The organism is Natrinema pallidum (assembly GCF_005890195.1).
GTDB classification, from domain to species: domain Archaea; phylum Halobacteriota; class Halobacteria; order Halobacteriales; family Natrialbaceae; genus Natrinema; species Natrinema pallidum.
In genome coordinates, this window is sequence record NZ_CP040637.1 from 901,797 (window position 1) to 959,467 (window position 57,671).

Annotated in this window: 47 protein-coding genes and 1 pseudogene (2 of these 48 cut by a window edge); 17 read left to right on the forward strand and 31 right to left on the reverse strand. The window is 65.7% G+C overall.

The window, feature by feature from the left end:
* The 4 genes from FGF80_RS04405 to FGF80_RS04420 form a co-directional block, all read right to left on the reverse strand.
* Positions 1–2,015, reverse strand: partial view of a right-handed parallel beta-helix repeat-containing protein gene (locus FGF80_RS04405; protein WP_138652430.1) — the 5' portion only. The gene continues 55 nt to the left of window position 1, outside the view; 2,015 of the gene's 2,070 nt are visible here — the first part of the coding sequence; its start codon is at positions 2,013–2,015; its stop codon lies off the left edge, out of view.
* Between the two features lie 332 nt (positions 2,016–2,347).
* Positions 2,348–3,811, reverse strand: coding sequence for a flippase (locus FGF80_RS04410; RefSeq protein WP_138652432.1), 1,464 nt, complete (start codon positions 3,809–3,811; stop codon positions 2,348–2,350).
* A 33-nt stretch (positions 3,812–3,844) separates the two neighbouring features.
* Positions 3,845–4,999: a Gfo/Idh/MocA family protein gene (locus tag FGF80_RS04415; RefSeq protein ID WP_138652434.1), complete on the reverse strand. Its 1,155-nt coding sequence runs from the start codon at positions 4,997–4,999 to the stop codon at positions 3,845–3,847.
* 557 nt (positions 5,000–5,556) lie between these two features.
* Positions 5,557–6,153: a DUF7344 domain-containing protein gene (locus FGF80_RS04420; RefSeq protein WP_006184434.1), complete on the reverse strand. Its 597-nt coding sequence runs from the start codon at positions 6,151–6,153 to the stop codon at positions 5,557–5,559.
* A gap of 842 nt (positions 6,154–6,995) precedes the next feature.
* Between FGF80_RS04420 and FGF80_RS04430 the strand changes: the two genes are divergently transcribed.
* A complete protein-coding gene (locus FGF80_RS04430; RefSeq protein WP_006184432.1) occupies positions 6,996–7,955 on the forward strand; it encodes a transcription initiation factor IIB in 960 nt (319 codons plus the stop codon).
* Here FGF80_RS04430 and FGF80_RS04435 read toward each other — a convergent pair.
* The gene (locus FGF80_RS04435; protein WP_006184431.1) at positions 7,948–8,136 is read right to left on the reverse strand and encodes a hypothetical protein; all 189 of its coding nucleotides are present in this window, start codon (positions 8,134–8,136) and stop codon (positions 7,948–7,950) included. The genes FGF80_RS04430 and FGF80_RS04435 overlap by 8 nt on opposite strands.
* Positions 8,137–8,269: 133 nt before the next feature.
* Between FGF80_RS04435 and FGF80_RS04440 the strand changes: the two genes are divergently transcribed.
* Complete coding sequence (locus tag FGF80_RS04440) at positions 8,270–10,180, forward strand: DEAD/DEAH box helicase (RefSeq protein ID WP_138652436.1); 1,911 nt, start codon at positions 8,270–8,272, stop codon at positions 10,178–10,180.
* Between the two features lie 155 nt (positions 10,181–10,335).
* Complete coding sequence (locus FGF80_RS04445) at positions 10,336–12,075, forward strand: helicase HerA domain-containing protein (protein ID WP_138652438.1); 1,740 nt, start codon at positions 10,336–10,338, stop codon at positions 12,073–12,075.
* 125 nt (positions 12,076–12,200) lie between these two features.
* Here FGF80_RS04445 and FGF80_RS04450 read toward each other — a convergent pair whose 3' ends face one another.
* The gene (locus FGF80_RS04450) at positions 12,201–13,322 is read right to left on the reverse strand and encodes a DegT/DnrJ/EryC1/StrS family aminotransferase (RefSeq protein WP_138652440.1); all 1,122 of its coding nucleotides are present in this window, start codon (positions 13,320–13,322) and stop codon (positions 12,201–12,203) included.
* A gap of 242 nt (positions 13,323–13,564) precedes the next feature.
* Between FGF80_RS04450 and FGF80_RS04455 the strand changes: the two genes are divergently transcribed.
* Both FGF80_RS04455 and FGF80_RS04460 read left to right on the forward strand, forming a co-directional pair.
* A complete protein-coding gene (locus FGF80_RS04455; RefSeq protein WP_138652442.1) occupies positions 13,565–15,193 on the forward strand; it encodes an alkaline phosphatase family protein in 1,629 nt (542 codons plus the stop codon).
* Positions 15,190–16,200: a lipid II:glycine glycyltransferase FemX gene (locus FGF80_RS04460; RefSeq protein WP_138652444.1), complete on the forward strand. Its 1,011-nt coding sequence runs from the start codon at positions 15,190–15,192 to the stop codon at positions 16,198–16,200. The genes FGF80_RS04455 and FGF80_RS04460 overlap by 4 nt, the downstream gene beginning before the upstream one ends.
* A gap of 1,008 nt (positions 16,201–17,208) precedes the next feature.
* Here the strand turns inward: FGF80_RS04460 and FGF80_RS04465 are convergent.
* Positions 17,209–17,520, reverse strand: coding sequence for a MarR family transcriptional regulator (locus FGF80_RS04465; RefSeq protein ID WP_138652446.1), 312 nt, complete (start codon positions 17,518–17,520; stop codon positions 17,209–17,211).
* Between the two features lie 388 nt (positions 17,521–17,908).
* On the opposite strand from FGF80_RS04465, the gene glmM reads away from it, so the two are divergent.
* A complete protein-coding gene (gene glmM, locus FGF80_RS04470; protein ID WP_138652448.1) occupies positions 17,909–19,234 on the forward strand; it encodes a phosphoglucosamine mutase in 1,326 nt (441 codons plus the stop codon).
* An 84-nt stretch (positions 19,235–19,318) separates the two neighbouring features.
* Here the strand turns inward: glmM and FGF80_RS04475 are convergent, their stop codons facing one another.
* On the reverse strand, positions 19,319–19,525 hold the full coding sequence (locus FGF80_RS04475; protein WP_006184423.1) for a DUF7563 family protein: 207 nt from the start codon (positions 19,523–19,525) through the stop codon (positions 19,319–19,321).
* 728 nt (positions 19,526–20,253) lie between these two features.
* Positions 20,254–22,065, reverse strand: a complete 1,812-nt coding sequence (glmS, locus tag FGF80_RS04480; protein WP_006184422.1) for a glutamine--fructose-6-phosphate transaminase (isomerizing) — start codon at positions 22,063–22,065, stop codon at positions 20,254–20,256.
* Positions 22,066–22,659: 594 nt separating this feature from the next.
* Between glmS and FGF80_RS04485 the strand changes: the two genes are divergently transcribed.
* Complete coding sequence (locus FGF80_RS04485; RefSeq protein WP_006184421.1) at positions 22,660–22,839, forward strand: DUF5786 family protein; 180 nt, start codon at positions 22,660–22,662, stop codon at positions 22,837–22,839.
* 154 nt (positions 22,840–22,993) lie between these two features.
* Here the strand turns inward: FGF80_RS04485 and FGF80_RS04490 are convergent, their stop codons facing one another.
* The 6 genes from FGF80_RS04490 to FGF80_RS04515 all read right to left on the reverse strand — a co-directional run bounded on the left by FGF80_RS04490 (position 22,994) and on the right by FGF80_RS04515 (position 29,969).
* Positions 22,994–23,773: a helix-turn-helix domain-containing protein gene (locus FGF80_RS04490; protein WP_006184420.1), complete on the reverse strand. Its 780-nt coding sequence runs from the start codon at positions 23,771–23,773 to the stop codon at positions 22,994–22,996.
* 256 nt (positions 23,774–24,029) lie between these two features.
* Positions 24,030–27,257, reverse strand: a complete 3,228-nt coding sequence (locus tag FGF80_RS04495) for a bacterio-opsin activator domain-containing protein (protein WP_138652450.1) — start codon at positions 27,255–27,257, stop codon at positions 24,030–24,032.
* A gap of 132 nt (positions 27,258–27,389) precedes the next feature.
* Positions 27,390–27,812, reverse strand: coding sequence for a universal stress protein (locus tag FGF80_RS04500; RefSeq protein WP_138652452.1), 423 nt, complete (start codon positions 27,810–27,812; stop codon positions 27,390–27,392).
* Between the two features lie 150 nt (positions 27,813–27,962).
* A complete protein-coding gene (locus FGF80_RS04505; RefSeq protein WP_006184417.1) occupies positions 27,963–28,646 on the reverse strand; it encodes a cytochrome c biogenesis CcdA family protein in 684 nt (227 codons plus the stop codon).
* A gap of 1 nt (position 28,647) precedes the next feature.
* Positions 28,648–29,238 (reverse strand): TlpA family protein disulfide reductase, encoded by a 591-nt coding sequence (locus FGF80_RS04510; protein WP_138652454.1) that lies wholly within the window; start codon positions 29,236–29,238, stop codon positions 28,648–28,650.
* Positions 29,239–29,240: 2 nt separating this feature from the next.
* Positions 29,241–29,969 carry an SCO family protein gene (locus FGF80_RS04515; RefSeq protein ID WP_138652456.1) on the reverse strand — a complete coding sequence of 243 codons (729 nt, stop codon included), beginning with the start codon at positions 29,967–29,969 and terminating at the stop codon, positions 29,241–29,243.
* Positions 29,970–30,156: 187 nt separating this feature from the next.
* On the opposite strand from FGF80_RS04515, the gene FGF80_RS04520 reads away from it, so the two are divergent.
* Positions 30,157–31,272, forward strand: a complete 1,116-nt coding sequence (locus FGF80_RS04520) for a DUF7350 domain-containing protein (protein WP_006184414.1) — start codon at positions 30,157–30,159, stop codon at positions 31,270–31,272.
* Between the two features lie 394 nt (positions 31,273–31,666).
* Entirely contained in the window at positions 31,667–31,843 is a 177-nt protein-coding gene (locus FGF80_RS19020) for a hypothetical protein (RefSeq protein ID WP_175416950.1), read from the forward strand.
* Positions 31,844–32,141: 298 nt separating this feature from the next.
* On the opposite strand, the gene FGF80_RS04525 is transcribed toward FGF80_RS19020, so the two are convergent.
* Complete coding sequence (locus FGF80_RS04525) at positions 32,142–33,347, reverse strand: orc1/cdc6 family replication initiation protein (protein WP_006184412.1); 1,206 nt, start codon at positions 33,345–33,347, stop codon at positions 32,142–32,144.
* A 1,258-nt stretch (positions 33,348–34,605) separates the two neighbouring features.
* Entirely contained in the window at positions 34,606–35,754 is a 1,149-nt protein-coding gene (locus tag FGF80_RS04530; protein WP_138652458.1) for a M24 family metallopeptidase, read from the reverse strand.
* Between the two features lie 329 nt (positions 35,755–36,083).
* Between FGF80_RS04530 and FGF80_RS04535 the strand changes: the two genes are divergently transcribed.
* The 3 genes from FGF80_RS04535 (at position 36,084) to FGF80_RS04545 (ending at position 39,333) form a co-directional block, all read left to right on the forward strand.
* A complete protein-coding gene (locus FGF80_RS04535; protein ID WP_138652460.1) occupies positions 36,084–37,835 on the forward strand; it encodes an alpha,alpha-trehalose-phosphate synthase (UDP-forming) in 1,752 nt (583 codons plus the stop codon).
* 2 nt (positions 37,836–37,837) lie between these two features.
* Positions 37,838–38,659: a trehalose-phosphatase gene (gene otsB / locus FGF80_RS04540; protein WP_138652462.1), complete on the forward strand. Its 822-nt coding sequence runs from the start codon at positions 37,838–37,840 to the stop codon at positions 38,657–38,659.
* 323 nt (positions 38,660–38,982) lie between these two features.
* Positions 38,983–39,333 (forward strand): winged helix-turn-helix domain-containing protein, encoded by a 351-nt coding sequence (locus FGF80_RS04545; RefSeq protein ID WP_006184407.1) that lies wholly within the window; start codon positions 38,983–38,985, stop codon positions 39,331–39,333.
* Between the two features lie 54 nt (positions 39,334–39,387).
* On the opposite strand, the gene FGF80_RS04550 is transcribed toward FGF80_RS04545, so the two are convergent.
* The 4 genes and pseudogenes from FGF80_RS04550 to FGF80_RS04565 form a co-directional block, all read right to left on the reverse strand.
* Positions 39,388–40,191 (reverse strand): peptidase M10A and M12B matrixin and adamalysin, encoded by an 804-nt coding sequence (locus FGF80_RS04550; protein ID WP_138652464.1) that lies wholly within the window; start codon positions 40,189–40,191, stop codon positions 39,388–39,390.
* Between the two features lie 39 nt (positions 40,192–40,230).
* On the reverse strand, positions 40,231–40,584 hold the full coding sequence (locus FGF80_RS04555) for a hypothetical protein (protein WP_138652466.1): 354 nt from the start codon (positions 40,582–40,584) through the stop codon (positions 40,231–40,233).
* 228 nt (positions 40,585–40,812) lie between these two features.
* Positions 40,813–42,834 (reverse strand): annotated as a pseudogene (locus FGF80_RS04560) (bacterio-opsin activator domain-containing protein).
* 149 nt (positions 42,835–42,983) lie between these two features.
* Positions 42,984–43,241 (reverse strand): MTH865 family protein, encoded by a 258-nt coding sequence (locus FGF80_RS04565; RefSeq protein WP_138652468.1) that lies wholly within the window; start codon positions 43,239–43,241, stop codon positions 42,984–42,986.
* Between the two features lie 207 nt (positions 43,242–43,448).
* On the opposite strand from FGF80_RS04565, the gene FGF80_RS04570 reads away from it, so the two are divergent.
* On the forward strand, positions 43,449–43,838 hold the full coding sequence (locus tag FGF80_RS04570) for a ribbon-helix-helix domain-containing protein (RefSeq protein WP_138652470.1): 390 nt from the start codon (positions 43,449–43,451) through the stop codon (positions 43,836–43,838).
* A gap of 89 nt (positions 43,839–43,927) precedes the next feature.
* Here FGF80_RS04570 and FGF80_RS04575 read toward each other — a convergent pair whose 3' ends face one another.
* The 4 genes from FGF80_RS04575 to FGF80_RS04590 form a co-directional block, all read right to left on the reverse strand.
* Positions 43,928–45,517 carry a cobyric acid synthase gene (locus FGF80_RS04575; RefSeq protein WP_138652472.1) on the reverse strand — a complete coding sequence of 530 codons (1,590 nt, stop codon included), beginning with the start codon at positions 45,515–45,517 and terminating at the stop codon, positions 43,928–43,930.
* Positions 45,518–45,678: 161 nt separating this feature from the next.
* The gene (locus FGF80_RS04580) at positions 45,679–47,160 is read right to left on the reverse strand and encodes a hypothetical protein (RefSeq protein ID WP_138652474.1); all 1,482 of its coding nucleotides are present in this window, start codon (positions 47,158–47,160) and stop codon (positions 45,679–45,681) included.
* Complete coding sequence (locus tag FGF80_RS04585; RefSeq protein WP_138652476.1) at positions 47,157–47,912, reverse strand: ABC transporter ATP-binding protein; 756 nt, start codon at positions 47,910–47,912, stop codon at positions 47,157–47,159. Before FGF80_RS04585 ends, FGF80_RS04580 begins: the two co-directional genes overlap by 4 nt.
* A 98-nt stretch (positions 47,913–48,010) precedes the next feature.
* Positions 48,011–48,700: a cob(I)yrinic acid a,c-diamide adenosyltransferase gene (locus FGF80_RS04590; RefSeq protein ID WP_049907918.1), complete on the reverse strand. Its 690-nt coding sequence runs from the start codon at positions 48,698–48,700 to the stop codon at positions 48,011–48,013.
* Between the two features lie 137 nt (positions 48,701–48,837).
* Between FGF80_RS04590 and FGF80_RS04595 the strand changes: the two genes are divergently transcribed.
* Complete coding sequence (locus FGF80_RS04595) at positions 48,838–49,197, forward strand: winged helix-turn-helix domain-containing protein (protein ID WP_006184397.1); 360 nt, start codon at positions 48,838–48,840, stop codon at positions 49,195–49,197.
* 100 nt (positions 49,198–49,297) lie between these two features.
* On the opposite strand, the gene FGF80_RS04600 is transcribed toward FGF80_RS04595, so the two are convergent.
* The 6 genes from FGF80_RS04600 to FGF80_RS04625 all read right to left on the reverse strand — a co-directional run bounded on the left by FGF80_RS04600 (position 49,298) and on the right by FGF80_RS04625 (position 55,712).
* Complete coding sequence (locus FGF80_RS04600) at positions 49,298–50,530, reverse strand: FAD-dependent oxidoreductase (RefSeq protein ID WP_006184396.1); 1,233 nt, start codon at positions 50,528–50,530, stop codon at positions 49,298–49,300.
* A 134-nt stretch (positions 50,531–50,664) separates the two neighbouring features.
* On the reverse strand, positions 50,665–51,090 hold the full coding sequence (locus tag FGF80_RS04605; RefSeq protein ID WP_006184395.1) for a CBS domain-containing protein: 426 nt from the start codon (positions 51,088–51,090) through the stop codon (positions 50,665–50,667).
* A gap of 99 nt (positions 51,091–51,189) precedes the next feature.
* A complete protein-coding gene (locus tag FGF80_RS04610; protein WP_006184394.1) occupies positions 51,190–52,209 on the reverse strand; it encodes an alkaline phosphatase family protein in 1,020 nt (339 codons plus the stop codon).
* A 176-nt stretch (positions 52,210–52,385) separates the two neighbouring features.
* Positions 52,386–52,916: a peptide-methionine (S)-S-oxide reductase MsrA gene (gene msrA / locus FGF80_RS04615; RefSeq protein ID WP_138652478.1), complete on the reverse strand. Its 531-nt coding sequence runs from the start codon at positions 52,914–52,916 to the stop codon at positions 52,386–52,388.
* Between the two features lie 94 nt (positions 52,917–53,010).
* Positions 53,011–54,867 carry a gamma-glutamyltransferase gene (gene ggt, locus FGF80_RS04620; RefSeq protein WP_138652480.1) on the reverse strand — a complete coding sequence of 619 codons (1,857 nt, stop codon included), beginning with the start codon at positions 54,865–54,867 and terminating at the stop codon, positions 53,011–53,013.
* Positions 54,868–55,046: 179 nt separating this feature from the next.
* Complete coding sequence (locus tag FGF80_RS04625) at positions 55,047–55,712, reverse strand: 2,5-diamino-6-(ribosylamino)-4(3H)-pyrimidinone 5'-phosphate reductase (RefSeq protein ID WP_006184391.1); 666 nt, start codon at positions 55,710–55,712, stop codon at positions 55,047–55,049.
* A gap of 248 nt (positions 55,713–55,960) precedes the next feature.
* Between FGF80_RS04625 and FGF80_RS04630 the strand changes: the two genes are divergently transcribed.
* The 3 genes from FGF80_RS04630 to FGF80_RS04640 form a co-directional block, all read left to right on the forward strand.
* Entirely contained in the window at positions 55,961–56,317 is a 357-nt protein-coding gene (locus FGF80_RS04630; protein WP_138652482.1) for a hypothetical protein, read from the forward strand.
* A 57-nt stretch (positions 56,318–56,374) separates the two neighbouring features.
* On the forward strand, positions 56,375–56,602 hold the full coding sequence (locus FGF80_RS04635; protein ID WP_006184389.1) for a DUF7511 domain-containing protein: 228 nt from the start codon (positions 56,375–56,377) through the stop codon (positions 56,600–56,602).
* Between the two features lie 242 nt (positions 56,603–56,844).
* Positions 56,845–57,671: the 5' portion of a phosphate uptake regulator PhoU gene (locus FGF80_RS04640; RefSeq protein ID WP_138652484.1), read on the forward strand. 169 nt of this gene lie beyond the right edge of the window; the window shows 827 of its 996 coding nt (coding positions 1–827); its start codon is at positions 56,845–56,847; the stop codon falls past the right edge of the window.

Sequence of the window (57,671 nt, forward strand, 5' to 3'; positions counted from 1 at the left end):
AAGTCCTCGATATCGCCGTCGAACCAGTAGGCGTCGAGCCAGTTGCCGACGCCGCCGCGGACCGTCGTGTCCTCGACGATATCGTTCTCGTCGACCGACGCGTCGCGGTACTCGGCCTGAATGACCTTCCCGTCGACGCGGAACGAATACGTGCTCGGCTCGGCCGTTTCGGTCCCGTCGAAGACGACCGCGTGGGGGAGCAGTTCGGGGTCGCCGTACTCCTCGAGATCGATCTCGTCGCCGTCAACGGTGATGGTGGGCGTCCCGTTGATCAGCGAAACGTCGGTTAGCGTCCCGGAGAAGCGAAAGCGGAGGCTGCCGTCGGTGACGGTGCTCTGAACCGTCGAGCCGGAGATCGTCGTCGCCTCGTCTTCCGGCGCTTCGTCGGAAGCGAGTTCGATGTTGCCGTCGACCGTGATCTCGAAGCCGACCGGGGTTCCCGTCCCCTCTACCTCGAGGACGTGAGGGAGGTCGGACCCGTAGTCGGCGGGATCGATACGATCGCCGTTGATGGAAACGGTACCCGGTCCATCGACGGTCAGTTGGTCGACCTCGCCGCTGTACCGGAAGGCGTCCTTCCAGTCGGCGACGACACCGTAGACGGTGCCGTCCTCGATGGCGTCCTCGTCGTCGATCGAGGCACCCTCGTACCCGCTCCGTTCGGCCTCGCCGCTGACGGTGAACTCGTAGCGAGTCACGTCCTCGTCGCTCCCGTCGATGACGATGATGTCGTCCAGAACGTCGTCGATATCCGCAGGGTCGATCTCGACGCCGTTGACCCGAACGGTCGCGTCGCCGTCAACGGACAGGCGCTCGATTTCCCCGTCGAAGCGGAACGCGTCGAGGTAGTCGGCGACGGTACCGCTGGCGCGGGTGCCGTCGACCGAGGCCGCCGCGTCGATCGTCGCGTTCTCGTCAGTGCTGGGCTCGACCGCCTCGCTGACGACGAATTCGTAGCTCGTCGTGTCCGACGTGCCGTTCCCGTCGAAGACGACCGTGTTCGCCAGCGACGAGCCGTCGGAGTCGTCGGTCGACGGCTCGGTGCCGGACTGATCGCCGGACGAACTGCCGCTTGCGGCCTCCTCAGCCGAGGTCGGCACCCCGTCGGGCATCGAGAGGTCGGGGTTCGAGCCGAGTCCGTCCCCGCGAGTGAGACGAACGTCACCGCGCTGGCTGATGCCGTCGAACTGCGTGTCCGCGATGCGGATTCGCGTCGTCTCACCGTTTCGACCGAGGTGGATCGCGTCGTTGTAGGAACCGGAGCTGAAGTCACAGCCCGTGACCTCCATCCGGCCGGGGTTCCAGCCCCAGAAACACCGACCGTTGTAGCGGCCGTTGCCGTCGTTGTACGCGACGGAGTCCGTACACTTCGAGCCGTCGGAGCTGAGACGGAAGCTCGAGACGTAGTTGTTCGCCGCGTAGCAACGATCGATGTGGACCGTGCCGCCGTTGCCGTTGTATCCGGGCGCGGACGCGTAAATCCCGTTGTTGGGCCAGTCCTGAACGTTACAGTGCCGAATGTCGATATGCCCGCTGTGTTCCGGCGCGACCCAGATCCCACACTGTCCGTGGGAACTGTAGCTGCTCGGGCGCACACAGCCGTCGCCCATATAGACGTTTTCGATCGTCGACGTGTTGCCGTCGACGTCGGCGACCGCGATCGCGTGTCTGTCGTAGCGGTGGGTCCCGACGAAGCCGACGTTCCGGATCGTCCAGTTCGTCGACTCTCGAGCGTAAAGCCCGAACCAGTTGCCGTTCGAAAAGTCGATGATCTTGTTCTCGAAGACCTCGCCGTCGTCGATGGTGTACCACTCGTTGGACGCCTCGATGACTTCGTAGTCGTCCTGGGCGGCCGCGGTACCGGTCGCGAACCCGCCGCCGATCACGGACGCCGCACCAGTCAGCTTCAGATACGAGCGACGGTCGAGTAATTCGTTGTTACCGCTCGTATCACTGCTTTCGAGGGCGTTATCCGCGGAATCGCCATCATCCAATACCGAATTGTCGCGTGCCATGCGTTCGGTTAAGGAGAATATGTCCCCATAAACTTTCCGCTTAAATCTGTATAAAATAAACAGAAGTTCAGATATTCATCGATGTTTGTTGGTTAGTATATCGTATTATAAGCTGTATGTTTTATAGTGAGGCCGCAACACGGCGTCGCGGTAATCGTATATTACCGCCGTTTCGTCCGAACGCGCTGACACTCTCGCCTGTCGATCAGTCAAGTATTGCTGGTATCGAATACGTTGGGGTTTTCGAGCCGGTCATCGAGCGCCGACTCCCTCGGAGTCGACCGAGTCCGGGAGAAGCGCGCACGAACGGTGTCCTTCGTCGGCGGGGCGCGTCAGATGTAGGCTCGAATCTCGTAGATGTCGACGAGACCGCTCGCGACGGAGAGCACCGCCCAGACTGCGACGCCGACGGCGATGACCGCCAGCAGCGTGATGAGTCCGGTAACGAGCGGCTGTAACGCCACGACGGCGGCGGCCATCGCGACCGTCACGCCGCCGGCCGTCGTGATCGACGTCGCGAGCCGCCGCCAGCGCAAGGCGAGTTCCCGATCGATCAGATAGACGTTGTAACACACCATGAGCGCGTAACAGAGCGCCGTCGACATCGCCGCGCCGACGACGCCGATCGCCGGGATCAATACGAGGTTCAGTCCGAAGTTCAACGCGCCGGTGAGCCCCTTCCCGACCGCGCGCTCGGTCGCCCGACCCAGGTAATCGAGACTGTCGTTGGTGATCTTATCGATCGCCTGAAACAGGACGAAGACGCTGAACACCTGCAAGACGGGCGCGGCACCGGTGTACGCGTCGCCGAAGACGAACCGGACCCCGGGTTCCGCCAGGAGGACGATGCCGGCGACCGCCGGCAAATACACCAGGAGGACGTACTCGAGCGACTGCTCGTACACCCGAGCGGCGCGCTCGAGTCGTTCGGACGACTTGTGCTCGCCGAACGTCGGTGCGACGGTAAAGCCGAGCGAGTCGGCGGGCGCGATCACGAACGTAGAGATCTGTTTGGCGAGTTCGTAGAAGCCGACTGCGACCGGCGTCAAAAAGAACCCGACCATCAGCGTGTCGACGCGCTTGTACAGCACGTTCGCGCCCTGCGAGGCTGTCAGCGGGAGACTGTACCTGCCGATCCGCGTCGAGAGCCCGGGCTCTGGGGATTCGGTCGCGGGGTACGACGCGAGGATTCGGTAGAGGAAGTACCCGCCGACGGCGACGGACACCAGGTACCCGGCGACGAAGCCGGCCAGCGCGCCGTACGCGCCGAAGCCGGCGACAAGGAGGAGCACGATGCAGCCGAGTCGGCTGACGCTCGAGACCGTACTGGTCGCTGCGGTCAGGGTGACTTCGCCAAAGCCTTGGAACGCGATCAGCAGGTAGCCGTGGGCGACCTTGACGACGATGAACGCGATGCCGAGCGCCAGCAACGGCTCTAACCGCGGTTCACCGTACGCGGCCGCGATCGCGCCGCGACAGAGGAAGAACAGGACGCAGACGAGTCCGACGGTAACGACGTTGAACGCGATCGAGGACCGGACGATGTGGCGGATCTGGGTGTCGTCCGTTTCCCGGTACTCCGTGACGAACCTCGCCATCGACTTCGGAATCCCGAGGGTCCCGAAGAGGGTCGCGATCGAGAAGACCGCGATGGCGAGGAAAATGAGGCCGTACTCGTCGGGCGAGAGGAACACCCGCGTGAGCAACAGGGTGATGGCTCCTTGCGCGCCGAGTCGAAGTAGTTCAGCGCCGAACGTGGCCGTGACTCCGCGGACGATGCGCTGTGACAGTGACATTGGAAAGCGAGGAGGGCTGGGCTACCGGCAGTTCTAGAGGTCGGTCGAGACGGACTCGGCGTCGGAGGTTTCCTCGGCCGCGTCGTCGTCCGCCGCGTCCGCCGTCTCCGCTCCGTCCGCCTCGGGACGGGGCTTTGCGGCGTCGCGGATGGTCTCCATGATGCGGATCGTCCACTTCGACTGCTCGAGGGGCACCGGCACGTCGGCGTCGCCTTCGATCGCATCGACGAATCCGTCGAAGATCGCACAGTGGGAGTTCGTCTCCGTCTCGGTCTCCCAGCTATCGTCGAACCGAGAGGTGGCGACCGATCTCGCGTTCTCGAGCGTGCTGGTGACCTGGGCCAGCGAGACGTCGAGGCTCTTCTTCGAGCGGGCGATGACCGAGGACGTGTAGTCCTCGTCGACCTCGTAGAGCGACTGGTTGATCTCGTCGACCACGAGGGACTTCTCGGAGCCGGTGATCACGTGGAGGCGCTGGGGGAGCGTTCCCGAGAGCATCGTCACGGTACAGAGCGCGCCGTCCTCGGAGACGTACTGGACTTGCGCCTGATCGTACTCGAAGTCCTCCTCGTAGCGGTCCGAGAGGACGGTCTGTGCGGAGATGTCGTCGTCGCGTTCCGGCCAGCCGCCGATGCCGAGGACCGAGTAGATCGGGTGTGGCAGTCCCTCCTCGAACTCGCCCCCGGGCAGTTCGAACACCCACGAGCCGCGGTTGACCTGATCGGGCGGCGTCAGTCCCGCATAGAGGGTGTCAACGGACTTGATGTGGCCGAGTTCGCCGGCGTCGATCAGCTCCCGGGCCGTGCGAACGGCCGGATAGAACAGGTGGTTGTGGATGACCGTTGCGGGCGTTTCGTGCTCGCGAGAGAGCGCCTGCAACTGCTCGACCTCCTCGGCGGTGACGGTAGCGGGTTTCTCGATGATGACGGCGACGCCGGCTTCGATCGCCTGCCGAGCGATATCGAAATGCGTCTGAACCGGTGTACACACGTGCAGACAGTCGAGTTCGTCGAGCAGTTCGGTGACGTCCGTGACGGCCATCGTCCCGAACTCCCGAGCCCGCTCCCTGGCCAGGTCCTCGTCGAGGTCACAGACCGCGACCAGTTCCATCTCGGGGTTGTTCCGCGCTCCCGCGAGGTGGGCCCGCGAGACCGTTCCTGCGCCGACGACTGCGGTTCGAACGACCATGAGCGGACGGACAGGACGCCGGTCATTAGTTTTAGTCCGATTACTTCACGAACCCTAACTCGCCCTCGAGACGGCGACCGGGTATGGGCCTGCTACCGACAACGAGGGTCGACCCGCTGAGATCGACCGCTCCCTCGGCCCGGGGCCGGAAGCGCGAAAGCGGTCCCTCATCGAGTCGCGACTCGAGGTCGGGTCACTCCGAGGACGAGTTTCGGCGGCCGAGGTGGCACGAGTTGAAAGACGGCTCCCGCGCCGGGAACAGCTGCTGGCACGCGACTGCTCCGGTATCGGATGACGGTCGTCGGGAGCCGGTCGAACGTACGTAATCGTGTGATAAAAACCTTCTCAGCGATCCGAGACGAAGGTGGCCGAATCGACAGCCGGCGACACGCCGATGGCGTCGAGCGGTGGCCGCGCCGACCGTGGTCGCGGCACTCGAGCGAGTGGCGGCAGGAGCGCAGCGACTCACCGACCGAGACGCCCATCACTCGAGCGGACGGACTGACAGGAGAGTCGTCGCGGATTCGGGACACGGGAGCGCCGTCACGAACGTCGGGTCACTCGATCCGGGACAGTTTGCCGTCGACGGTGCGTTCTTGCGAGCGGTTCCGAACGACGTGAGCGACCGAGAGGCAAAAGAAGGTGACGACGACGGCACCAGCGAGGCCGAGCATCGGGAGTGTCGATAGCAGCGGTGCGCCGAGCGCCGCCGCGCCGAGAAGGGCGGCACCGACGACGCTGAGAGCGGCATACCATCGATCCCACCGGTCCTGTCGGTGGCTGTCCGTATCGAGGTACATCATCAGCAGGTCCGCGTTGTCAGCGAGCGAGATCAGGCCCCGGTCCTGGTCGTATTCGACGATGCCGGCGTCGTCCATCTTCGGCAGGTGGGTCTGGTAGAGGGCGACGTAGACACGTTTCCGCTGATCGGAACTGAGCGCGTTGACCTCGGTATCGTTCTCCCAGGCGGCGATCTGTTCGGCGAGTTCACCGAGCGTAACTGTTTCGTCGGCTTCGAGCAAGTACGCGAGGACTTCCCGGCGACGGCGATTCTTTAAAAGCTCGAAAATGACGTCCTTCGAGAGGCGTTCGTCCTCGTCGGCCTCGGCAACCGAGGCGATTTCGTCGGGCAACGACGTATCGATCGAGGACATTACGACGACCCTCCGGTTGTAGAGACACCATTCGAGTTCGGCACCGGTCGGACCTGCTTCCCGTCACTGGAACGTCGTCCCGACGGCGACCGCTGTACGTTCGAACGGCGAGTCGAAATCACGATTGACACACCAGGTTGTACACCAACAGAGATACTCTTAAGCACGGCCACGTTTCGCACCGTCTGCAAAGGAGGTACGGAACGACTTCTCGACGGCACTCCCGCGACGCTCGGCCGCCGCCATGGCGGGCGATTTCGAACGCCCGCGTCGCCGCGTCGTATCTGGCGATTGCACCCGTATATCGGCGGCGTACGAGCGGTCGGCTCGGCGAACGGCCACCGACGAGCACGGTCCGGGGGACTACGTACTAACACAGCACTGGGTCCGAAGGTTCGAACCAACCAACCTAAAGGCGAGCGACAGTTCACAACCGAACGACGGATTTACGTCATGAATGGGCGATTTATGTCGACAGGGCAGAACAACGATCGCCACGATTCATGTATTATGTGTGCATTGCCCACGGTGGGTCGAAGCGACCGATCCATGGTCGTTTCACCCGGACACGACCGATGGGACACGGTCTCGATACGGCTGCCGCTCTGTTTGCTCGAGGCAGTTGGCGGCCGTATCGATCATCTGCCGTTCTCTCTTCGAGCGGTGGCGGTCATCGCCCGCCGTCGCGCGAACGACACCCCGCCGTAACCGGGTATGTAATTCGCCGCGTTCGCTCGGGCGAACCCTCACGCAGACTGACAGCCGGCGGCATCGTAAGTCGGTGTTTCCCGCGAAACCATGTGAACCCATTACAGTGCCGGCAGGGTTTCCTCCGGCTACTGATGACGCGGTCTATCATCGATCAACGCAGCACCGAATCAGAGTCGACGGAGGTCGAGACCGGTCTGTGTCCCGACTGCGAGACCGACACGATCATCCACGACCCGGATCGCGGTGAGCAAGTCTGTGCGGAGTGTGGACTCGTCCTCACCGAAGACCCGATCGACTACGGGCCGGAGTGGCGCGCGTTCAACGCACAGGAACACGACGAACTGTCGCGCGTCGGCGCGCCGCTGACCCAGTCGATGCACGACCGCGGGCTCACGACGACCATCGACTGGCGCAACAAGGACGCCAACGGCCACTCGATGTCGGCGGACAAACACGGCCAACTCCATCGACTCCGGGTCTGGCAGGAACGCATCCGAACGAAGAACGCGGGCGAACGGAACCTCAAGTACGCCCTCTCGGAAATCGACCGCATGGTGAGCGCGCTCGGGGTTCCCAAGCCCGTCAAGGAGACCGCGAGCGTCATCTACCGACAGGCACTCGAGCAGGACCTCATCCGGGGCCGATCGATCGAAGGCGTCGCGACCAGCGCGCTCTACACCGCGTGTCGAAAGGAGGACATTCCGCGCAGTCTCGAGGAGGTCACCTCGGTCGCACGCGTCGAGCAACGCGAGATCGGTCGAACCTACCGGTACATCGCGGACGAACTCGACATCAACCTCGAGCCGACGAACCCCAGACAGTTCGTCCCGCGGTTTTGTTCGGAACTCGACGTCGATACCGACGTCGAGACCAAAGCAATCGAGATCATCGACCGGACGACCGAGCAGGGGCTCCACTCGGGCAAATCACCGACGGGGTTCGCCGCCGCGGCCATCTACGCCGCCGGGCTCCTCTGTGACGAGACCATCCCCCAGCGAGCGGTCGCCGAAACCGCCCAAACGACGGTCGTCACCGTCCGCAACCGATATCGGGAGCAACTCGAGGCGATCGATCAGCAGCCGGCTACATGATCGACCGCTCGCCCTCGCTGGTGCTCTCGGTGTAGAGGCGTTCGTCGGCCAGCGCGTGGAGGTTCGCGTACGGGATGAAGGCGATGAAGGTGCCGTCCTCGTCGTACAGTTCGACGCCGTTCTCGGCGTGGTCGTACCGATCGCATTCGATCTGTCCTTCGGGAAGGATCGCGCGGTACATACCGGAACGGAACGCCGTCCAGCCAAATATAGCTATCCTGGTTCGGGCGTCCGATCACCCCGGATAGGGACGCTCGACGACCCACCGTCGGCGAGCGAAATCGGTTTATCCGCACCGGCGTTACGACTCGCCAGTGACCGACGACCGTTCTTCGACGCCCGCCGACGAGCAGCGAAGCGACCCCGCAGCGTCGGGTGACACGGAGCCGATCGACGCCGGCGACGAGAACGAGCCGGGCGACGCCGAGTTCACGATCGCCGACTTCCACGACGCCAGTCAACGGGAGGGACGACCCGTACTCACCGCCGCGGCCGTCTCCCGTGCGCTCGAGATTCCCCACGAGGAAGCGACCGCACGACTCGAGGCCCTCGCCGACACGGGCGACATCGAGCGCCACGCCGTCTCGACCGACCCCGTGGTCTGGTATCCGAGCGAACTCGAGGATTTGACCGACCGCGAGCGGGTCGTCGTCTTTCCGAAGCGGCGGGAGATCATCGTCGACCGCCCCGAGCAGTTCACCCGCGCGCAACTCTCGCAGTTCGCCCACCTCGCGGACGGGAACGGCGAGCAGGGCTATCGCTACGTCGTCCGGCCCGAGGATATCTGGGGGACGCCCCACGACTCCTTCGACGAACTCGCGCGGACGATGCGACAGGCGCTCGGCCAACGGGCCGACCAACTCGAGGACTGGGTCGAGAGCCAGTGGGACCGGGCCCACCAGTTCCGCCTGACAACCCACGAGGACGGCTACACCGTGCTCGAGGCCCAGAGCCCCGAGATCATGGGCAACGTCGCCCGCCAGAAACTCGACGAGGAACACGTCCACGCGCCGATCTCCGAGACGGAAGACTGGGTCCGGGAAGGGGCGGAGGCCGCGATCAAGCGCATCCTCTATGAAGCCGGCTATCCGGTTCAGGACCACCGGGAACTCGAGTCCGGCGAGGAACTGGCGACCGACCTGCAGGTGTCGCTGCGGGACTACCAGCGGACGTGGGTGGATCGCTTTACAGAGGCCGGCGAGGGTGTCTTCGTCGGTCCGCCAGGCAGCGGGAAGACGGTAGCTGCGATGGGCGCGATGGCCCACGTCGAGGGCGAGACCCTCGTCCTCGTGCCGAGCCGCGACCTCGCCCAGCAGTGGGCCGAGACGATCGTCGAGTACACCTCGCTCGAGCCCCATCAGATCGGCCAGTACCACGGCGGCCGCAAGGAGGTGCGGCCGGTGACGATCGCTACCTACCAGATCGCGGGGATGGATCGGCACCGCTCGCTGTTCGACGACCGCGAGTGGGGGCTGGTGATCTTCGACGAGTGCCAGCACGTTCCCTCGGATGTCTACCGGCGGAGCACGCACCTCCAGTCCAAACACCGGCTCGGGCTGTCGGCCAGCCCGATCCGGGAGGACGACCGCCAGACGGAGATCTTCACCCTCGTCGGACCGCCGATCGGCACCGACTGGGAGGCGCTGTTCGACGCGGGCCACGTCGCCGAGCCCGAACTCGAGATCCGGTACGTGCCGTGGGGCGACGACGAGCAGGCGAACGCCTACGGCTCGGCCGACGGCCGTGAGAAGTATCGGATCGCCGCCCGCAATCGGGGCAAGATCGACGAGGTCCGCTACCTGCTGTCGGCCCACCCCGACGCGAAGGCCATCGTCTTCGTCGACTACTTGGAGCAAGGCGGGGAGCTCTCCGAGGCGCTCGACGTACCCTTCCTCAGCGGCGAGACGCCACACCACGAGCGTCGGCGGCTGCTCGAGGAGTTCCGACGGAACGAGCGCGATTTGTTGCTCATCTCGCGGGTCGGCGACGAGGGGATCGACCTGCCGACGGCCGATCTAGCGATCGTCGCCTCGGGGCTGGGCGGCTCGCGCCGGCAGGGGACCCAACGTGCCGGCCGGACGATGCGGCCCGCCGGCGGCGCGCTCGTCTACGTCCTCGCGACCCGCGGGACCCGCGAGGAGGACTTCGCCCGGAAGCAACTCCAGCATCTGGGTCGCAAGGGGATGACGGTCCGCGAGCGGACGGTCGAGCGCGACGCGGATTGATCGGACTCGAGAACGCCCGTCGGCCGCACCCACCGCGGCGCAGGCGGCGGTTGCCGGCCGACAGCGACGGCGGACGCGAGGCCAATATTGAAGGTCGCGTGTTCGAACTGTACAGATAGTATGAACGAACCGCGCACGACCGGGGTGGTCGATCGGTGAGCGATGGCTCCAGGCAGCGCCTGATCCACGTCGGCGAGACGGCCGACGGAGCCGATCTGCAGCTGCCCGTCGTCGAACTCCTCACCGGTCGCGGGTTCGTCACCGGCAAGTCCGGCTCGGGGAAGTCAAACACCGCGTCGGTGATCGCCGAAGAACTGCTCGAGGCCGGGTATCCCCTGCTCATCGTCGACACGGACGGGGAGTACTACGGGCTCAAAGAGGAGTACGAGATGCTCCACGCAGGGGCCGACGAGGAGTGTGACATTCAGATTGGGCCGGAACACGCGGAGCAGATGGCGACGCTGGCGCTCGAGGAGAACGTGCCGGTCATCCTCGACGTGTCGGGGTATCTCGACGAGGACGTCGCGGACGAACTCCTGCGGAAGATCGCCCGGCAGCTGTTCGTCAAGGAAAAAAAGCTGAAGAAGCCGTTCCTGCTGGTCGTCGAGGAGGTCCACGAGTACATCCCGGAGGGGGGCGGCGTCGGCGAGACCGGCAACCTGCTGATCAAGATCAGCAAGCGCGGCCGGAAACACGGCCTGGGAATCGTGGGAATCAGCCAGCGACCGGCCGACGTGAAGAAGGACTTCATCACACAGGCAAACTGGCTGGTCTGGCATCGGCTGACATGGGACAACGACACGAAGGTCGTCGGCCGGATCATCGACACCGAGTACTCGGAACTCGTCTCGGATCTCAACGACGGACAGGCGTTCGTCCAAACCGACTGGACCGAAGTCGACGTCCGGAAAATCCAGTTTCGCCGGAAGCGGACCTTCGACGCCGGAGCAACGCCCGGCCTGGACGACTTCGAGCGCCCCGAACTCAAGTCCGTCTCCGACGCGCTGGTCGGCGACCTCCAGGACATCTCCGAGCGCACGGAGCGCGAACAGGACCGCATCACCGAACTCGAGGCCGAACTCGAGAAAAAGCAACAACGGATCGAAACGTTGGAGGACGACCTCGCCTCGGCGCGTGATGTCTCGAGTGCGGCCAGACAGATGGCCGACGCCTTGCAGAACACGGACACGGTCCAGTCGCAACTCCCCGGCGGCAGCGAGGACGTACGCCGACTCCACGAGGAGATCGCCGAGCTCGAGGCCGAGCGAGACGAACTCGAGGCGGACCTCGCCGCGCGCGACGACCGTATCGAGCACCTCGAGGAGCAGCTTGCGGATCGAGCGGCGGAAGTCGATCGACTCCGGAACGAAAACAAGCAGTTGCGCGCGGTCGTCCGCGATCTCGAGCGCGAGGAGCGTCCCGAACGGGATGCTGACGATGCGACGGTCGGGGCCGACGACGGCGGTGCCGACGCGGACGGGTCGGCGATCGTCCAGGCCGGCGGTGACGACATCGAGTTCGGATACACGCCCGCCGACGCGGACGCGGCGTCGGAGACGGACACCGTGGACGAGCCGGGGTCCGTCGTCATGGACGAGGAACGCGACCTCCCGGACCTGCTCGAGACCCGGTGGATCAACGAGCGCGTCGCCCGCGCGTGCGAGGGGTCGCAGTGTTCGCGCGAGACGGCCGCGGAGATCCTGGGCGTGTTCGCGCGAGACGGCCCGCTGGAGACGGTGGCCGTCGCCGCTCGAGTCGATCGATCGCGGGTCGCAGTCCAGAGTCTCGTCTCGGAGCTCCGGACGGCCGGGTTGCTCGAGCGGGCCGGCGAACGGACGTACGCGCTGGCCGGCGACGTGCGGGCGGAACTGCCGGCCGCGGCGGCGGGCGAGTAACGGAGTGCGCTCCGATCGGATCGAAACGGGCGGGCGGCGCTATAGTCGTCACCGAAATTCGAGACACGCCCGACCGCATGACGGTTTGTGGTCAGTGTCTCGACCGTTTCGGTAGCGACGATCCATCACGGTCGAAGCCGATCGCCGACCGTCTCGATGGCCGACGGCTCGATCCCCTGATGGACGGGAAGCGCGACGAGATCGTCCGCAAGTCGGATCGACGTCTCGTACGTGTCCGCCTCACGGACGGTCTCGCGGAGGATCGGCCAGGAGTGGGCACCGACGACACCACGTTCCTCGAGCGCCGCGAGAAACGAGTCGCGATCGGCCGTTCGGACGGGGAACTCGTACGGGCTGATACCCTCCGGCAGTCGGTCGTAGAGCGGTCTCACGTCCTCACGGTCGGCGACGACTCGCCGCCACGCACGGAAGTTCTCCCGGCGAGCAGCCCGGATCGCATCCGGGTCGACGGCGTCGGCGACGATCGCGGAAAGCTTCGACATCGGGACTTTGGCGGCCTCGTATCGGCTGTCGGGGTCTACGGACGACGAGTCCACCACCCCGTCAGCGAGGATCGCCTCGACCGAGCGGTACAGCGACGAGCTGGTCCGAAGGACGCGTTCGGCGATCGAGGCGGCCACGAACCGGCAATCAGCGGTCGCGATGCGATTCGACCGGCCGGCAAGCGACGAGGGCGCGAACTGCGCTGTGACCGTCTCGTCCGTACAGTAGAGGACGGCCCCGTCGGGGACGGGGAGGAGTTTCCGCAGCGTCGTAATGCCGAGATCACCGTGCGTGCCAAGCAGGGTCCCGTCGCGGACACTGAGCGGTGAATGCGCGTTATCATCGACGTGATAGCAGTCGTACTCGTCCGTCAGCGCGGCGAGCCGTTCGAGGCCGGGCTGGGGGAAGCCGAAGTAGTTGACCGACACGACGGCGGCGGTGTCGGCGTCGATCCGTGCCTCGAGATCGGCGAAATCCGGTGCGAGCGACTCCTCGATGGCGTAGTACCGCGACTCGAGGCCGAGTTCGTGGAACGGCTCGACGACGGCGGGCGAGAGGAAGGCGGGAACGATGACGTTGTCGCCGGGGTCGACGAGTCCGGCGAGGCCGTCCCGGAGTGCGACTTTCCCCGAGCCATAGTACGTGTGCGTGCTGTCGGGTGCGTACCGGTCGATGAACGCATCGATCCCCGGTCCCGTCCCCGAAAGTGACGCGTCGAACACGGACGGGGTTGCATCGATCATACGAAGCGGCGGGACGGGAAGCCAGTAGTAGAGCCGATCATCGACGTAAGACGGACCCGGCCGCGCCCTTAGTGATAGGGGCGATACAGCCCACGGTCGCGTGCCAATCGCGTCTTACAGTCAACCGGCGCGATCGACACTCACACCGTTTGAACTGCTATTCCGTCCGTAGAACCGCCAGTACGAACTTACAGTCGGCCAGCAGTTGCATAACAAAGCACGGGCGAACGGACACCGCGTCCATGGCAGGTTCGACCGACAACAAAGACCTTCGTCTGCTCGTCGTTGGGCTGGACGCCGGCTGTCGGCCGGTGCTCGAGTCACTGTTCGAGTCGGGCGAACTTCCAACCCTCGAGGGGCTGTTCGATCGCGGAACGGCGGGACCGCTCGAGTCCCAAATTCCGCCGTGGACGGCCAGCGCCTGGCCATCGCTGTACACTGGCAAAAACCCGGGCAAACACGGTGTCTACGACTTCCTCTCGTTCGACGGCTACGACTGGGACGTCGTCAACGCGACCCACGTCAGGGCGCGGCCGGTCTGGGAACTCCTGAGCGAGCATGGGTTCTCGAGTGTGGTCGTCAACGTACCCGTGACCCATCCAGCACGGGCGTTCGACGGCGCGTTGATTCCGGGACTGACCGCGCCCGAGAACCCGGACTGCCACCCCGATGGAATTCTCGAGGACGTGAAACTTGCCTGTGGCGGCGAGTACTGGATCTATCCGCAGAGCGGGCCGGCACCGGACCGATCGATCGAGGGGTACGTGCGGACGATCGAACTCCGTGGGAACGCGTTTCGCTATCTCACACGCCGGATAGCGCCCGATTTCGGCTTCCTCCAGTTCCAGCAAACCGACTCGGTGTTTCACGAACGACCCGGTGACAAACGGGCGATCGAAGCGGTCTACCGCGAGGTTGACAGACAGCTCGCGGCGACCATCGAGCGAACCGAGCCCGAGAACGTGCTGGTCGTCAGCGACCACGGCATGGGGAAGGTGACCGGCGACGAGTTCCGGGTCAACGAGTTTCTCCGCGAGCGCGGCTACGTGAGCGCTCGCAGCGGCGGCGACGGAATGCCTGACTGGTCGAAGTCCTGGGAGAACGATCTACTCGAGGGAGCCGAGGCCGGCGATCACACGGCAGGCCCGCTCGAGCGGGCGATGAACCTCGCCGCGGGTGTCGGGCTCACGACCCAGCGGGTGGCGAGCGCGCTCGACCGTGTCGGACTGAAAGAACCGATCGGCAAGCGCGTCCCGAACGACATGATTCGAGCCGCGAGCGAACAGGTCGACTTCCCCGAGTCGAACGCCTACGTCCGCTCGAAGAGCGAACTCGGCGTCCGGATCAATCTCGCGGGCCGCGAGCCGAACGGACAGGTACCGCCCGGGGAGTACGAGACCGTCCGCGAGGAACTCATCGAGATGCTGTCGGCCGTCCGAACGCCCGACGGTGACCGGATGTTCGACGCCGTGGAACCGAGGGAGCACTACTTCGACGGCCCACACGTCGACGAGGCACCCGACATCGTGACGGTTCCCCGGGCGTTCGATACGGCGATCGACGCCAGCCTCGGGAAGGAGCGGTTCGGCGATCCGATGGAGCCGTGGAATCACAAGCGAACCGGCGTCGTCGCGGCCGCCGGACCGGCGTTCGACGAGTCCGTCTCCCTCGAGGGAGCGACGATTTTCGATATCGCGCCGACGATCTGTTCGCTCTTCGATATCCCGATCGACGCCGCGATGGACGGGACCACGCTCCCGGTTATCGACAAGACTACGGAGCGACCGTATCCGGCGTACGATCCGGAGCCGATCACGGCGACCGACGACGAGACGGTCGAAAACCGACTGTCCGATTTGGGGTATTTATGAGCGTGGAAATCCGCGCCCTCGACCCACGGATCGATGCCGACGAGTGGAACCGCTACGTCGAGCGCTCCGACGGAACGAACCCCTTCTTCCGGGCGGAAGCGCTCCGGTTACAGGCCGAGGACACCGGATCGACACCCTATCTGCTCGCCGGCTTCAAAGGCCAGGAGCCGGTCGGCGTCTTTCCCGTCTTCGAATACGCGAGGGGGCCGGTCACCGGTGCGTTCTCGCCGGCTCCCCACTCGTGGACGTCGTACCTCGGTCCCTCCTTGCTCAACGTGGACAAACTCAAACGACGGAAGGCCGACCGGCGAACCAAACGCTTCATCGAGGGCTGTCTCGAGCGGATCGAAGACGAAATCGCGCCGCTGTACAGCAAGTTCGTCACGGCGGAGTTCGACGACATCCGGCCGTTCGTCTGGAACGAGTACGATGTCGAACCCGGTCACACGTACGTCGTCGATCTCGAGGGCAGCGAGGATGAGTTACTGAAACGGTTCAGCAGCGACGCACGGAGTAACATCCGGAACGCCGACGGGGACCGCTACACGATCGCGGAGGGTGACACCGACGACGTTGCGCGCATCGTCGAAAAGGTCCGCGACCGCTACGAGAGCCAGGGCCAGCCGTTCCGGCTGAGCACCGACTTCGCACGGTCGCTACACGAGACGCTGCCCGACGGCGCGATTCGGCCTTACGTCTGTCGCGTCGACGGCGAGTTTCTCGGCGGAATTCTGGTCGTCGAGTCCGATCGAACGCGGTATCGATGGCAGGGTGGCGTCAAGCCGGACGCCGGCGTCGATATCGCGATCAACGACCTGTTAGACTGGCACGTCATGCGCGACGGCCTGCACGGCGGCATCGACAAGTACGACCTCGTCGGGGCCGGCGTCCCGAGCATCAACCGGTACAAGGCGAAGTTCAACCCCCGCCTCGAGACCCAGTACGAGATCACGGCCGGCGCGTTCGGGATCGATCTGCTCGTCGATCGGTATCAGAAACACCGGTAAGGCAGCCGTCGAATACGCCGCATCGACTCGGCTGACCCCGAACTCTCGTGACGAGTATACAGTTGGCAGCCGATCGGAGGGCCTCAATGATCGAAAAGACGTCCAGCACAACTGGTCGAGCCGGCCGAAAGGGGAGTTGCAGGATTGTGAGAACGTGATGCAACGCGTGAGTTCGTCTATGATCGGCTCAAATTAGTCACATTCCCTCGTCGTCGTCAGAAGAGTCGAGTTGATACGCCCGTTTTCACGGATTCCAACGTGGGTAGTAGAGGCATTGCAATCGAATCGGTCGCGAGGGATGTGCAGTGATTCTTTCGCGTCAGTTGTCACGGGCTGTATCCGAACGAGATAGGTTGCCGGCTCTAACAGTGTGAGTGAGAGATCAGTATCGGACGGGAGCCGATACGTGCCGCTGAGAACAGCGGACTCAGTTGGCTGCTCAAAGATTTCGACAGTTATTCCGAACGTCTCGGCAGTTGCGTTCCAAATCCCTATCTCATGAGGTTGGTTCTGTTCCGGGTCTGTTACTGTATTTTCACTCCCTGTCTGAAAATCTAGATACGTATATTCCGGAGCATACTCAGGTAACTCCGAACGGTCTGTGTTACTTGTAGTGGAAGAGTTAGGTGGTAACGAAGCCCCCCGTTGTGATCGACTTTGCTTGCTTTCCGACAGGCATCCAGAAAGGGGGATAGTACCGATGGATAGGGCTTTCAGTAGTTTCCTTCGGTCCATAGCATCACATAACCCACGAAGATTAAATATCCTATGTAAAAACCCTATAGTTCAAATTGATTAATTCAATATATCTAAGATTGGCCTGTCTCATTCGTCTCTGTCCTTCCAATGTGCTGATCTGGATGGAGAGAGAGTGAAAGTGAGCACGGACCAAGCAGACGGTGACTCTGGTGGTCCCGTTTTTGAGATGAGACATGAGTCAGCATTAATCAGCGCTAATTGGGAGAGTGTATCAACAGGTTCCCGGTGAGATACCAGCCGATGGCCGTGTCAAGGTGTCTCCGGGTCGACGAGCTGATACTTCGACTGACGGGCGTCCTCGAGACAGGCGCGGCTGGAGATCAAGTCCTGCTCCTCGAGTTTCCCCAGCGCGTAGCGGACGGTTCGGGAACAGAGTCGCGACTCGGCCGCGATCCCCTCCTGGGTCAGCGGGGCTTCGTATTCGAGGACCTTGTAGACCAGTTTCGCGCTGGGCGGGAGTTCGGAGAGACCGCTGTCACGGTCCCACTCGTCTCCGCCGTCACCGCGGTCGTCGGTCTTGCTGTCGCCGTCGAGTTCGGCGTCCGGTTCGGTCGTGCTCATCGGTGTCGACCACTCCGTTCGGCCCTCGAGCGGTCGGTGTGGCTGCCTCGGGGCGACGGTCGGTCGTCGTTCGTCGCGTCGGTCGGTGGGAGCCGCGGCGTGGGTCCGTCGGCCGCCGGAGTCCGTCCGGCGGCGGAAGGCTCTGCCGGTCTCATTCTCACTCGAGCGTACCGGCCAGACTCATATAGACAGCACCGACAGTTCAGAAATCTAGGGGACAACTAACGATCGAGCGCCGCCGGCCCGGCCGAGTCGGGCCGTTACGAACGGCGGTCGCCGGGCGAGCCTCGAGACGACGACACAGCGGCGGCGCACGGACCGAAACCGCGACCTGACCGTCGTAGTTAACCCGTGCATAGTAAGGCACTCGCCGCTCTCAGAAGCGGCTATGTTCGGAACCAGCGGCATTCGCGGACGGGTCGGGAGCGACGTGACGGCGGAGCTGGCACTGTCGGTCGGCCGAGCGGTCGCCTCGGAGGGATACGAGCGCGTCGTCGTCGGTCGCGACGTCCGCGAGAGCGGGCCGATGCTCGTCGACGCGGTCGGCGCGGGGCTGCGCGAGTGCGGGGCGGACGTGATCACGGTCGGCGTCGAGGCGACGCCGACGGTCGCCCGCGCGGTCGCCCATCTCGAGGCCGACGCGGGCGTCGTCGTGACGGCCTCGCACAACCCGGCGACGGACAACGGGATCAAACTCTGGAACCCATCGGGGAAGGCGTTCGGGCCCGACCAGCGCACAGCGATCGAGCGACGGATTCGCGAGGACGACTACGAACTGGCCGACTGGGACGGCGTCGGCGACCGCTATCGTCGCGAGGGCGTCCGGGACCACCACGCCGCCGCGATCCGGGACGCGGTCGCTCTCGAGCGCGGGCCCAGCGTCGTCGTCGACGTGGGGAACGGTGCCGGCGGGATCACGGCGGCAGTGCTCGACGACCTCGGTTGTCAGGTGCGAACTCTGAACGGGCAGGAGGACGGCTCGTTTCCCGGGCGGCCAAGCGAGCCGACCGCGGAGACCCTCGAGACCCTGTCGGCGCTCGTCGCGGAGACCGCTGCCGAGGTGGGAATCGCACACGACGGCGACGCCGACCGGATGGTCGCGGTCGACGAAACGGGAGCGTTCGTGCCGAAGGACGTTCTTCTCGCCATCTTCGCCGAAGAAGCGGCGGGCGAAGGCGACCGCGTCGCCGCTCCCGTCGACACCAGTCTCGCCGTCGACGACGTACTGGCCGGCGTCGGCGCATCGCTGACCCGGACGCGAGTCGGGGATGTCTACGTCGCGGAGCGAACGACCGAACCCGATGTCGTCTTCGGCGGGGAACCGAGCGGTGCCTGGATCTGGCCCGAGGAGACGCGGTGCCCGGACGGACCGCTGGCGGCCTGCAAACTGGTCGAGTTGGTCGCCGACGGAGGACCATTGTCCGACCGCGTCGCCGGAATCGATCGATATCCGCTCCGGCGAACGTCCCTCGATGTCGCGGATAAAACGGCGGTTATGGCCGACGTGACTGAGCGCGTTCGAACGCGATACGAGGAGGTCGACACGCTCGACGGTGTCAGAGTCGAGACCGAGGACGGCTGGTTCCTGCTTCGCGCCAGCGGAACTCAGCCGCTGATTCGGGTAACCGCGGAGGCGCGGTCGGAATCGGACGCGGCGGACCTGTTCGAGACCGCGAAGGGACTCGTCACCGAGACGACGGCGGCAGACCACTGAGGACAGCGAGGAGCGGTCCGAGTCAGTTCGATACCGAGACGGCAGCGCCAGCGGCGCTCGAGGGGGGACATCCGGACGGACCGGCTATCTAGCTTCTTCGGGAATGAAATCGGAGGTCTTCATCTCGCGGTACGTCGCACAGTCGGGACAGGCATGGACGACATCGCGGTTATCACCGAAGACGCGGGCGAACTGACGCGTCACCTGGTTTCCGCAGTTGACACAGCGAGGGGCGCTCGTTTGCGATCGTGACGACATCGGCGTCCACTTCGCGGATTGATCCGTCGACATCAACAGCCCGTACCGACAGAACGGTATTTACTATAGACTGCATAATCAACTGGCCCGTCGTTAGTCGGGGCTTTCGGTCGTGATCTGGCAGTGAGCAAGACACTCCGAATATCGAGAGTGTCGACGCCTCGCGCGAGAGAAAGAGATCGTTTCGAACGAGTAATCCGATATTACGCGGTCGGCACACCGGCTATCGGCCGGCCGGTGAGGCGTCGAACGGGTCGGTCGACCCTCCCCGCCTCCGGACCGTCGGGAAATATCGTCGGGACCGTCCGCTCGAGCACCGGTCAGGCACGATCCGGACCGCCCGTAGCTATCAGGTGTGCCCTTTATATCACGGGCGATTCCTAGTTCAATTGGAGGGTATCGGTCGATACCCACGAGCCGGGTGGTCCGTCGCCGCGGCTCGATCGCACAGACCCTCCACGTTCGATTCCGACATCGTTCGAGTACGGGTCGCGACCACCGACGCCGTGCGGACCGGGCTACGGGGGTGGTCTCAGGTCCTGCGGCTTCGATGACCCTACTCGAGTCCGATCGGCGTCCCGCCTCGTCGCACTCGCCACGGAGTGACTTCCTCCTGCCGACTCGTCGCGGCACTCCGATAGCTGTCGGTGCGGCTCGTCGTCACCCGCTTCTACTGGGGACGGAGACTCCGCTCGGAAGCCGGACGCTGTCGGCGAGTACTGTCCGCGGCCGGTCGGAACGGGGGACTGAGAGCGGCCGCCCTACTCGACGGTGACGCTCTTGGCGAGGTTGCGGGGTTTGTCGATCGGCCGACCGAGGAGGTCGGCGGCGTAGTACGAAACGAGTTGGAGTTGGACGTTCGCGAGCAGCCCGGCCAGATCGGGCTCGGTCTCGGGAATCGCGAGGTGCTCGTCGGCGGCCTCGACAGCCGGATGGTCGTCGGGACAGACCGCGATCATGGGCGCGCCGCGGGTCTGGGCCTCCTCGGCGTTTTTCAGCGTCTTTTCGTCCTCCTGACCGGTGAAGATCGCGAACACCGGCGTCTCGGGTGTGACCAGCGCCAGCGGACCGTGCTTGAGTTCCCCGGAGGCGAAGCCCTCGGCGTGCTCGTACGTGATCTCCTTGAACTTCAGCGCGCCCTCGAGCGCCACGGGGTAGCCGAGTCCGCGTCCGATAAAGAAGTACGACTGGCTCCCGCGGTACCGCTCGGCGATCCGGTCGGCGTCGGACTCGTCGAGCAGGGTTTCGATCCGTCCGGGCATCGACTCGAGTTCCGGAAGGAGGGTCTCGAGGTCAGCCGCCGGCCCGTCCCGCAGGTCGCCGGCGATGCGCTGGGCAAGCAGCGTGAGCATGACGGCCTGCGAGGAGAACGTCTTCGTCGCCGCGACGCCGATCTCCGGGCCGGCGCGGATGAAGAGGGCGTCGTCGGCCTCGCGGGCGGCCGTCGATCCGACGACGTTCGTCACCGTGAGCGTGGCCGCGCCCTCGGCCCGTGCTCGCCGGAGCGCGTTGAGCGTGTCGGCGGTCTCGCCGCTCTGTGTTACCGCGATCACCAGCGTGTCGTCATCGATCGGCGGGGCCGAGACGCTGTACTCGTTGGCCAGGTGCGCGGTCGATTGCACGCCGGCCTGGGTCAGCGCCAGCGAACCGTAGAGCGCGGCGTGATAGGACGTGCCACAGGCGACGAACTGGATGCTATCGATATCGTCGAACGTGCCCGGTCCGAAATCGGACAGGGCGATCCGTCCGTTCGTCGGATCGACCCGCCCCTCGATCGCCTGGGCCAACGAGGTCGGTTGCTCGGTAATCTCCTTGAGCATGAAGTGATCGTACTCACCCTTGCCCGCCTGCTCGGGGTCCCACTCGACGGTCTCGGACGGCCGCGTAACCGGATTCCCGTCGAGATCCGTGAACTCGACACCGTCTTGATCGACGATGACGACATCGCCGTCCTCGAGATAGACCACGCTGTCGGTGTACTCGAGAAAGGCCGGCACGTCGCTCGCGAGGAAGTACTCGCCGTCCTCCATGCCGACGACGAGCGGCGAGCCCTGTCGTGCGGCGTAGAGGACGTGCTCGCCGGAGACCATCGCGGTGACGGCGTAACTACCCTCGAGTTCGGCGATGGCCCGGCGAAACGCCGCCTCGCTGTCGAAGCCGCCGTCGAGGTAGTACTGGACGAGGTGCGGAATGACCTCGGTGTCGGTGTCGCTCGTGAACTCGTAGCCGGTGGCCGCCAGTCGGTCCCTGAGCGCGGCGTAGTTCTCGATGATCCCGTTGTGGACGACGGCGACGTCTTCGCTCTCGTCGGTATGGGGATGGGCGTTCGCGTCGGTCGGCGGCCCGTGCGTGCTCCAACGCGTGTGGCCGATCCCGACCGTCCCCTGAATGGGGTCCCCGATCGACTCCTTGAGTTCCTCGACCCGCCCGGAGCGTTTTGCCACGTTGATTCCCGAGCCGTTCTGGACGGCGACGCCGGCCGAGTCGTAGCCACGATACTCGAGGTTCTCGAGTCCCGTCAGTAACGGCTCGAGCGCGTTGCCGTCGCCGACGCGGCCGATGATTCCACACATCGGCTGTTCACCGATCGTCGGGCCGGTGGGGATGCTCGTGTGGCCCGGACACGGTGTCAGTTTCTATGGACGACGCGTCGTCGGCTCGGTCCCCGACCGACGACAGCAGGAGCGGTGACGTGATATCCTGCCGATCCATCGCAAGCGATCGAGATGGTAGACGGTACGCAACCATGAGCGGAATTCATCCCTCCCGAACCCATTACTATAGACGGACTACTAAATCCCGTAGTCCGCAGGTACTCCTTGGCTGACTGTCGATGACCGGCGTTTCGAGTATCGCATCCTGACCGTCCCTTCTGCGAGTGGGTTCCACAATACGGCCGTTTCAGCGCCGCTCACGGCGTTGTTTCGGGTCGAGGGCGGATGTCCGAAAAGTATGATACCCGAACAGCCGACCGACGCTCGTGTACGGGGCATCGAACGACCGGTATCAGCCCCCAACGATCGGTAGGGAGGGGAAACGAGCGGCACGACTCGGGACGCCCGCGAGCGGACGGCCTTCGGCCGCGCAGCGCGGCGGGCCACCGCCGGTCGAGCGCCGGTGATAGAACGAACCGCCACACCTTTTGCGGTGGGGCGGGACGCGTGCATATGGGTTTTGGTAGCTACGACGAATCCGAACAACAAGAGCAGACGACGGACGATGAGGACGTAGAAGCGGTCAACGTCCACGAAAACGACCATCAAGGCGAAATGTCGTTCGAGTCCGACGTCTCGACGGACGAGCTGGTCGACCAGCTCGGATCGATGAAGGACGACGACGAGGAGTAAGGACCGCCCCGGAACGGGATCGATGGGGCCGGAATCGGTCACCCTCGAGCGGACACGGTTCGAGACGATCGACGAGTCGCTTTTTCTCGCGCGCGAACTCGGACGGCGCTGCCACTGCTGAACACCGCTTGCGGTCACCGGCCGGGACGTGCGGTCAGGGGAGCGCCGCGGCGCACAGTTCGCCGATCGCCCGCCGGAGCCGCTGGGAGACCGCCGACTTCGAAACGTCGAGCCGCTCCGCGAGTTCGTCCTGGGAGATGCCCCGCGGCACGTCGAAGTACCCCTCTTCGTGGGCGACGGTGAGGAGTGCCTGTTGTTTGTCGGTCAGGGCGACGACCCCCTCGCTCTCGTCGTCGGAGACCCGAAGGTGATCGACCGTGACTGAGATCTCGTGCTCACGACAGTAGTCGTTGAACGCGACGAGTCGCTCGCGGTCGGGAAAGCGAAGTTGGACGAGCCAGCCGTCGCGGGAACTCGAGAGATCGAGCAGGCGACCACCGAGCGCGGCGGTTTCCGCGGTAACGGTCACTGCGCGGTCGGTAAGCGTCACGCGGTAGACTCGGCTGTCGGAGTAGCGATCGACAAGCACCGGATCGGTGACGGTCGGGTCGGCTGTGAGAGCGGTTTCGAAGGGGTCGAAGTCACGTCCGTAGACGGTGACGAAGACGACCGTCCGGCCGGGTTCGATGGTGGTCCAGTACGCCGGTTCGACGGTGACCGCCGGCGCGTCCCGCAGGGTCGGTCGCAGGAACAGGGCCGCGTGGTCGAGGCGGAGTTGGGCGACGATGCCGCCCTCGGCCTGGGATCGAATCCCCGGCTGCTCGCCCTCGGAACCCGGACCGGGGGCGGCCTCGGTATCGGCACCGGCCACTCCGTCCTTCGAGACGCTCCCGGTGTCGGTCGCGTCCTCGGAATCGGTGATATCGGTGCTCATCGGGCCATCCCCCGTCCGGAGGGACGACCGTCGTAAGTACGACTTACCTCGAACGCGCTCATTGAATGGCTCATTAGGAGCCGAGTACATGATCGTGGACGCTATACACGGACACCGGCTCGAGTTCGGCCTCAATACTGATTCATCGGTCAGTTCGCTATGGTCTCTCGACGGCGCGGAAAGCGTGTGTTACTGGGCCGAAACGCGGCGGTAAACACGTACTACCGTTCGAGATCGGTCGGCCGCCGGTACTGTCTCAGTCCTCGGTCTCGTCGAACAGCGAGGCGAACAGTTTGCGCTGTGCGATCCGGAGATGCCGGCTGAACGTCGGCTGCGAGACGCCGAGCGACTCGGCGACCTCCTCGCCGGTATGCTCGCGGGGCCACTCGAAGAACCCGCCGTGATAGGCCGCCTCGAGCGTCCGTCGCTGTCGCTCCGAGAGGGACTCGGCCAGCGTCTCGAACGGCCGGGTCGAACGCGGCGGCCGCTCGCGCTCCCGGCGAGCGGCCAGTTCCGTCTCCGAGTGAGCCGCCTCGAGCGCGCGGAGGAACGAGCGGACATCGATCGGGTCCCCGAGATCGATCACGACGCTGGTCCGATCGTCGATCGGCGTCACCGATCGGAGGACGCCGCCGTGATCCGCGACCGTTCGCGCGATGGACGGCTCGGTTGCCTCGGTCAGTCGGATCTCGACGACGGGGTCGCCGTTCCCGCGGCCGACGATCGAAACCGAGTCGACCGCCGGCAGCGAGCCGACGACCTCGGGGATCGTCTCCGCGTCGGAGTCGCGGACCGAACAGAACACCGTCGAACCACCGGACGACCGCGGAATCACGGCCCAAACGTCGATCCGACGGTCGAGTCGGTCCGCGATCGACGAGAGCGGTTCCGACTCGTCCCGAAGAACGACCTCGAGTTCGGTGACGCGATCGGCGAGGAGCGCGCGTCTCGTCTCGATCGCGGCGATCGCATCGCCGGCCACCGCCGCGAGGTGTTCGCAGGCCCGGCTAGTGGCGTCGCCGAACGCCGACGGCCGCGTGGCGTACGCGGTGAGCGTTCCGTACCGGAGCGCGCCCGACTCGAGCGGGACGCTCATTGCGGACCGAACCCCTCGCTCGAGGAGCGGTTGCCGCCACGCTCGCGCCGTGCCGTCTCCGTTCGTCCGGCCGGTTTCGGCGGCCTCGAGCGTCTCGAGAACGACCGGTTCGCGGGTCGACGCGGCGTCCGCCGTCGGCGACCCGGCGTGTCGGTCGAGCGAGATTCGAACCTCCTCGAGAAACGCGGCGTCGCGGCCGGCCCACGTCCCGGGAACGATCCGCCGGCCACCGTCGTCGGTGTGGCCGACCCAGGCGAGTTCGATCCCGCCGGCGGACTCGACGGACGGCAGGGCGACGACGGCCTCACAGAGCCGTCGTTCCACCGCCTCCCGGGTCGGCGCGTCCAGCAGCGATCGCGTCGCCTCCCGGACCCGTTCCGCGCGTGCCGTGCGGGTCCGTAGTCGCTCCCGGTCGCGCTGACACCCGTCAAGAGCAGCGACGCGCTCGAGCCCCTCGAGCGTCAGTACGGCCGCGTCGGCCAGGGTTTCGATCGGGGCCGTGTCCAGCCGGTCGAACGCCATCGGCTCCGTGCTGGTCGCGAGAACGAGCCCCCGGTCCCCGATCGGGACGGCCAAGAGCCGTTCGGCCCGGGATCCGGGCCGAGCGAGGGTGTCATCGAGACTCCCGCCCTCGTAGACGGTCGGCTCGTCACTCTCGAGGGCGTCGGCCAGCGGGGCGTCGCCGGGATCGATCGCCGGCGGTTCGATCGCGTCCCAGTCGCGTTCGGGCGTTCGTTCCGTCGCCACCGCTGCCGGACGGAGGCGGTCATCGACGAGATACCAGATGGCGATGTCGGCGTCGGTACACTCGCGAACGGCATCGGTGACGGCGTCGCGAACGGGACCCGGTGAGCCGGCACGGCGGAGGGTCGCGACGGTTGCCCGGACCGTCGATAACGCGGCGGCCCGCGAGCCGCGCCTGTCGCGGATCACACAGAGCGTTCGGTCGGACTCCGGCAGCGGTACGACGGAGACGGCGACCGGCCGGGGCTGGCCCACATCGGTCGCGAGTTCGCCCGTCACGGGCTCCATCCACCTGACGATGGGCGACCGCGCCCGCTCTCGGACCGTCGCAGCGAGATCGTCGTCGAACACGTCCTCGAGCTCGCGGCCGACGAGCGCATCCGCCTCCGCGAGTTCCAACAGTGCCGTGTTGGCCAGCCGAACCGTCGTTCCCTCGAGCACGGCGATACCGTCATCCATCGCGTCGACGATCCTCTCGAGGAGCGCGCGGCGATCCCGGTCCGACGCGGCTGGGACGGCGGTCTCGGCGGGCCGTTCCCTCACGGAGACGGAGACACCGTCGTCGCCGGGGTGGACGGTGACGGAGAGCCGGCGCTCGCGATCGGGGAGTGCGGTCTCGAACTCGACGGACTCGCCCGTCGTGTCGGCCTCGCGGAGCCGGTCGGCGAGTCGGTCACCGAGTCGATCGGGGAGTAGGTCCCAGACGACCGTTCCCGTCGGGACGACGTCACCGTCCGATCGGTCGCCAGCCGTAAACAGTTCCAGCGCCGCTTCGTTGGCATACCGAACCTCGCGCCGCGGACCGAGGGTGAAAAACGCGTCTCCGAGCCGATCGAGCCCCGCTCGTAGCTCGTCGTTGACGGCCGTTTCGACTCCCGGGGCGTCCGTCCGCGTGACGACGATCCCCTCGACGGCCGGGTCCTCGAGTCGGTTCGTACAGGTCAGTGTCGCGACCTGCCAGGTGCCGTCGGCGTGACCCAGTCGGCAGGTGAGCCGTTCGGTCGTCCCGATCGGGGCGGCAGCGACGGCGGCGAGCGTCTCACGAACCGCTTCGCGATCGGCCGGCCGGACGAGCCGCGTGATCGTGGTTCGCTCGAGTTCCGTCGGCGTATACCCCAACCGGGACTCGACGGCCGGGCTCGCGTACTCGATCCCGCCGTCGGCATCGAGCACCCAGACGACCGCCGCGGCGTGCTCGAGGATCGACCGAGGGCGCGCATCTGCGGCTGCCGCGGCCAGCCGGTACCGCTCCCGCTCGGCGGCGGTCCTGACGCGGGCAGTCAGGACCGCGTCGGACGCGGTCGGCTCGACGACATCGCTTGCGCCGGCCGCGAGCGCTCGAGCGGCGTCGCCGTCGTCGACGAGGGCCACGATCGGCCGCTCGCCGGTTCGGGCCGCCAGTTCCTCGAGAGGCGCGTCGGATGAGGGCGATCCGCCGTCCGCACTCGCGAACGGACAGACCAGGCAGTGGATCGCTCGAGCGGCGAATCGCTCGAGCGCCCCCTCGAGCGTGCGGGCTCTGAACAGTGCCCCGTTATCGAACGCCGCAGCGAGCGTGGTCATGGCGTCGTCGGCGGAGTTGGAGTTACCGACGACTAGGACACGGAGCGTATCGTGGACGACGGTGGCGGTGCCGTCGCTCATCCGGCAGCACCCTCGCGGACGAGCGGACGAGCGGGTATCGTGAGGTACTCGTCACCATTCCGCATAATACATGTCGAGTTCGTATCGACGCGTAGCACGGGAGGAGGTGTCCGGGTCACTGGAACTGCGTTGTCAGGGTGTGTCGCGAACGGTGAGAACCGGAACCGGTGCGTTCCGAACGATTTCCTCGGCGACGCTGCCCGAGATCAGGTGGTCGAGTCCGGACCGGCCGGCCGTCCCGACGATGACCATATCGACCGGGTTCGTCTCCACGAAGTCGACGATCCGTTCCTGCGGAACGCCGTGGCGGATGTCAGTTGTGACAGCGACGCCCTCACGGTCCGCCGTCTCCGTTGCACGTTCGGCGGCCGAAACGGCTTCGGCCTCCGGATCGGACCGCAACCGGTCCTGTTTCTCAGCGGCATGGGGGCCGTCCTCGGAGACCGACAGGACGTGGAGCGTGGCGTCGAGTTCCCGCGCGAGTTCGACGGCGTGATCGGTCGCTCGATGGGCAGCGTCGCTGCCGTCCGTCGCAAGCAACAGTTCCTGATACATCGTTTGTCTCCCGTTCGGGAGACGGGAGGATAGGTTTCGGACCTGCCGTTGCCTGCCGGGTTCCGTTCGACGGCCGCTCGGACGCGACCACGGGGATGGCCCGTCGCTCCGGGATGCACGGGCCGCTCCGTCGAGCGGCACCGCTTCGCCTCAGAAGACGCCGAACACGTCGAGCACGACGATCGCGAGATAGAGCTGTCCGACTCCGGCGACGATCATTACGGCCCCCGCAACGCGCTTTAGGAGTCCAGTATAGGCCGCGAGTCGGCCGGCGCTCGCGACGAGTCCCATCCCCGTCGCGACGGTCAACGAAACCATGAGGGCCACGAAACTACCCACGTACGTTCCGAGGAGAATCGCCGCCTCGGTCGTCGGCAGCGACAGTGCCCGGGTGACCACGCCGATGAATATCGGCGCGACACACCCTGCCGCCGCCAGCGCGTAGCCGACCCCGAAGATCGCGAACCCGAGCACGCTCGAGCGTCGCTTGGGGAGCGTGATCGACAGCGTCGGCGCTCGCTCGAAGACCACCAGCAGACCGAACGCGATCAGGACGACTCCGGCGACGACTTCGAACCACTTGACCGTCGACAGCGTCGCGTGACCGACCCAGAACGTCGCCCCGAGCAGGGCGCTGAACGTGACGAGGACGCCGAGTCCGGCGAGCAGTCCCCGACTCAAGGCACCGCCGAGTGACGCCCGCTCGCCGTCGGTCTGACTGACGTAGAAGCCGACATAGCCCGGCAGAAGCGGGAACGAACACGGAGAGAAAAAGGTCCCGATGCCGGAGATCAGCCCGAACGTGAGGGACATGACGAGCGTCGAGTCGACCATCCTATTCGGCCCCGTTCGCTGGTTCGCTCGCCTCGAGTGCGCGTTCGATTCCGGCGACGAGTTCGTCCGCGGTCTTGACGCCGGAGTCGGACCATCGAACCGTCCCCGAAGCGTCGATCGACACGGCGGACGGGTAGGGCGTTCCCCAGTACCGGGACGTGAGTTCCGCGGTCGGATCGAGACCGATCGTCCAGTTGCCGTCGTGTTCCGCCCACCAGTCCCTGAGTTCGGCGTCGCTGATCGACTCGGTCGTCACGGATAGGAAGACGACCTCGTCGCTGACGCGCTCGTGTGCCGTCGCGAGCGCGTCCATCTGTTTGATACAGGGGGAACACCACGTCGCAAAGAAGTCGACGAACGTCGGTCGATCCGGCGTCGGAACGCGGACAGTGCCGGCCTCGCTACCCGGGGCGTCGACGGTTTCGATCTCGTAGGGGTCGTGTTGTTTCCCCACGATACCGGACGAGTCGTCGCCATCGTCCTCCTGCTCGGTGACGGCGGCCGGTGACGGGATACCGAACGCAGCGACCGCACCGCCGCCGGCAATCACGCCCGCACTGCCGAGTCCAGCGAGGAGGTCGCGGCGACGCATCGCTACTCGTCCACCCCCACGACCGTTCTCGTGTCGTCGACCATCACCTGCGTGTTGACCGCATCGCGCTGGGTCGCCGCTTTCGGATACGCCCGCTCGACGATGCCGCGCTCGTTGACGAGTTGGACGAGCGCCGAGTGCGTGAACGTGTACGCACTGTCGGCGTCCGTCGACTCGTTGTCCGATGTGGCGGTCGACTCACCGTCGTTCCGTCTGAGCGGCAGCCCGAACGTCTCCTCGAGCATCGTCTTGGCCGTCTCGTTGTCTTCCGGTCGAAGGAAGTGCCAGTGTCCCGCATCGACATCGATGCCCATTCGCTCGCCGTGCGTACGAAGGGCGTCGGCCGTATCGCGGTCGGGATCGAACGTAAACGCGAGCAACGCGAGATCGTCCTCGTAACCGCTCTCGAGGGCATCCGCCTGTATCCGACGGAGGTGCTGGAGCAGTTGTTGACACATCCCGTCGGGACAGGACGCGTAAAAGTACGTGATGACGAACGGGCGTTCGTCGATGACGTCCTCGAGCGACAGCATCTCGTCGGCGAGCGGGTCCCGAACGGAAAACTCCGGAAAGTCGTCGCCGTGAATCGGATACAAGGGGTCTCCGCGTTGCTGTTCTGGCGGCTCGAGCACGGTATCGCTTGTGCCGCCACCGAGCGTGTCACCAAGACAACCGGCAACGCTTGCGAGTCCCGTCATTCCGACCGTGCCGAGGTATGTCCGCCGGTCCATGTCTGACTCGAGGGAACGCCCGATCAAAGGTTCATTGGTTCGGTTCACGAAGATCGAACGTTCATCGATGAGGTGAGCGAAAGGCGTGGGGCGGCTGTCTGCGGTCCGGGCACGGACCGCACCCCTCGCAGCGCGTTCGATCGGCGAACCAACAGGCGTTTTATCGCCGGCGGCGAAGGACCGCCCAATGAATCGCCGGGGCTTTCTCCGCGGAACAGCCACGATCGGAGCCGTCGGAACCGTCGGCACCGCCGGCTGTCTCGAGGGGCTGGGGTTCGAAGAAGAGTCCGCGTGGGCGAACCCGCCGCTCGTCGAAAACCGTCCTGACGCCGTCTACCTCCCGTCCTCGCGCGAGGAGATGCGGACCTACGGAATGGCGGCCGACGGCGACTACGCAGTGTCACTTTCCTATACCTTTCCACACCGGTTCTGGACCGTCGAGGCGACCAGCGACGGGAAGCAACGCGTCGCGGTCGAAACGGACGATACCCTCCATCTCATGACCACCCTCTGGGATCGCGAAACGCGAACCGTCCTGCCGGTGGACATGCGACTCGAACTCCTGCAGGACGGCTCGCCAGTCGACGCAGGCATCTCGTCACCGTGGCCGATGCTCTCCCAGCGGATGGGCTTTCACTACGGCGACAACGTCGGGCTCCCCGGCGAAGGCGAGTATACGGCCCGCATCCGGGCCGGTCCCGTCACGCTCGAGCGAACCGGCGCGGTCGAGGGACGACTGGACACCGCAGCCTCGCTCGAGGTCGACTTCGAGTACGATCGCTCCGACATCAACGAGCTCTCGTTCGAGACGCTCGACGAGGACAAATGGGGTAACCGTGATGCCTTGTCGCTGATGGACCACGGCGACGGCAGCGGGTCTCACGGCGGTAATCTCGGCCCGCCGCCGACGGGACGGGAGCCACGGATCGCGGACATCCCCGGCGACTCGCTCGGGACCCAGCGCAGCGGCGACGCGGCGATTACCGCGTTCGTGTCCGACGCCGACCGGTTCACCGACGGCGGCACCTACCTGGCGGTCTGCCCGAGAACGCCGTACAATGACATCATCCTCCCGCTTACCGCTTTGTCCGTCGCCGTCGAACGTGACGGAGAGGTCGTCCGTGAAGGGGAACTCGTGGAAACGCTCGACGGCGAGATCGGCCATCATTACGGGCTCGAATTCGACGAGTTCGTGGCGGGCGATCGGGTGACGATTACCGTCGATTCGCCTCCGCAGGTGTCCCGCCACGACGGCTACGAGACGGCGTTTTTCGAGTTCGACGAGATCACGTACACTATCTAATCGTCCAGACGGCGTCCGGACCGTGAGTCGCGTCGTCCGGCCCGGGAGTCGGTGCGTGCCGGCGTGTTCGAGGGTGACACTCGAGCTGCGAGCATCGGCAGTCGGACACTGTCGGGAGTGGCAGTGTCGCCGCCGGAATCCCGTGTGGTGAGCGAATGCGGACGGTCGTGGGAGCCGGCTCACCGATTCAGGCCGGAAAGAACGGCTTTCGGAGCGGAAACAGTTCCTCCAATCGAGTCGAACCGGCGGACGGGCGATCGATGGAGCCGTCGCAGTAGCTCCGGTCGCTTCGCGACGTAAATCGCCTGCTACGGCGCTCGATCGGCCGGAAAGGGGCGACAGCGGTCGCGTACGGCTCCGATAACTATCGGGGAGCGTCGAATACGCTCGAGCGATGTCCCGGACAGGTCACGCGGAGATGCGGATCGGCTGCCCGGAATGCGAGACGACGGTCAGCGCCACCGTTCCGCCGGGACCGGGTATCCACCCGGAGAGCGATTCGAACCCGCTCCGGGGAACGGAGACCCGGTGTCGGAACTGCGGTCACGAACTCGACCTCTACTACTACTGATACCGACCGCGACTGTCGAACTGGCTGTCGAGTGCGCCACAGACTGCCATCGAACGTCGACGCCGACTGCCGAACCGACCGGTCGGTGGACCGACCGGCGCACGGGATTGGTTACGAGCGCGAGCGTCGCGGCCGCTGAAACATCCGTGATCCCGTCTCTCCCTCGACTGTTCCGGTCCCCATCCTCGGCTGTTATCTTCCGGAATGACACCCACACCGGGTTTCCGGTGAAATGTCGGCGCGTTGCGATTGGCGCGTGCTCCTCGAGCAGCCGGTCCGCGTCAGCGGTGGCGGACGGCTACGACTCGTCGGTTTCGACGAGCACCGTCCGGACGACGTCCGGATCCTCGAGCAACTGGTGTTCCGTGTAGCTCCCCTCGGCGCTCCCGCCGCTCCGACGGGTCTGCTCTAGAATATCGAGGAACGCGTGTTCTTTCAGCAGGTCGCGAACGCGCCGGAGCGAGAGGGGATCGGAGCGTTCCTGGCGGCAGATCTCCTCGTAGACGTCGTAGATCTTCGTCGTTCGGAACCCGTCCTCGTCGGCCGCATTGAGCGAGAGGACGGCGAGGGCCTGTAGGACGTACCGGGAGTGGGGCGTCGATCCGCGGATGAGTTCCCGGAACCGGTCGGTTTCGGCCCGCTCGCGCGCCTGGACGACGAACTCTTCCCGAACCGTCTCGTTGCCCTTCGATTGGGCGATTTCCCCGGCGTATCGGAGGATGTCGATCGCCTTCCGCGCGTCGCCGTGTTCGCGGGCCGCGAGGGCTGCGGCCCGCGGAATGACTGACGGCTCGAGGACGCCGTCCTTGAACGCATCGCTGCGGGCCTGCATGATGTCCCGAAGTTGGTTCGCGTCGTACGGCGGAAAGACGAACTCGCGTTCACAGAGGCTCGACTTGACTCGCTCGTCCAGTCGGTCCTTGTACTTGATCTTGTTACTGATCCCGATGACGCCGATCTTGCACGACTCGAGTTTGCCGGCCTCGCCCGCGCGCGAGAGTTGCATGAGAATATCGTCGTCGTCGAGTTTGTCGACTTCGTCGAGGATCACGAGGACGACATCGTACTGGGTGTCGAGCACCGTCCAGAGGCGCTTGTAGTACGTCGAGGTGCTGAGCCCCTTGTCCGGGATTCTGATGTCAGTGATCGCCGGCTCGTTCAGCGAGTGAGCGATCGTCTGGACGGCCTGCGTCTCCGTATTGTCCTGAGCACAATCAACGTAGGCGAACGCGGAGGTGACGTCTTCGTCCCCCGCGACGCGGACGGCCCGTTCCGAGATGTACTTCGCACAGAGGGATTTGCCCGTCCCCGTCTTCCCATAAATGAGGAGGTTACTCGGACTTTGCCCGAAAATAGCGGGGTTGACCGCGTTCGCGAGTTCCGAAATCTCGTCGTCTCGACCGACGATCCGGCCCTCCGCCGGGAGATGATTGATCTCGAGGAGTTCCTTGTTCTCGAAGATCGGGTCGTCGCGCGTGAACAGGTCGTCGCCGGAACTCGACATAGTCGAACACCGTGTTTCCGGTGAAATAGCCCTTCCGTTTGCCACCGGCGACCCGAGCGGGGAACTCGACGCGGTGACACAGTCCAGTAGACCGGTCGTATGACGGTTGTGGACCGATTGTGTGGCGACTACAGGTTCGACGTGCCGGTCAGAACCGTTTCGTTCGTTAAAACGAGCCGTGCAAAATCGATCGCGAACACACACCGTGTTTCCGGTGAAACGGGAGAACGTCGTGGATCGTGTCCAGTTGAAACGGGGGTTGCGGTGCGGCGGAAATCCGGTATCGGATGCCACCCGTGCGGAAATCACCGGTATCGACGAGCGATACCGACCGGCACCAGTGACGGGAGCAAGCATCGTCTCGCCGCTCGCACTCTCCGATCACCGGTGAGAAAAAGTCCGATTCACTTGGCGAGCTTTTCTCATATTCACTATTTATATATTACTATAGAGCGAGTACAGAGCGAGGGAAGGTCCGTCAGTTCGCAGTCGGATGTCGTGCTGAGGTCTCTCGTATCGATTTGTTCCGTCCCGTGTCGACTAGTTGCCTTAATCGAATAACTCGAGTAGTACGATCAAATAATCCGGATCGGATAATCCAACAGAATCGAACAATCCGGAGACTGGATGTAATCGCGCAGCGTAACACGGCGTGATCGAACGAACCTCTTTCCGAGCACTTTCACCGGAAACGCGGTGTGTGTCCGAACGAGTGCCGGCTGCCGTTCGGACCGGTGGCCGAGCCCATACTCGAACTCGGTCGGAAGCGGCATCTCGCTTGGTGTCACCCTGCGCTGCTGTTGCCACGCTATCGTTGCCACACGCTGTCGTCTCGTGTCCGTCTCTATTCGTTCTCTACCCACGGAGACGAGTGCCGATCGACGCAGGAACGGCCCTGAATCGGTCGGCCTGAGCCAGCCACGGATCGGGGTTTTCGAGTTCGCCATCCCGGTCGACATCGGTCCACAACTCGGCGTCGCTTCACCGGAAACACGGTGTGGGTGAGAGCAGTTCACACTGCTTTGATCCGCCCAGCCGGTCCGACTATTCCAGAGGCGCAGCCGGTCGGTAAATTCACCGGAAATCCGGTGTGCCGACATCCCGGACTCCGATCGGAGTCGCCGAAAGCCGTTCACCGGAAACCCGGTGTGTGACCCCGTCCCGGCCCTAGCCTCGTGTCCGGCGACCGATCGGATTTCACCGGAAACCCGGTGTCCCCGTTCGACGCGGCCGAGCCATCGGCCGATTCGAGCGGAACTCAGCGGCCGCTTTCCCAGCCCCGCGGCGTATCGTTCAATCGCTCGGCACCGTCGTCGGTCACGACGACGAGATCCTCGATTCTGACGCCGAACTGCCCATCGAGGTAGATCCCCGGTTCGACGCTGAAGACCATGCCAGGCTCGAGTTCGCGGTCGTTGCCGGCGACGATGTAGGGCGGTTCGTGGACCTCGAGCCCGACCCCGTGACCGGTTCGGTGGACGAAGGCGTCGCCGTAGCCGGCCGCTTCGATGACCGACCGGGCGGCGCGATCGATCGCACCGGCTTCGACGCCGGGTTCGACGGCGTCGATCGCGGCTTCCTGTGCCTCCCTGACGGTTTCGTGGACGTGCTCGTATGTCGCGGGCGGATCGCCGACGACGATCGTTCGCGTTTGATCGCCCGGATACCGTCCCGTTCCACCCTCGAGATCGGCCGCGACGAACGCGCCGAAATCCAGAACGATCGGGTCGCCGGCCTCGATCGGCCGCGAGCCGCTGTGGTGGTGTGGCCGGGCTCCGTTCGGGCCGGCGGCGACGATCGTTTCGAAGGCGGGCTCCTCGCCCCCGTGAGCGGCGAGCAGGCGGTCGATCTCCGCTGCCAGCTCCGATTCGGTCGTCCCGACGAGGTCGTCGCCGCGGTCACGTATCTCGAGCGAGACCCGGTCCGCGATCGCGCCGGCCCGCCGGAGCGCGTCGAGTTCGACGTCGTCTTTCCGGATTCGCAGCGGCTCGAGGGCGGTACTGGCGAGCCCGAACTCGGCGTCCGGACACAGTTCTCGGAGGTCCTGGGTGAACGTCGCCCACAGTCGATCGTCGACGAGGACGGTCGCCGGATCGGAGCCGTCGAGGGCATATTCCTCGAGCACGGTCGCGATCTCCTCGAGCGGGTCGTCCGCGTCGGTCCACGGCCGCAGCTGTAAGGCCGGAATGGGGAGGTCGGAGAGTTGGTCCTCGTACATCGCCGGCGCGACGAGGGCGGGATCGCCGTGCTCGGGAACGAACAGCAAGAGGTGTCGTTCGGACGGCGTCTCCTCGAACCCGGTCAGATAGGTCAGATTCGGACTCGGGAAGCAGACGGCCAGGTCGGCCGCCGTGTCCTCGAGTCGGCGCTGGCAGGCCGCGATCCGGCGCTCGAACGGGGGTTGCATGGGCGGGGATTCGCTCGAGCGAGAAATCAACGTTTGGTTCTGGCGACATCGGCGTGGGGTGTCGTCGGCCCCCGGCTGCCACCAAGCACCGGTCGCTTCGCCAGTTGGGTGCGTCGTTCCCGTCTCGGCCAGTCGAGTGTGGTGCTCGCATCCCTTTCCATCACCGCGGCACACGCCTCGCGTCCCGGCGCGTCCGAGACCGGTCTCGAGCGACGACTGTCCCGGTGGTCGAACAGTCGGGACGCCGCGAGTGCTAACAGGAACGTATTAACCCCCTGGCGACCGCAAGCGGCGAAGCAACCCGTCGGGATGCTGTGGTAGTTCAGCGAATGCGAGTTCCCGAGCGGTTGTCGTCGACGACTGTACGAAATAGACAGCGACGGGCCGACGGTCGCGGCCGAACGAACGCGGAGCCCGCGTCCGACGGGCCCAGCTGTCCCGGTTCGCTGATCGTTGTTTCGAACCGGCAACCGTATCGTCACGAGTACCGAGACGAGGACGCCACCGCGCCGTCGGATGACGGCGCGACGAGTCCCGACGGAACGGGTCCCCCGCGGACGGGAACGGACGGCGGTGGCCGTTCCACGGCCGAGACACGACCGATCGCGGTCGACGAGCCGACCGGCGGTCTGACCGCCGGTCTCGATCCCGTTATGCAACGAACCGACGGGACCTGGATCGCCTGGGGCGACGGCGACGCGGACTTCGACGTAACCGACGAGCGGAACTGCGTGGCCGTCCCGCCGGATGCGGGTGCCTATACGCTCCGCCGACTGGACCTCTCGGACGAAGCCGTCGACTCCTACTACTACGGGTTCAGCAATCGCGTGCTCTGGCCGCTCTGTCACGGCTTTCCCGCCCTGATCGAGGACCGGCCGACCGACTTCGACTGGTACCGCACGGTCAACGAGCGCTTCGCCGAGGCGGTGGCCGACCATGCGACGGCCGACTCCGTCGTCTGGATACAGGACTACCACCTCGCGCTCGCGCCGCGGATGATCCGGGACTCGGTGCCCGCCGGGGCGATCATCGCGCACTTCTGGCATATCCCGTGGCCGTCGCCGGCGACGTTCCGGCAGTGCTCCGTCGCCGGCCGCGTTCTCGAGGGACTGCTGGGAAACGACCTGATCGGCTTCCACGTCGATCGGTACGCCGAGCAGTTCCTGCACTGCGTCGATCGCTTCCTCCCGACCGCGGCCGTCGACCACTCCCATGGAACGGTTCGCTACGACGGGCACACGACTCGCGTCGTGGCGACGCCGATGGGCGTCGACGCCGATGCGTACGAGCGGGACGCCCGGGCGAGCGATCCCGACCGGCTTTCGGACCTGTTCGCGGAGTATGGGATTCCCCAGGGGACGACGATCGGGCTGGGGTTGGATCGGCTCGACTACACGAAAGGGATCCCCGAACGGCTGGCGGCCCTCGAGCGACTCCTCGAGCGGAATCCGGAGTGGCGCGGCGCGTTCACTTTCGTCCAGAAGGCGACACCCTCCCGGACCGACATCGAAACCTACGAGCGATACGGCGAACTCGTCCGCGGCGAGGTCCGACGGATCAACCGCCGCTTCGAAACCGACGACTGGCGGCCGATCGTCTACACCGAGGACATGCTGTCCCAGGCGGACATCTGCGCGCTCTACCGCCGCGCGGACGTGATGGTGGTCAGTCCGCTGATCGACGGCATGAACCTCGTCGCACAGGAGTACGTCGCCGCGAGCGTCGACGGCGACGACGCACTGGTGTTGAGCGATCGGACCGGAGCACACGAGCGCCTCGGGTCGCACGCGCTGACGATCGATCCGACCGATACCGACGGGTTCGCGGCGCAACTCGAGCACGCGCTCTCGATGTCGCCGTACGAACGACGACGGCGGATGAACACGCTCCGTCAGCGCGTATTCGACGACGACCTCGAGTCGTGGATGGCGACTCAGTTCGACTGGATCCGGCGGGTACACGGCGATCGTGAGCGCAGCGAAACGAACACCGACACCGACACCGACACCGACACCGACACCGACACCGACACCGACACCGACACCGACTCCGAGTCCCGGGAGCGGACACCGCCAGTGTAGCGATGCCTGCGACCGAGACACCGCCACGGCCGCTCTGGGAACGGTTGTCGCGGATCCGAACGACGCTCGCGGACGCCGCCGGATTGCTGGTCTGTCTGGATTTCGACGGGACGCTCGCACCGATCGTCGACGATCCGGACGCGGCGGTCCCGACCGAGTCGAATCAGCGGGCAGTGACCGCGCTCGCGGAGACGCCGGGCGTGACGACGGCGATCGTCAGCGGGCGCGCGCTGACGAACGTCCGCGAGCGGATCGACGGGCCGACGATCTACGCCGGCAATCACGGGCTGGAACTCGATCGAAACGGGTCGATCGCCGTCCATCCGGTCGCACGCAAGCACGCGATACGAGTCGAGCGGCTCTGTGCGATGCTCGAGACCGTGCTGGCGTCCGTCCCGAACTGTCGGGTCGAGAACAAGCGCCTGACCGGCACGGTCCATCTCAGATCCGTTCCGCCGGCCGCCGAGGCGACCGTCCGTCGGATCACCCACGATCTCGTCGATCGCGTCGGCGGTGACGCCCTCGAGATTTCGACCGGGAAACGCATCCTCGAGATCGGACCCGACTTGCCGTGGGGCAAGGGCAACGCGGTCGAGTTGATCGCCGCCGCCGAGCCCCCCGGAACGGCCGTCGTCTACGTCGGGGACGACGTTACCGACGAATCGGCGTTCCGTGCCGTCGAACCCGACGGAATCACCATCCGAGTCGGCGACGACGAACCCTCGAGCGCGTCCTATCGGGTCGCATCACCCGCTGATGTCGCGTCGTTTCTCTCGTGGCTCGAAACGGTCCAGAACGAACGCGGCGAACGAGTACGGCAATGAGGACGCGAATCGGCGCTCGATGGCGACTCGTGCGCACGCATGGATCGCGAGGAAAACGGGAACGGCTAGAGTGGGGCGGGTGGGAGCCGAGTATGGGCAAGTCGGGACCGAGTCCGGTATGGGGGAGCGGCGTACCGGGGCTCTGCTCGGTCTGGCACTGACGGTCGGGGGAACCGTCCGCGATCGCTCGGCCCACCCACCAGGATCGTATGAACGCCCAGTACTTAAGGAAACCGATGGTAATAACCGAAGAAAACAACTCGTCTCGAGCCGAAAGTATTAGTTACCACTGGAAATATAGACCGGTACGAGAGTGAACGAGAGTGAAACTCCGCCAACCAACTGATTTCCTGATTCTCGAGGCGCTCGAGGACAAGGGACGAAACGTCGCAACGAATCTGGCTGCACACACGGGAAAGAGCCGAAAGAACATCAACACCAGACTGCCGGTGCTCGAGGATTACGGGCTCGTCCGAAAGATCGGTCCTGCCGAGCGATCCGGTCTCTACGAGATTTCCTCGACGGGGAAGGCGGCGCTGGTGTACCGAGACCAGTACGACGAAGTCGACGACTTCGAGGCGCTCATCGAAGGGCCAAACGCCGCCACGGACCAGAACGGAGAGTCCCAGGCCAGTTTCGCCCGCGGTGAGAACGACGACGAAACCGACGAGTAACGGCACGGACGTTCGGTTTCGCCGTCGGCCGTTCATTTTCGGCCGGAGTGGCAACTATCCGATCCTGATCGGGTCTCGATCCGTTCGGATGGGTTCCGAGAAGAGTCCGCCGTCGTACGTCGCGAGTTCGCGGCGGGCACACGGCGAGAAGGCGAAGCTGAGCCGTTTCTCGAGTCCGTCCTGCGCCGGCGGAATCGCCGACCCGCAACGATCGTGATCGGCCTGGTACGACGGGTCCCACGCGTAGCTACTGAGCATCGGCGTCGCGATCACGGCTTCGCCGTCGCGGATCGCCACGCCGTGTTCGTGGTCCAGCCCGAGTGCGTGTCCGATCTCGTGCACGAGGACCTGCATCGTTCGCGTCGGTGCCGTGTTCGGGACGATCCACCGCGTGCCGTCGACGAGCGACTCGTCGAACGGCTCGAGGTCGGCGATATGTCGCGCCCCGCCGACCGATGCGATGTGTGCCACCCCGTATCCGGTCGGTGCGTCCTCCATCCGTCCGTCGGTAACCAGCAAGTTGACGTCCGCCACCGGGTCGAGATCGCGTCGGCCGAGGCCGCCCGCCACGACGGCCGTCGGCCACTCTCCGCGGGTCATGAGCCGGGCGGCATCCTCGGTCGAGACCGCAACGGTCCCGCCGAAAGAGAGTTCCACCGTCCAGTGCTCGAGGGAGCGGATCGCCGTGAGGTACTCGCGGATGCGGTCGGTAACCCCCTCGTAGGTCGCGGCCTGCTCCGAGAGCCAGACCCGAACGGAGAGCGTTTCGGGTGGCTCGCGCGACGCCTCCGCCAGCGTCCCGAGCGAGACCATCGAACCGAGTGCTCCGAGGACCACGCGACGCGTCTTTCGTGTCATCGTACTGCCGTCCCCTCGTTGTGGGTGGACATAGACGGGCTACCCCTCGTGTCCGGTTACACCGCTTCGCTCACCGTCGGCCGGCGGTGTGTACGGGGCTGTCCGTGACGGCCCCGCTCGAGTATCGACGACTCGAGCGCGGTCGTCGGTGACGCGAATTTCGACGCCGGCGGGCAACTCGGCCGGCTCGATCGCCGCGAGCAAGAGCAACGCCCCGTCCCGGGTTTCGACCACTACCTTCTCGGGGGCCCGCTGTCGCAGACAGAGCGTCCACACCCCGGCTCGAAGCCGCCGTTCGATCTGCCAGTCGGTGACGTACCGCCCGTCGGTTCCTTCGAAGACAGTGTCAAAAAGTGGCACGAATACGTCCCTCCGCCACTCGCAGGGTGGCATGCAGTCCCGGTTTCCGAACGGTCGTCGTCATTTCCCTTCGATCGATGCGCCTCCGACCGATCGGTGCTGGGGTTCATATGGCACTCTTTGAAGCAATCGTGACTGTCAGACGAACCCGACTACCACGCCGGAATCGAACGGATCGGCTACGGCTGGCCGAGGGCGGAGTCGCTACGGGACGACGGAGCCCGCCCTCGACGGCCGGCGACGGCGACCGCTCCCCCACGGTTAGTTGTGACCGCCGTTCTCGAAGAACTCCTCGAGAATCGCTTTGAGTCCCTTTCGAAGGTGTTGGTGCATCGTCGGCGGTGAGATATCCATTGCCTCCGCGATCTCTTCACCGGTACTTTCGCGGGGCCAGTCGAAGAACCCGCCGTAGTATGCGAGGCGTAACGTCGTGAGCTGACGATCGGTGAGTCGGTCGAGGATTCAGCTTCGGCGCTGGGCCGCCGTCCGGACCGGCCGATCGACTTCGCGTCTGGCGACGAGTTCGGTGTTCTCGTAGATGACGGTCAGCGCCTCCGCGATTTCGCGGACATCGGCGTCTTGGGATACCTCGACGAGACAGGTTCCGATCCCCGACTCGACCGTTACGTCTCGGATCGTCGCCCCGTGGTTCGCGAGCGTCCGGACGCCGGATTTCGCCAACTGCATCTCGAGCGTACAGCTTTCCTCGCCGTCGTGAATGAGTCGACACTGCTCGATGGACTCGTGGTCCCGCGCTTTTTCGAGAACCGTCTCGCCGTCCAGTCCGTCGACCGTCACGTACTGGAAGGTCCGGCCGTTGGCCGTGGTGCCTGCCCACTCGAGCGAGCAGGTGCAGTCGTACGCTTCGGAGAGGTCAAACGAGAACGTCTCGCCGCCGTTGATCCGGAACTCGAGTTCGACGACGGTGTCGGAAAAGAGCAGTTGACGGTTCTTCACCGCCATGATGGTAAAGCCGATCGTCTCGCCGAGCAGCCTGAACCCGGCTCGCTCGCGCTCGCTGAAGGCGTCGTCCCGGCTCGCGAGGACGGTGAGAACGCCGTAGATCGCGTCCTCGTGGGTGATCGGGACGGCGATCGCGGATCTGACATCGTCCTCGCGGGCGGCCTCCTGCAGCGGTTCGGGAACCCTCCCGTCCTCGCGAATCCGGTTCGTCGTTCGGATCTCGCCGGTCTGGACCGCCCGCGTGACCGGCCGCTCCTGATCGACCGTGAGATCCCGGACGCCGTCGAGATAGGTCTCGGCCTCCCCCGCCCCGGTCCGATAGGACAGCTGCCCGTCGCCGGCCCGTTCGGCGATCCACGACCCGCAGTAGAGGTCGGAATCGACGAGTTGCTCGCAGACCTCGCGTTCGATGGCATCCCGGGCCGGTGCCTCGACGAGCGTTTCGATCACCTGCCGGACGACCGCATTGATCCGATTGAGCGTCTCGAGTTGGTCCTGTCGCGATCGGAGTTGCCGTTCGCGCTGTACCCGCTCGGTGATATCCCGAGCCAGCCAGACGACGGCGCGTCGTCCCTGAATACGCTGGTCGATCGGAACGACGCGGGCCTCGAATCGGCGGGGGCCCTCGGTCGTTTCCGCGTCGTACTCGACCGACTGGACATCGTCGGTTCGGATCGCCCGATCGATGCAGTCCTGTAGCTTCGTGGCGACCTGATCGGGGAAGGCATCCTCGAGTTGTGACCCCGGGAGGTCGTCGGCCGCCGTCGAGTACAGGTCGGCCGAATCGGGCCGGGCCTTCGCCTCGAGATAGGTGCCGTTCTCGCCGATGACGAACGCTTCGTCGGGCAACTCGTTTGCGAGGATGCGGTGATAGCGGCCGTCGTCGGCCGACGGCGACTGGGGCTGGGATTGGACCGTCGCGACGATCCGATCGATCGGGTCCTCGTCACCAGCCGTCGGCACGTAGTCGGTCGCGTCGGCCCTGAGGGCGACGGTCGCGAGCCGCTCGCTTCCCTTTGGGGGTGCGACGATCGTCGGGACGGTCGCCAGCCGAGCGTGAACGCGCTGCAGAATGGTCTGTATTTCGCCGGGACAGTCGAGTTCGAGGACGACGCCGCTCGGGACGGTCGCCGCCGTTTCACCGTCCGCATCGGGCGGATCGGTAGCGTCCGTCCCCAAGATGTCCTCGAGGTCCCCTGTCGCGGGGCGCGTTCGAACCTCGTGTTCGGTTGCCCGCTCGAGTCGCGAGCGGAGATCGCTTCCCTGTTCTCGAACGTCCGTTACGACGACGATCGGCCCGGGTCGATGTGTAGCGGTCATCCTATCTCCTCCCTGTCCCGTATGAATGCGGACGGATTCAGCCAACGAGACTCTATTCTACCAAGACATGTTGTGGAATAAAAGCTTACTGGTCGTTTAGCACCCGCTAGACGACTCCCCGCGTGATTTCGTCACCGATCTCGGTACCATCACGCGTTCATCATACCTCGGTCCCGAAGCTCCGCGAACAGGTCGTCGACGAGCGACTCGACGTCGTCGTACGGAAAGTCGCCGCCGGACGTCTTCGCCTGTAGTTCCATCACGGTCATCGAGAACTCGCCGGATTCGAACGTTGTTCCGGGCCCGTCCGGAAGCGCTGGAACCAGTTCCATCGGCCCCGCGACCGGGTACTCAGCACCCTTGAACGCGTCGACCAGTTGCGCGCGGAGTTTGGCTTCGTCTGTCATCAAGTACCACGGTTCGGCTCCGAAGCGGATAAGAGTGCAGGTGGCTTGCCGTCTCCGAACTGCGGTACGCGCGGCCGTAGGAGGCTCGGACCGGTCTGCTCCCCGACTCGAGCAGAGCCCTCGGCTCCGTCGACTCGAGCGCCTCGGCTTCGAAACGGCGCTGAACAGTAGAAACAATAATTAGTCAGCGGCGACCAGTGTCCGGGTATGGCGAAGGATACCGTCAGATACCCCGACGACGTGGTCGAAGAGATCGACGCGCTCGTCGAAGACGGTATGTTCGAGAGTAAATCCGAGTTCTATCGCTTCTCCGCGGAGTACGTGCTCGCCCTGATCGACTCCGACCACGAAGTGAAGACGTTCAACTTCGACGAGATCAAGTCCGAACTCGATATTAGCGAGGAAGACCACGCCAAAGCGCTCGGGGCCGACGGTGGCACGTTCTTCCTCGACGCGGTTATCAACGTTCGAAAACACGGTCTGCGCGGCAACTACGAAGCCGCCGAACGGTTCATCGACACCCACTACGACGAGACCGATCAAGAGTGTATCATTCTCGAGGAACTGCTCGGCACCTACCGAGGCGAGTCGGGCTAAACCGACCGGCCAATCGCTTCGGTCGCGTACGTCGCCCCGCGCCGAACCGTGCTGGACGTTTTTTTCCGCGATCGTTTCCATCGGGTTCGTCAGTTCGGCTCGAACGGGTCGCCGAGCGCGGCCAGATCGACGTTCTCGCCGACGAGCCGCGCCGCACGATCGTACGGTGTCGCGCCAGTCACGTCCGCCTCGGCCGCCGCCGTGGCTGTCGCACGCGCCGGCCGGTCGATGCCGGCCGTCGCCGCGACGTGCTCGAGAAACGCCGTTCGGACCGATTCGTTGTCGAACAGGCCGTGCAGGTAGGTTCCGAGTATCCGTCCGCGGGCCGCGCTCGAGTCGCCGAGCGGACGGGTCACGTCGCCGACGGCCGTCGTTCGCCCCGCGTGGATCTCATAGCCCGACGCGGTCCCGTCGACGCCCGACAGCAGCGGCGAAGCGGTCCCGTCGACGGGAACCGTCGTCCGCTCGAGGCGCTTGTCCCCCTCGAAGCGGGTTTCGACGGGTAACAGCCCCAGTCCGTCCACGACATCGTCCGCGCCCGTCCCCTCGAGTGCGGCGTTGGTGATCCGGTCGCCGAGCAACTGGTAGCCGCCACAGACGCCGACGATCGGCCCGTCGAAGGCCGCGAGCGCGTCGTCGAAGCCGGCCTCCCGGAGCGCCAGCAGATCGTCGACCGTGTTCTTCGTCCCCGGAACGACGACCGCATCGGCGTCGATACCAGCGAGGGGAGCAGCGTCGCCGTCGTCGACCGGCACGTACACCACCGAAACGCCGGGCTCGTCCGCCAGCGCCTCGAGATCGGTCGCGTTCGAGATTCTGGGCAGTCGGGGGACGGCGATCCGAATCCGGCGGTCGGCGGGCACGCCGTCGTCCCCGCCGACGACGCCGCGTTCGTCCGTCCCGGGGAGGCCGACGCTGTCCTCCTCGGGGAGCCCCGGGTCGTCGTAGGGTATCACGCCGAGGATCGGAACGCCGGTCCTCGACTCGAGTTCCTCGATCCCGGGCTCGAGCAGCGACGGATCACCCCGAAACTTCGTAATCACCGCGCCGACGATCCGGTCGCGGATGTTCGGGGGGACGAGCTCGATCGTGCCGTAGAGGCTGGCGAAGGCACCGCCGCGTTCGATATCGACCAGCAGGAGGACGTCGGCGTCCGCGAACGCGGCGGTCTCAACGTTCGCGAGGTCCCGATCGTGGAGGTTGATCTCGCCGATGCTGCCCGCGCCTTCGGCGACGATCACGTCGTTGTCGGCGGCCAGCCTGCGATAGGACGCTTCGGCGGCCTCACGCGCTCGCTCCCAGAAGTCCTCGTAGTAGGTGCCGGCGGGGACGTGGTCGTGGGCCGTTCCGTGCACCACCAGCTGGCTCTCGCCGTCGCCACGGGGCTTGAGGAGAACGGGATTACAGTCCGTCGTCGGCGTGATCCGGGCCGCGCGAGCCTGCACGAACTGCGAAACGCCGATTTCGCCCCACTGGCCGCCGGTGGTCCCGTCGGAGTCGGTGCGCTCCCAGTCGGCCGCGGTCGGCCGAGCGACGACCCGAGCGTTGTTGCTCATGTTCTGGCCCTTGAACGGGGCCACGTCGATCCCGCGGTCGGCGAGCAACCGACAGAGGCCGGCGGCGACCGTCGACTTGCCGACGTGGCTCGCGGTTCCGGCGACGAGAAGCGTTCGTGTCATCCGCGTTGAGCGGTAGTCAGGGAGCCGGGCGTATCGTCCTATCGGTTCTTCGGGGAGGGCCGGCTTCGGGACCGAACGATCGCCTCGATCGGCGGCCTGCCGCCGGCGTCTCGCGACCGGCATACCCAGCCTCGGCGGAATAGCGGGATGGAGGTGACCAGCTATTCCGTCCGGTATCGCGCGTCCCAGCGCGGTCCGGCGCGACTCGAGAGGACGAGTCCGACGAGTCCCACGACGATCCCGCCGAGGGCGAGCGCGACGGCGAGTGTCGCCGATGGCGGGACGACGACGAAGCCGGCGACCAGCGTCGGCACCAGCGGGACGGCGACGCCGACGGTGAACGTCGCGAACCGGACAGCGTCGAAGAGGAACTCGTTGGGATCGAAGCCCGCGATGTAGACCGTGAGGCCGTAGTAGTACAGCGCGTAGCCCGCCAGGAGAACGGCTCCGACGACGGCGTCGACGAGCGTCGCGTCGAACCAGACGACGGCGGCGAGGTAGGGCACCGCGACCGCCGGCGCACCCACCAAGACGAACGCGATCCGCTTCGCACGGAAGACATCGGCGATCGAGATGGGGTAGGTGAGGTAGGCCTCGAGCGAATCGAACTGGGTCAGCCAGTTGTACGTCGTAAACGCCGAGAGGCCGAGCACGCCGCCGAAGAAAACCCCCGGCGCGGGCGCGACGCCGGTGATCGAGTCGACGACGCCGACGAGCGCGGCCACGAGCGCCAGCAGGATGCTGGCGGAGACGAACGGCTTCCAGACGCCGCCCGAGGAGCGCGCGAGGTCGAGCAGCGACTTCGTGACCAGCGGGGCGTCCGCGAGTGGCAGCGCGTCACTGATCCGGGCGAAGCGATCGCTCGCGGTCCGCGAGGGCCGCCCGTAGGTCGGATCGTAGACCGCGAGCGAACCCGCCGCGACGGCGAGAGTTCCGACGGCCAGTCCGCCGGCGGCGGCCGGGGGGCCGTCGATCGGGACCAGGACCGACCGAACCGGTCCCAGTCGGCCGGTCGCCCAGCCGCCGATGACGGCGAGTCCGATCCCCAGTCCGATGACCCAGGACGGAACGCCCCGCGTGCGGACGGCGATCAGTGCGACGGTGGTGGCCATTCCGACGGCGAAGACGAGGGAGAGCGAAAGCCAGAACAGGCCGATCGAGAGCGGCGGCGTCGACAGTCCGTCGACCGCAAGCCCCCCCAGCGACATGGGCAATACGAACGCGATCGCGTAGAACAGCCCGTCCTTCAGGAGGAACGCACCCAGCAGCCGCCGCCGCGAGAGCGGCAACGTCTTTGATGACGAGAGCAACAGCGACAGCCGCCCGAAGACGTTCTCGAGCATGTCCGATCCGGCAAAGCCCGCGGTTCCGCTGTAGAGCCCGAAGCCGACGGCGAGGACGTGTAGGCCACCGACGACCGTCCCGGGTGCGGTGCCGGTCTCGACGAGCGCCACGGTCGCGCTCACGGTCAACAGCGCGATCACGAACGGAAAGAGCGCGAACCGCCAGCCGCCGAACAGTTGCGTGTGGAGCCGCCATTCCTCTCGAAAGAGTATCGCGAGCAGCCGCGGGGTCGAAAGTCCGGCGTCGGAGCGGTCCGCGTCCGCCCCGATTGCGCGGTCGGTCGTTTTCGGCCCGCTCATGTCTGCAGTTGCTCGAGCGCCGGCGTGTCTCGGGCGTCTTCGCCCTCGACGCGGTCGAGGAAGAGGTCGAGCAGCGACTCGTCGGTCGCGTCGTCGGCCAGGGAGCGTTCGGCCACGAGCTGGCCGTCGGCGACGATGCCGACGCGGGTGCAGATTTCCTCGGCGACGTCGATGTTGTGCGTCGAGACGAAGACGGCGTTGTCGTCGGCCGCATAGGAGACGAGAAAGCGCTTGACCTGTTCCTGGACGAGCGGGTCGAGGTTCGCCAGCGGCTCGTCGATGAAGACCACGTCGGGTTCGTGGACGAACGCCTGTGCGATCATCACTTTCTGTTGTTGCCCCCGGGAGAGGTCCGTATGCAGCGTGTCGAGTTTGCTCTCGAACCCGAGCCGCTCGGCCCACGCGTCGGTCCGTTCGGCGACCCGGTCGGGATCGAGACCGCGCACCTCGCCGACGAACGCGAGGTATTCGCGGGGCGTAAGAAAGCTCGGTGGGGATTCCTGTTCCGGTAGGATACCGACCTGTCGGCGCGTCTCGATCGGGTCGGCGACCGGATCGGTTCCGAGAACGCTCACGTCGCCCGCGTCCGGCTCGATCTGTCCGGTCAGGACCCGAATCGTGGTGGTCTTCCCGGCACCGTTCGGACCGAGAAAGCCGTACACCTCGCCCCGGTCGACGTCGAACGCCATTCCATCCACTGCGTTGACAGTTCCGTATGTCTTTCGCAGTCCGGCAACTCGAATCACACCCATTGGCTTGCCAGTCTTTCTCAGTATCTGATAATAATTGTGTTGGTCGGCACGGAGTGCTGCCGGTGGGTACCTGCGATGGCGCGTTCGCAGCGAGCCGGTCAGAACTCGGTTCCCCGTCGCGCCCGCTGGCCGTCGTCGATCGGATGTTTCACTTTTCGGACGTTCGTGATCAGGTCCGCACGATCGGCGAGGTAGTCGGGCTCGGTATGACTCCCCGATAACACCAACTCGAGGGCGGCCGGCTTCGCGTCGATGAGGTCGTGGACGTCCCCTTCCGAGAGCAGCCCCCGATCCGCGGCGTAGAGCACTTCGTCGAGGATCAGCATGTGCATGCCCGCCTCGGGCGGTGCATCGAGATCGATCGACTCGCCGAGATCGGCGTCTTCGGCGGCCGCGAGCAACTCGCGGGCGCGTTCGAGGCCGGCCTGTGCCTCGGCCTCGTGGTCGGCCTCGTCGCTCCCGTCTGCCATCCCGTGCCAGCCGTAGTGGCCGAGGTTCTCGTAACTGATGCCCGGCAGGGCGGCCATGGCGTTGTACTCGCCGCGAACGGCATCGACGCTCGAGGCCCCGCCTTTCATGAACTGGAGCATGTGGACGCGGTAGCCGTGGCCGGCGGCGCGCATTCCCATGCCTAGCGTGGCGGTCGTCTTCCCCTTTCCGTCGCCCCACCAGACCTGAACGAGGCCGAATTCCTCTGGAACGGCCGGTTCGATCCGTTCGGCCTCGGGCGTTCGTCCCTGCCCCGGCGTGTTCTCGACCGCGGACTCGGGGGTCCGATCGTCGCTCATACCCGTGCCGTCGGACCGGTTGCACATGTAGTTGCCCCATCGATCCGTCGCTTCCGACCGTCCCGGTCTCGCTCCCGCTCGGTAACACCCCTAACCAAACGTGTCTTTAGGCCTCGCTCCTAACCTGACGGCATCCCATGTCCCTCGAGTGCTCCTCGTCCGGCGACGCTCCCGGCGTCGAGTGCATCATCGCCGCGCTCGACGACGAGGCGTGTCGGGAGATCATCGCAGTACTCGAGGAACCGATGACGGTCGACGCCATCGCCGAGGCGACGGACCGGCCGCTCTCGACGACCTACCGCAAACTCGACTGCCTGACCGAGGCGGGACTCGCCGAGGAGGCCGTCGGGGTCCGCGAGGGCCGCCACCGGAAATCCCGGTACGTCGCCAATCTCGAGGCGATTTCGATCGGCCTCGACGACGACAACGAGCTGTGTATCGACATCGAGCGCTCCACGGCGTTTGGCATCTGGTCGGAGCTCCAGCGGGAGCTCTGAGGGCGGTCCCTCGATCGGCTCGAGTCGCGGCCGCCGACCGCGGCCGCGACAACGGTTTCGACGCTGGTCGCACACCCGTCACGCGATCGGGGGATGACAGTCAGTGACCGTTCTCGGTCCCGATGAGATCGGCGTCCGTCGGTCCCTGTCCGTCGAACTCCCGAACGAACGCATCGAGTCGTGCCGGTTCCGACGCCCCCGGCAGTCGCTCTTCAGCGGTGGAACAGTCGGCGGTCACCCCGAGCCGGTCGCAGACGAGATCAGCGGTCGCCTCGGCCATTCGGCGGAACGTCGTCAGCTTTCCGCCGACGATGCTACAACAGTTCGTGACGCCGTCGTCGGTGTGATCGAGCAGGTGAAAGCCCCGCGAAATCCCGCGGCCGCCGCGAGCGGCCTCCTCGGGTTCGTACAGCGGGCGGACGCCCCACCACGTCCGAACACGGGGCGCGGTAGCGACCGGCGGCAGCATCGCCGCACACTCCCGAACCGTCTCCACGATCTCCCACTCGGCTTGCTCGTAGCCGTCGGGATCGTCAACCGACACGCTCGTCGTGCCGAGGACGACCTCGCCGTCGTGGGGCACGATTATGTCACCGTCGGCGGGCTCGCGACACCGGTTGAGCACCGGCTCGAGGCCGTCGTAGTCGACCGAGACCATGACGCCGCGTGTCGGACGCATCGCGACGGTCGCCCCCAGCATGTCCGCGATCCGGCCGGCGTGAGGGCCGGTCGCGTTCACGACGTAGGTCGGCCGCACCGTTTCGTCGGCGTCGCCGCCGAGGGCGACGCTCGTCACCCGTCCGTCCTCGACGGTCACGTCCGTGACCGGCGCGTGCGTACGGATTCGCGCGCCGTGCTCGCGGGCGTCGGCCGCGTTGGCGGCGCTCAGCCGCGAGGGGAGAACGACGCCGTCGGGTACCCACATCGCTCGATCGACGTCAGCGGCGAGGTCCGGAACCGCCCCGCGAGCCGCGTCCCCGCCGACGACCTCGGTCTCGATTCCCACGTCCTCGCAGGCATCGCGCTTCGCCTCGAAGTACGCCGGATCGTCGTCCGCGAGTTGGACGAACAGCCCGCGGGTCTCCCGAACGCACGCGCCGCCGATGCGGCGCAGGATGCGGTTTTCCTCGAGACACGCTCTGGCTTCCGGGCCGTCGGCCTCGGCGTAGCGCGCCCCGCTGTGAAGCAAGCCGTGTGACCGGCCCGAGGTCCCCGACGAGAGCCCGTCCCGCTCGACCAGCGTCACATCGACACCGCGCCGTGCGAGGTCCCTGGCGATTCCCGTCCCGGTGGCACCACCCCCAATCACGAGGGCATCCGTTCGGCTATCCATACTCGAGCAATGGCTCCCAGACGGACGTACCTTTCACCGTGGCGGTCGGTGGGCGGCGTCGCGTCGCCGAAAACGGGAGTCACGGGTCGGGATCGCGGCCGTGTCGGGATCGGGTTGTGGGACTGCGCCGTGCGTTACGGGCTGTACTCCGGCGACTGGGCTTCGATCGTCGCGGCGACGTTCTCGAGTTCCTCGCCGATCGTCGCGACCAGATCGTCCAGCGTGGCGATGCCCGCTAACTCGCCGTCGTCGTCGACGATCGGGAACCGACGGACGTTATTGTCGCGGATCGCCTTCGAAACTGCGACCGGATCGTCGTCCTCGTGAACCGTTACCGGCCGTTCGGTCATCACGTCCGCGACCGAGACCGACCCGACGTCGTCGTGGTCGTGGATCGCGAGCGCCGCGTCGCGGTCGGTGATCATCCCGACCGGTTCGTCGTCTTCGGTGACGACGATCGATCCGACGTTTTCGGACTCGAGCGTCGCCGTGATCTCCTCGAGTCGACTGTCCGGACTCGTCGTGACGACAGCCTGGGGGCCGAGTTTACCAATGGACATACGTCGGTTCGATCGACTCCGAGCCGACTATTCAAGTCGCGCCTTTCACACGAAACCGACCGCACCCGAAGCAGCCGGAAGCCGGCTCGACGCGTGATCCTACCGATAGCCGAGTACCCGGAGCTTCTCCGTTACCTCGTCCTCGTCCATGCGAACGGACTCGACCGGCGCTTCCTCGACGATCCGTCTCCGATCGTCCCCGTCGACGACGTGCCAGGGAACGCGTCGCAGCGACTCGGCCGCCAGATACTCGAAGTGCCCGTACTTGCGGCCGGTCAAGGGCAGCAGCCGTTCGCCGAGGAGTTCGCCGTGATCCGCGGTGATGACGGCTTTCCCGTCCAACTCACGGATCAATCGGTCGGCGTAGGGGAGGACGATCTCCAGGGTTTCCGCGTACGCACGCCGCAGATCGTCGACGCCGATGTCGAACGCGTCGTCCTCGACGATCTCGTAGAGTTGCACGTTCAGCGCGCCGAAGCGATCCCCGCGCCCGCCGCGGGACACCGACGAGAGGTCCCGCCGGGACGCGATCCGCTGGTAAATCTCGAGTCCGGTCTCGCCGATGAGCGGAACGTGCGGTTGTAGGAAGTGGACGATCAGCCGCTTGGTGGGATGTCGCTCGTGGGCCTCGAGCGCCGTCTCGACGACGGTTTCCGGGTCGATCACGTAACTGTCCGCTAGGAGACGGGCGTCGAAGACGTCGGCCGCGTCGACGGCCGCCGACTCCGCGACCGGCTCCGGCGACACCGGATAGATCGCGTGAAACACGTCGTCGCCGATATCGGCCGTGAAGGCGTTGCCGCTGACGTAGACGGTGTCGTGGTGCGTTCTCCCCGTGAAATTCGCGTCGATCCACCCCGGGCTGCTGGAGCCGGCGGACAGCCGGGACTCGAGGGAGCCATCGATCCAGTTCAGTTCGGCGAAGAAATCGTATCGGCAGGCGTCGAGGACGAGGAGCGTGTCCCAGTCTTCGGCCATGACGTCGATACCGCTTCCGTGTCGGCGTTCGAAGAGTTCCCGGTGGGCCGACCAGAAGTACTTGCAGAGCTCCGTCCAGACGAGCCGTGGCTCTCGGAGGCCGTTGCGAACACTCCGTATCGAGTATTTCGTACGCGACATGCCCACGGTAGACTGTGCCGAGACCAGCACATATAAAAGGGGGACGGGCTGCTGCTGGCGAGAAACCCCTCGAGCGATCCGTCAACGACTCACCAATCGAGCAACACCTCGTCCCCGATTCGTCCGCTCGGACACGAAACGACCGGCCGGGAGACCGCAGCCCGATAGAACCGAGATTACCGTTTCGCGGCCACCTTGTCGGCGAACCGTTCGCGGACTTTCTCGACTTTCGGGGCCGCATGCATCGTACAGTAGGCGTCGTTCGGGTTCTTCTCGAAGTAGTCTTGATGCTTCTCCTCGGCGCGGTAGAAAGTCTCGAGTGGCTCGAGTTCGGTCACGACGTCGTCGTCGTACTCCTCGTCGAGCGCCTCGATGTAGGCCTCGGCCTGGGTTTGCTGGGCCGCGTCGTGATACAGGACGATCGAGCGGTATTGAGTGCCCACGTCCGGCCCTTGCCGATTGAGTTGGGTCGGATCGTGGGTGGCGAAGAACACCTCGAGCAGGTCGTCGTAGCCGATCTCCGCGGGGTCGTACTCGACCTGGACGACCTCCGCGTGGCCGGTCTCGCCCGAACAGACCTCGCGATAGGTCGGCTCCTCGATGTGTCCACCCGCGTAGCCGGACGTGACCGACTCCACGCCCTCGAGTTCCTTCATCGCCGCTTCCGTACACCAGAAACAACCGCCGCCGAACGTGGCACGTTCCATACCCCGTCTTACGGCGCGACCGAGGAAAGATGTGACGGGAATCCCGCTGGCTCCGCCGTCCGCGCCCTGCGCCCTCTCAACCGCGCCGCCCGTGTCACTGGGGCCGACCGCGGTCGACTCCGACGGCCCGCCCGTCGCGCGTCGGATCGGCCGCGCCGCGCAGTTCGTCGTCCCCGATTTCGATGACCTGGACGTTACCGATGTCACCGCTGGACGTGTCGCTCCAGACCTGTCCGAACCGGCTCGTCGCCTCGCGAGCGCGCGCCGGGACGCCGTCTTCCCACATAATCGGCGGACACTCCGTGGTGAACACGGTCGGTTCGGAGAGCGCCGCGAGCGGCTCGAGCCCGTAGACGTAGCGGTGGAGGAGCGTCTGTGCGACCGAAGTGATGATCGTCCAGCCGCCCGGCGAGCCCACGGTGAATTCGGGGACGCCGTCGCGCAGGACGAGAATGGGGCTCATGCTGCTCAGCGGCCGCTTCCACGGCGCGACCTTGTTCGGCCCCTCGGGGACGGCGTCGAAATCCGTCAGTTCGTTGTTGAGCATGAAGCCGCGGCCGGGGACCATCAGTCCCGAGCCCATGAGCTGCTCGATGGTCGAGGTGTACGAGACGGCGTTTCTGTCGGCGTCGACGACGGAGAAGTGAGTCGTCGAGCCGCGCTTCGGATCGGGTGACGGCCCCCGGACAGGTTCGACGCCGGACGGGGCCCCGGGAGCGACGCACTCCCCCGCCTCGTAGTCCGCGAGTGTTTCTCCGGCGCGGACGAGTGCCGCACGCTCCTCGAGATACGCGTCGGAGAGCAGGGCGTCGCTCGGAACGTCCACGAACTCGGGATCGCCCATGTATTCGTTCCGATCGGCCCAGGCCAGGCTCGTTGCCTCGCCGACCAGGTGATACATCGCCGGCGACCGTCGGTCATACCGTCCGATGTCGAGGCAGTCGAGCAGTTTCAGGATCGAGGCCACGGTGCTCGGCCCCGAACTCGGGAGCGGTTGGCCGACGATCTCGACGCCGTTCCACTCGGCGCGAACCGGGTCGTCGATCGTGACGTCGTAGGCCGCGAGGTCGTCGGTGGTCATGCTGCCGCCGGCGTCCCGAACCGTCGCGGCGAGATCAGCCGCGATGTCGCCCTCGTAGAAGGCCGCTGGCCCGTCTCGCTCGATCGCCTCGAGCGTCTCGGCGAGGTCGGGATTGACGTGCGTGTCGCCCTCCGTGAGGGGCCGTCCGTTCGCGTCCGAGTAGGCCGCCGTCGCCGCGTCGTTGAGCTTCTCCCAGTTGTCCGCGATCTGTGCGGCGAAGACCCCATCGATCGGGAAGCCGTCGGACGCGAGATCGATCGCGGGGGTGAGCAGCCGCTGGCGGGGTCGAGTCCCGTGTCGATCCAGTGCGGTTTCCAGTCCCATCACGGTCCCCGGAACGCCCACGGCCTCACCCAACCGGATTCGGTCCGCGAAGGGGATCGGATCGCCGTCCTCGTCGAGGAACATGTCCGCGGTTGCACCCCGCGGTGCGCGCTCGCGGCTGTCGATGACGTCGACCGCGTCCGCGTCGGCATCGTAGATCACCATGAACCCGCCGCCGCCGATCCCCGAGCCGTGGGGCTGGGTGACCGTCAGGACGTACTGCAACGCCACGGCGGCATCGACGGCAGTGCCACCATCGCGCAGCACGCCCGCGGCGACGCCGGAGGCGATCGGATCGACGCTCGAGACCATGCCGTCGGCCGCGGTCACCTGCCGCCCACACGTGAACTGCGGGTGCGCACACCCGACCCCGCGGACGTCGGGAGTCGACCATGCGTCACTCGCCGCGACGGGGAGCGTGCCGATGCCGAGCGCACCGGCGGCCGTGCCGGCGCTCGCCAGCAACGCGCGTCGCCTGACTCCCGGCGGATCGCTCGGCCCCGACGTGTTCCCGTCGCCTTCGTTTCCACCGATCCGGTTTGTCATGTTTCGGACACCCGGCCAAACGTCGACAGTACCGGTCAAAACACCTTCGGCGGCTACGGTGACGCTACCCGGTGGGCCCGGCGATCCCGGCCGAGTAGGGGCTGCCAACGGGCGACCTAGTAGTATCGTACTGTGCCCGAGCCCCAGCGATCGAACGGCTCCGAGACGGCTGCGCGAGTTCAGCGGTCGTTGGTCTTCCAGGTCAGCAACACGCCGCCGTCGAGTCGGTCGACGGCGTCTAACTCGAGCGTCGGAAACGCCGCGACGAACCCCTCGCCGTCGGCGAGGGTCGGCGCGTCGCGACCGCCGATAAGTGTCGGTCCGACGAACGTCCGGAGTTCGTCGACTAGCCCGGCCTCGAACAGCGAGAAGATGAGTTCGCCGCCCCCCTCGACCATGATCCGCTCGAGGCCCTGTTCTTGCAGCGCCCCGAACGCTCGAAGGAGGTCGACGCGGTCGTCACCCGCGGTGAGCAACTCGGCGTGCTCGGCGAGTGCCAGCCGCCGGTCGACGGGTGCGGCCTCGCTCAGACAGAGGTAGGTCGTGGCTGCGTCGTCGAGGACCGCCGCGTCCGTCGGCGTCCGCCCGCTCGAGTCGACGACGACCCGTGCGGGAGACGCCGGTCGGCCGTCGTCGCGGCGACGCTCCCGGAGCGCGTCGTCTTTGACGGTCAGATGCGGGTCGTCCGCGAGGACCGTCCCGACGCCGACGACGATGGCGTCGCTTTTCGCCCGGAGCCGATCGACGCGCGCGAAGTCCTCGTCGCCGCTGATCGCGAGTTGCTCCCGACGTCGCGAGGAGAGTTTCCCGTCGGCGCTCATGGCGGCGTTGACCACGACGTGCATACCACCGCTTGCGGGTGCGACGGTGAAGAACGCTCCCCTCTCGTGACTCCGGCCGCTCGAGTCACCCCAGGTGGTCGCGCCTCGTGGGACGAACACGCTCCGACAGAGAGGTACCTGTTTGCCGTCGGATGGGGTCCCGACGAGAACGCCCGTCAGTGATCGTCGGGAGCCCGACATCGGCGGCCACTCCGGCGCAGTTCGACTATACGCCGCTATGAGCGCCGACGGACGATCCGCCGCTCGAGGGGATGTCGAGCGACGACGCGGCGTTTTCGGTTCGGGCATTCCTCGACGGGAGCGACACGGACACGCCCGACGAGCAGTGGGCGGCGGCCCTCGAGACGGCCCGGCCGCTGTTCGAGCGTCAGGCGGTGTGTTATCGCGAGGAGAGTCGCCCGGCGCTGGCCGACGCGGGGAGTCACATCGTCGACTACGACGAACTCTCGGCCGTCGACCGCCAGCAGTTGCGCGAGTACTCGACGGCGGCTTGCAGTCCGTTCCGTTGCTGCCACTCGAGGGATGCGGACCCGTTTTCGACGGACGAGGCCGGTCGGTCGGCGACGAAACCGACGCCGGCCGCTATACCCGTATGGAGTGCACAATAGCACAATTAGCAGCCGCTTTGTACGTGTCGTCGCTCGGTTCGGGTACGCACGAGACGTATGACCGAACCTACCAGCGGTTACGGCGATCGGTCGCCTCGGCAGCGGCTAGCTACGGCTACGCAGTACTCGACCGACGAGACTGACCTCGAGTCGATCGTCGTCCGATACGAGGACCGGCCCGATCGGTGGACGATCACGCCGCGGGAGTGTCCGGATTCGGACCGGATGACGACGTGGCTTTCGGCGGACGCTCGGGCCATCGTCGACCTCGACGACGTCCGATAGCCGACGCGATCTCTCGCGGTGGGTCGCGCACCGATGTTTCCGTTCGGTTCGATCGGACGGTTCAGTCGCCCGACTGCACCATCTGCTATATATTTCTATATATGCCAATCATTATCGATGTATGGATACTAATCAGTATAGGGAGAAAAAACCATAGATATGGCCTCTACTAGTTGATCTGGTCTAGAATAACCTCTCTATAGACGGGTGGATTTATATTGTTGTAATCGGAAGCGGAGCGTATGGAAACGCGCAAGGTTCAGGTCACAGGTGGGTCGACGTTCACCGTTTCGTTGCCGAAGACCTGGGCGACCGACAACGACGTCAGCAGCGGCACCACGGTCGAATTCTACCCCGAAGGGGACGAACTCCTTTTGACGCCCGAACGCGAAACGCGACGCCAGGAAGGGACGCTAGACGTCTCGGGTCTCGAGGACGAGGAGTTGATGCGGGCCGTGATGATGATGTACGTCAGTGGCTTCGACGTCATCTCGCTCGAGGCGGGCCGAATCACGACCGAGCAGCGCAGCGCGATCCGCGACGCGACCCAGCGACTCGTCGGCGTCGAGGTGCTCGAGGAGACCAGCGACAGCGTGGTCATTCAGGACCTGCTCGACTCCTCGGAGCTGTCGATCGTCAACGCCGTCACGCGCATGCGCCTGATCGCCCAGTCGATGCTCGAGGACGCGGTGACGGCGCTGATCGAGAACGACGACGACATCGCCCACGACGTGATCGAGCGCGACGACGACGTCGACCGCCTCTGGCTGGTCGTCTCGCGGATCTTCCGCGCGACGCTGCGCTCGCCGCGCGCGGTCGAGGAACTCGGCGTCTCCCGCGAGGACTGTTTCGATTATCACTCGAGCGCCCGCCAACTCGAGCGGATCGCCGACCACGCCGTCAAGATGAGCGACATCGCGCTCAAACTCGACGACCTCCCCGCCGACGTGGCCGACGCGATCCACGGGCTCCACGCCGAAGCCGCGACCGTCTTCGAACAGTCGATGGACGCGCTGTTCGCCGACGACGCCGACGAGGCCAACCGACTGGGCCACGACGCCCTCGCTGC

Bases quoted from the DNA above. Each gene is read 5' to 3' on its own strand.
- FGF80_RS04510 (WP_138652454.1), bottom strand. From the start codon at position 29,238: ATGCGTCGCCGCGACCTCCTCGCTGGACTCGGCAGTGCGGGCGTGATT.
- FGF80_RS04430 (WP_006184432.1), top strand. From the start codon at position 6,996: ATGACGCGGTCTATCATCGATCAACGCAGCACCGAATCAGAGTCGACG.
- FGF80_RS04580 (WP_138652474.1), bottom strand. From the start codon at position 47,160: ATGAGCGGGCCGAAAACGACCGACCGCGCAATCGGGGCGGACGCGGAC.
- FGF80_RS04410 (WP_138652432.1), bottom strand. From the start codon at position 3,811: ATGTCACTGTCACAGCGCATCGTCCGCGGAGTCACGGCCACGTTCGGC.
- FGF80_RS04450 (WP_138652440.1), bottom strand. From the start codon at position 13,322: ATGATCGATGCAACCCCGTCCGTGTTCGACGCGTCACTTTCGGGGACG.
- FGF80_RS04605 (WP_006184395.1), bottom strand. From the start codon at position 51,090: ATGTCCATTGGTAAACTCGGCCCCCAGGCTGTCGTCACGACGAGTCCG.
- FGF80_RS04505 (WP_006184417.1), bottom strand. From the start codon at position 28,646: ATGGTCGACTCGACGCTCGTCATGTCCCTCACGTTCGGGCTGATCTCC.
- FGF80_RS04590 (WP_049907918.1), bottom strand. From the start codon at position 48,700: ATGAGCGACGATCGGACCCCCGAGTCCGCGGTCGAGAACACGCCGGGG.
- FGF80_RS04525 (WP_006184412.1), bottom strand. From the start codon at position 33,347: ATGTCGAGTTCCGGCGACGACCTGTTCACGCGCGACGACCCGATCTTC.
- FGF80_RS04420 (WP_006184434.1), bottom strand. From the start codon at position 6,153: ATGTCCTCGATCGATACGTCGTTGCCCGACGAAATCGCCTCGGTTGCC.
- FGF80_RS04550 (WP_138652464.1), bottom strand. From the start codon at position 40,191: ATGACACGAAAGACGCGTCGCGTGGTCCTCGGAGCACTCGGTTCGATG.
- FGF80_RS04485 (WP_006184421.1), top strand. From the start codon at position 22,660: ATGGGTTTTGGTAGCTACGACGAATCCGAACAACAAGAGCAGACGACG.
- FGF80_RS04585 (WP_138652476.1), bottom strand. From the start codon at position 47,912: ATGGGTGTGATTCGAGTTGCCGGACTGCGAAAGACATACGGAACTGTC.
- FGF80_RS04600 (WP_006184396.1), bottom strand. From the start codon at position 50,530: ATGGATAGCCGAACGGATGCCCTCGTGATTGGGGGTGGTGCCACCGGG.
- FGF80_RS04555 (WP_138652466.1), bottom strand. From the start codon at position 40,584: ATGCCACCCTGCGAGTGGCGGAGGGACGTATTCGTGCCACTTTTTGAC.
- FGF80_RS04415 (WP_138652434.1), bottom strand. From the start codon at position 4,999: ATGGTCGTTCGAACCGCAGTCGTCGGCGCAGGAACGGTCTCGCGGGCC.
- FGF80_RS04465 (WP_138652446.1), bottom strand. From the start codon at position 17,520: ATGAGCACGACCGAACCGGACGCCGAACTCGACGGCGACAGCAAGACC.
- FGF80_RS04610 (WP_006184394.1), bottom strand. From the start codon at position 52,209: ATGTCGCGTACGAAATACTCGATACGGAGTGTTCGCAACGGCCTCCGA.
- FGF80_RS04625 (WP_006184391.1), bottom strand. From the start codon at position 55,712: ATGCACGTCGTGGTCAACGCCGCCATGAGCGCCGACGGGAAACTCTCC.
- FGF80_RS04630 (WP_138652482.1), top strand. From the start codon at position 55,961: ATGTCGAGCGACGACGCGGCGTTTTCGGTTCGGGCATTCCTCGACGGG.
- FGF80_RS04460 (WP_138652444.1), top strand. From the start codon at position 15,190: ATGAGCGTGGAAATCCGCGCCCTCGACCCACGGATCGATGCCGACGAG.
- FGF80_RS19020 (WP_175416950.1), top strand. From the start codon at position 31,667: ATGTCCCGGACAGGTCACGCGGAGATGCGGATCGGCTGCCCGGAATGC.
- FGF80_RS04500 (WP_138652452.1), bottom strand. From the start codon at position 27,812: ATGTATCAGGAACTGTTGCTTGCGACGGACGGCAGCGACGCTGCCCAT.
- glmS (WP_006184422.1), bottom strand. From the start codon at position 22,065: ATGTGTGGAATCATCGGCCGCGTCGGCGACGGCAACGCGCTCGAGCCG.
- ggt (WP_138652480.1), bottom strand. From the start codon at position 54,867: ATGACAAACCGGATCGGTGGAAACGAAGGCGACGGGAACACGTCGGGG.
- FGF80_RS04565 (WP_138652468.1), bottom strand. From the start codon at position 43,241: ATGACAGACGAAGCCAAACTCCGCGCGCAACTGGTCGACGCGTTCAAG.
- FGF80_RS04475 (WP_006184423.1), bottom strand. From the start codon at position 19,525: ATGTCGACGGATCAATCCGCGAAGTGGACGCCGATGTCGTCACGATCG.
- FGF80_RS04435 (WP_006184431.1), bottom strand. From the start codon at position 8,136: ATGTACCGCGCGATCCTTCCCGAAGGACAGATCGAATGCGATCGGTAC.
- FGF80_RS04520 (WP_006184414.1), top strand. From the start codon at position 30,157: ATGAATCGCCGGGGCTTTCTCCGCGGAACAGCCACGATCGGAGCCGTC.
- FGF80_RS04595 (WP_006184397.1), top strand. From the start codon at position 48,838: ATGTCCCTCGAGTGCTCCTCGTCCGGCGACGCTCCCGGCGTCGAGTGC.
- FGF80_RS04530 (WP_138652458.1), bottom strand. From the start codon at position 35,754: ATGCAACCCCCGTTCGAGCGCCGGATCGCGGCCTGCCAGCGCCGACTC.
- FGF80_RS04535 (WP_138652460.1), top strand. From the start codon at position 36,084: ATGCGAGTTCCCGAGCGGTTGTCGTCGACGACTGTACGAAATAGACAG.
- FGF80_RS04490 (WP_006184420.1), bottom strand. From the start codon at position 23,773: ATGAGCACCGATATCACCGATTCCGAGGACGCGACCGACACCGGGAGC.
- FGF80_RS04495 (WP_138652450.1), bottom strand. From the start codon at position 27,257: ATGAGCGACGGCACCGCCACCGTCGTCCACGATACGCTCCGTGTCCTA.
- FGF80_RS04455 (WP_138652442.1), top strand. From the start codon at position 13,565: ATGGCAGGTTCGACCGACAACAAAGACCTTCGTCTGCTCGTCGTTGGG.
- FGF80_RS04570 (WP_138652470.1), top strand. From the start codon at position 43,449: ATGGCGAAGGATACCGTCAGATACCCCGACGACGTGGTCGAAGAGATC.
- FGF80_RS04635 (WP_006184389.1), top strand. From the start codon at position 56,375: ATGACCGAACCTACCAGCGGTTACGGCGATCGGTCGCCTCGGCAGCGG.
- otsB (WP_138652462.1), top strand. From the start codon at position 37,838: ATGCCTGCGACCGAGACACCGCCACGGCCGCTCTGGGAACGGTTGTCG.
- msrA (WP_138652478.1), bottom strand. From the start codon at position 52,916: ATGGAACGTGCCACGTTCGGCGGCGGTTGTTTCTGGTGTACGGAAGCG.
- FGF80_RS04515 (WP_138652456.1), bottom strand. From the start codon at position 29,969: ATGGACCGGCGGACATACCTCGGCACGGTCGGAATGACGGGACTCGCA.
- FGF80_RS04575 (WP_138652472.1), bottom strand. From the start codon at position 45,517: ATGACACGAACGCTTCTCGTCGCCGGAACCGCGAGCCACGTCGGCAAG.
- glmM (WP_138652448.1), top strand. From the start codon at position 17,909: ATGTTCGGAACCAGCGGCATTCGCGGACGGGTCGGGAGCGACGTGACG.